The 57671-nt window shown below is 30.8% G+C and carries 47 protein-coding genes (1 of these 47 running past the window's edge); 27 read left to right on the top strand and 20 right to left on the bottom strand.

Annotated features, from left to right (window positions below):
• From dapB to ACWYN7_RS13960, 5 genes are all read left to right on the top strand, one after another.
• A protein-coding gene (dapB, locus tag ACWYN7_RS13980; RefSeq protein ID WP_462860597.1) for a 4-hydroxy-tetrahydrodipicolinate reductase crosses the window boundary here: on the top strand, positions 1-395 show its 3' portion. It extends 307 nt beyond the left edge of the window; 395 of the gene's 702 nt are visible here — the last part of the coding sequence; its start codon lies off the left edge, out of view; its stop codon occupies positions 393-395.
• A gap of 121 nt (positions 396-516) precedes the next feature.
• Positions 517-2211: a signal peptidase I gene (lepB, locus tag ACWYN7_RS13975; RefSeq protein WP_462860596.1), complete on the top strand. Its 1695-nt coding sequence runs from the start codon at positions 517-519 to the stop codon at positions 2209-2211.
• 86 nt (positions 2212-2297) lie between these two features.
• Positions 2298-2894 carry a WbqC family protein gene (locus tag ACWYN7_RS13970; RefSeq protein ID WP_462860595.1) on the top strand — a complete coding sequence of 199 codons (597 nt, stop codon included), beginning with the start codon at positions 2298-2300 and terminating at the stop codon, positions 2892-2894.
• Between the two features lie 67 nt (positions 2895-2961).
• Entirely contained in the window at positions 2962-3537 is a 576-nt protein-coding gene (locus ACWYN7_RS13965) for a Crp/Fnr family transcriptional regulator (protein ID WP_462860594.1), read from the top strand.
• Positions 3538-3666: 129 nt separating this feature from the next.
• A complete protein-coding gene (locus tag ACWYN7_RS13960) occupies positions 3667-3972 on the top strand; it encodes a DUF6122 family protein (protein ID WP_462860593.1) in 306 nt (101 codons plus the stop codon).
• Here ACWYN7_RS13960 and ACWYN7_RS13955 read toward each other — a convergent pair.
• Genes ACWYN7_RS13955 through ACWYN7_RS13930 form a run of 6 tightly spaced genes read right to left on the bottom strand, consistent with a single transcriptional unit; the run spans position 3963 to position 11168 of the window.
• The gene (locus tag ACWYN7_RS13955) at positions 3963-5450 is read right to left on the bottom strand and encodes a lipopolysaccharide biosynthesis protein (protein WP_462860592.1); all 1488 of its coding nucleotides are present in this window, start codon (positions 5448-5450) and stop codon (positions 3963-3965) included. The genes ACWYN7_RS13960 and ACWYN7_RS13955 overlap by 10 nt on opposite strands.
• Position 5451: 1 nt before the next feature.
• A complete protein-coding gene (locus tag ACWYN7_RS13950; RefSeq protein ID WP_462860591.1) occupies positions 5452-6717 on the bottom strand; it encodes a glycosyltransferase family 4 protein in 1266 nt (421 codons plus the stop codon).
• Complete coding sequence (locus ACWYN7_RS13945; RefSeq protein ID WP_462860590.1) at positions 6714-7907, bottom strand: glycosyltransferase family 4 protein; 1194 nt, start codon at positions 7905-7907, stop codon at positions 6714-6716. Before ACWYN7_RS13945 ends, ACWYN7_RS13950 begins: the two co-directional genes overlap by 4 nt.
• A 5-nt stretch (positions 7908-7912) precedes the next feature.
• Complete coding sequence (locus ACWYN7_RS13940; RefSeq protein ID WP_462860589.1) at positions 7913-8431, bottom strand: methyltransferase domain-containing protein; 519 nt, start codon at positions 8429-8431, stop codon at positions 7913-7915.
• Positions 8424-10862 (bottom strand): YfhO family protein, encoded by a 2439-nt coding sequence (locus ACWYN7_RS13935; RefSeq protein ID WP_462860617.1) that lies wholly within the window; start codon positions 10860-10862, stop codon positions 8424-8426. The genes ACWYN7_RS13940 and ACWYN7_RS13935 overlap by 8 nt, the downstream gene beginning before the upstream one ends.
• Positions 10863-10907: 45 nt before the next feature.
• A complete protein-coding gene (locus ACWYN7_RS13930) occupies positions 10908-11168 on the bottom strand; it encodes a DUF4834 family protein (RefSeq protein WP_462860588.1) in 261 nt (86 codons plus the stop codon).
• Positions 11169-11341: 173 nt separating this feature from the next.
• On the opposite strand from ACWYN7_RS13930, the gene ACWYN7_RS13925 reads away from it, so the two are divergent.
• From ACWYN7_RS13925 to ACWYN7_RS13900, 6 genes are all read left to right on the top strand, one after another.
• Positions 11342-12358: a transporter gene (locus ACWYN7_RS13925; protein WP_462860587.1), complete on the top strand. Its 1017-nt coding sequence runs from the start codon at positions 11342-11344 to the stop codon at positions 12356-12358.
• A gap of 14 nt (positions 12359-12372) precedes the next feature.
• A complete protein-coding gene (locus tag ACWYN7_RS13920; RefSeq protein ID WP_462860586.1) occupies positions 12373-13494 on the top strand; it encodes a GTP cyclohydrolase in 1122 nt (373 codons plus the stop codon).
• A gap of 125 nt (positions 13495-13619) precedes the next feature.
• Positions 13620-14327: a 16S rRNA (uracil(1498)-N(3))-methyltransferase gene (locus tag ACWYN7_RS13915; protein WP_462860585.1), complete on the top strand. Its 708-nt coding sequence runs from the start codon at positions 13620-13622 to the stop codon at positions 14325-14327.
• A 40-nt stretch (positions 14328-14367) separates the two neighbouring features.
• On the top strand, positions 14368-15009 hold the full coding sequence (locus ACWYN7_RS13910) for a DUF4159 domain-containing protein (protein WP_462860584.1): 642 nt from the start codon (positions 14368-14370) through the stop codon (positions 15007-15009).
• Positions 15010-15101: 92 nt separating this feature from the next.
• Entirely contained in the window at positions 15102-16010 is a 909-nt protein-coding gene (locus ACWYN7_RS13905) for a bile acid:sodium symporter family protein (RefSeq protein ID WP_462860583.1), read from the top strand.
• Between the two features lie 318 nt (positions 16011-16328).
• Positions 16329-17387 (top strand): 1-acyl-sn-glycerol-3-phosphate acyltransferase, encoded by a 1059-nt coding sequence (locus ACWYN7_RS13900; RefSeq protein ID WP_462860582.1) that lies wholly within the window; start codon positions 16329-16331, stop codon positions 17385-17387.
• A gap of 213 nt (positions 17388-17600) precedes the next feature.
• On the opposite strand, the gene ACWYN7_RS13895 is transcribed toward ACWYN7_RS13900, so the two are convergent.
• The 4 genes from ACWYN7_RS13895 to ACWYN7_RS13880 form a co-directional block, all read right to left on the bottom strand.
• Complete coding sequence (locus ACWYN7_RS13895; protein ID WP_462860581.1) at positions 17601-20519, bottom strand: glycoside hydrolase family 3 N-terminal domain-containing protein; 2919 nt, start codon at positions 20517-20519, stop codon at positions 17601-17603.
• A 231-nt stretch (positions 20520-20750) separates the two neighbouring features.
• Positions 20751-21236: an ABC transporter ATPase gene (locus ACWYN7_RS13890; protein WP_462860580.1), complete on the bottom strand. Its 486-nt coding sequence runs from the start codon at positions 21234-21236 to the stop codon at positions 20751-20753.
• A 77-nt stretch (positions 21237-21313) separates the two neighbouring features.
• The gene (locus ACWYN7_RS13885) at positions 21314-22141 is read right to left on the bottom strand and encodes an exonuclease domain-containing protein (protein WP_462860579.1); all 828 of its coding nucleotides are present in this window, start codon (positions 22139-22141) and stop codon (positions 21314-21316) included.
• 87 nt (positions 22142-22228) lie between these two features.
• Complete coding sequence (locus ACWYN7_RS13880) at positions 22229-23083, bottom strand: PPK2 family polyphosphate kinase (protein ID WP_462860578.1); 855 nt, start codon at positions 23081-23083, stop codon at positions 22229-22231.
• A 133-nt stretch (positions 23084-23216) separates the two neighbouring features.
• Between ACWYN7_RS13880 and ACWYN7_RS13875 the strand changes: the two genes are divergently transcribed.
• The 7 genes from ACWYN7_RS13875 (at position 23217) to scpA (ending at position 29153) form a co-directional block, all read left to right on the top strand.
• Positions 23217-23378 (top strand): hypothetical protein, encoded by a 162-nt coding sequence (locus ACWYN7_RS13875; protein WP_462860577.1) that lies wholly within the window; start codon positions 23217-23219, stop codon positions 23376-23378.
• Positions 23375-24142 (top strand): SGNH/GDSL hydrolase family protein, encoded by a 768-nt coding sequence (locus ACWYN7_RS13870; RefSeq protein WP_462860576.1) that lies wholly within the window; start codon positions 23375-23377, stop codon positions 24140-24142. Before ACWYN7_RS13875 ends, ACWYN7_RS13870 begins: the two co-directional genes overlap by 4 nt.
• A gap of 3 nt (positions 24143-24145) precedes the next feature.
• Positions 24146-24646 (top strand): cupin domain-containing protein, encoded by a 501-nt coding sequence (locus ACWYN7_RS13865; RefSeq protein WP_462860575.1) that lies wholly within the window; start codon positions 24146-24148, stop codon positions 24644-24646.
• Positions 24647-24774: 128 nt separating this feature from the next.
• On the top strand, positions 24775-25380 hold the full coding sequence (gene udk, locus ACWYN7_RS13860; RefSeq protein WP_462860574.1) for a uridine kinase: 606 nt from the start codon (positions 24775-24777) through the stop codon (positions 25378-25380).
• Positions 25380-25700: an FtsB family cell division protein gene (locus tag ACWYN7_RS13855; RefSeq protein WP_462860573.1), complete on the top strand. Its 321-nt coding sequence runs from the start codon at positions 25380-25382 to the stop codon at positions 25698-25700. The genes udk and ACWYN7_RS13855 overlap by 1 nt, the downstream gene beginning before the upstream one ends.
• Positions 25700-27049, top strand: a complete 1350-nt coding sequence (locus tag ACWYN7_RS13850) for a methylmalonyl-CoA mutase subunit beta (protein ID WP_462860572.1) — start codon at positions 25700-25702, stop codon at positions 27047-27049. The genes ACWYN7_RS13855 and ACWYN7_RS13850 overlap by 1 nt, the downstream gene beginning before the upstream one ends.
• Positions 27042-29153 (top strand): methylmalonyl-CoA mutase, encoded by a 2112-nt coding sequence (gene scpA / locus ACWYN7_RS13845; RefSeq protein ID WP_462860571.1) that lies wholly within the window; start codon positions 27042-27044, stop codon positions 29151-29153. Before ACWYN7_RS13850 ends, scpA begins: the two co-directional genes overlap by 8 nt.
• Positions 29154-29237: 84 nt before the next feature.
• On the opposite strand, the gene ACWYN7_RS13840 is transcribed toward scpA, so the two are convergent.
• A complete protein-coding gene (locus ACWYN7_RS13840; RefSeq protein ID WP_462860570.1) occupies positions 29238-29567 on the bottom strand; it encodes a hypothetical protein in 330 nt (109 codons plus the stop codon).
• A gap of 183 nt (positions 29568-29750) precedes the next feature.
• On the opposite strand from ACWYN7_RS13840, the gene ACWYN7_RS13835 reads away from it, so the two are divergent.
• From ACWYN7_RS13835 to ACWYN7_RS13825, 3 genes are all read left to right on the top strand, one after another.
• Positions 29751-31268, top strand: coding sequence for a GH3 family acyl-acid amido synthetase (locus ACWYN7_RS13835; RefSeq protein ID WP_462860569.1), 1518 nt, complete (start codon positions 29751-29753; stop codon positions 31266-31268).
• Between the two features lie 274 nt (positions 31269-31542).
• Complete coding sequence (locus ACWYN7_RS13830; RefSeq protein ID WP_462860568.1) at positions 31543-32805, top strand: putative DNA modification/repair radical SAM protein; 1263 nt, start codon at positions 31543-31545, stop codon at positions 32803-32805.
• 56 nt (positions 32806-32861) lie between these two features.
• Positions 32862-33638, top strand: a complete 777-nt coding sequence (locus ACWYN7_RS13825; RefSeq protein WP_462860567.1) for a TIGR03915 family putative DNA repair protein — start codon at positions 32862-32864, stop codon at positions 33636-33638.
• On the opposite strand, the gene ACWYN7_RS13820 is transcribed toward ACWYN7_RS13825, so the two are convergent.
• Positions 33633-35354 (bottom strand): FAD/NAD(P)-binding protein, encoded by a 1722-nt coding sequence (locus ACWYN7_RS13820; protein WP_462860566.1) that lies wholly within the window; start codon positions 35352-35354, stop codon positions 33633-33635. The two genes, ACWYN7_RS13825 and ACWYN7_RS13820, sit on opposite strands and share 6 nt — an antisense overlap.
• Positions 35355-35552: 198 nt before the next feature.
• Here ACWYN7_RS13820 and ACWYN7_RS13815 point away from each other — a divergent pair, with 198 nt between their 5' ends.
• Positions 35553-37202, top strand: a complete 1650-nt coding sequence (locus tag ACWYN7_RS13815; RefSeq protein ID WP_462860565.1) for an acetolactate synthase large subunit — start codon at positions 35553-35555, stop codon at positions 37200-37202.
• Positions 37203-37206: 4 nt separating this feature from the next.
• On the top strand, positions 37207-38574 hold the full coding sequence (locus ACWYN7_RS13810; protein ID WP_462860564.1) for an NAD-dependent succinate-semialdehyde dehydrogenase: 1368 nt from the start codon (positions 37207-37209) through the stop codon (positions 38572-38574).
• 58 nt (positions 38575-38632) lie between these two features.
• Here ACWYN7_RS13810 and ACWYN7_RS13805 read toward each other — a convergent pair whose 3' ends face one another.
• Positions 38633-39208: a hypothetical protein gene (locus tag ACWYN7_RS13805; RefSeq protein ID WP_462860563.1), complete on the bottom strand. Its 576-nt coding sequence runs from the start codon at positions 39206-39208 to the stop codon at positions 38633-38635.
• 102 nt (positions 39209-39310) lie between these two features.
• Here ACWYN7_RS13805 and ACWYN7_RS13800 point away from each other — a divergent pair, with 102 nt between their 5' ends.
• Together ACWYN7_RS13800 and ACWYN7_RS13795 are read left to right on the top strand one after the other, a co-directional pair.
• On the top strand, positions 39311-42514 hold the full coding sequence (locus ACWYN7_RS13800) for a cytochrome c biogenesis protein (RefSeq protein WP_462860562.1): 3204 nt from the start codon (positions 39311-39313) through the stop codon (positions 42512-42514).
• A gap of 52 nt (positions 42515-42566) precedes the next feature.
• Positions 42567-43082 carry a DUF2892 domain-containing protein gene (locus ACWYN7_RS13795; protein WP_462860561.1) on the top strand — a complete coding sequence of 172 codons (516 nt, stop codon included), beginning with the start codon at positions 42567-42569 and terminating at the stop codon, positions 43080-43082.
• Between the two features lie 230 nt (positions 43083-43312).
• Here the strand turns inward: ACWYN7_RS13795 and ACWYN7_RS13790 are convergent, their stop codons facing one another.
• The 7 genes from ACWYN7_RS13790 to porU form a co-directional block, all read right to left on the bottom strand.
• A complete protein-coding gene (locus ACWYN7_RS13790; RefSeq protein ID WP_462860560.1) occupies positions 43313-44989 on the bottom strand; it encodes a LysM peptidoglycan-binding domain-containing protein in 1677 nt (558 codons plus the stop codon).
• Positions 44990-44994: 5 nt separating this feature from the next.
• Positions 44995-46530, bottom strand: coding sequence for a glutamine-hydrolyzing GMP synthase (gene guaA, locus ACWYN7_RS13785; RefSeq protein ID WP_462860559.1), 1536 nt, complete (start codon positions 46528-46530; stop codon positions 44995-44997).
• Positions 46531-46699: 169 nt separating this feature from the next.
• Positions 46700-47764, bottom strand: coding sequence for a 3-oxoacyl-ACP synthase III family protein (locus tag ACWYN7_RS13780; RefSeq protein ID WP_462860558.1), 1065 nt, complete (start codon positions 47762-47764; stop codon positions 46700-46702).
• A gap of 119 nt (positions 47765-47883) precedes the next feature.
• Positions 47884-48267, bottom strand: coding sequence for a group III truncated hemoglobin (locus tag ACWYN7_RS13775; protein WP_462860557.1), 384 nt, complete (start codon positions 48265-48267; stop codon positions 47884-47886).
• Positions 48268-49097: 830 nt separating this feature from the next.
• A complete protein-coding gene (gene cdd / locus ACWYN7_RS13770) occupies positions 49098-49580 on the bottom strand; it encodes a cytidine deaminase (protein WP_462860556.1) in 483 nt (160 codons plus the stop codon).
• A 74-nt stretch (positions 49581-49654) separates the two neighbouring features.
• On the bottom strand, positions 49655-50782 hold the full coding sequence (porV, locus tag ACWYN7_RS13765; protein WP_462860555.1) for a type IX secretion system outer membrane channel protein PorV: 1128 nt from the start codon (positions 50780-50782) through the stop codon (positions 49655-49657).
• A 38-nt stretch (positions 50783-50820) separates the two neighbouring features.
• Positions 50821-54216, bottom strand: a complete 3396-nt coding sequence (porU, locus tag ACWYN7_RS13760; protein WP_462860554.1) for a type IX secretion system sortase PorU — start codon at positions 54214-54216, stop codon at positions 50821-50823.
• Positions 54217-54409: 193 nt separating this feature from the next.
• On the opposite strand from porU, the gene gldJ reads away from it, so the two are divergent.
• A complete protein-coding gene (gene gldJ, locus ACWYN7_RS13755) occupies positions 54410-56095 on the top strand; it encodes a gliding motility lipoprotein GldJ (RefSeq protein WP_462860553.1) in 1686 nt (561 codons plus the stop codon).
• Between the two features lie 65 nt (positions 56096-56160).
• Positions 56161-57417: a UDP-N-acetylmuramoyl-tripeptide--D-alanyl-D-alanine ligase gene (locus tag ACWYN7_RS13750; protein WP_462860552.1), complete on the top strand. Its 1257-nt coding sequence runs from the start codon at positions 56161-56163 to the stop codon at positions 57415-57417.
• Positions 57418-57671: the final 254 nt, after the last annotated feature.

The raw sequence follows: 57671 nt of genomic DNA, 5'->3' as shown, positions 1-57671 counted from the left end.
ATATCTTTTTTGAGTTAAACAAACAATTGGCTAAAATGATGAGTACTTTAAACGAGTATAATGTTTCTATGGAAGAAATTCATCATACCAAAAAATTAGATGCACCAAGTGGCACTGCAATAACTTTGGCAGAAGGTGTTATAGAAAATACTTCTAAAAAAGATTGGGTTTTAGGTGATAATGAAAGTGAAGAAAACATACCTATTGTAGCAAAAAGAATTCCAGAAGTGCCAGGTACACATACAGTTTGGTACAATTCTGAAGTAGATACTATAGAAATTAAACATACTGCACACAACAGAAAAGGTTTTGCTTTGGGCGCAGTAATTGCAGCAGAATGGATTTTAGATAAAACTGGTGTATTTTCTATGAAAGATGTGTTAAACATCTCATAAATACTGTAACATAAAATTAAAGTAGTTACTAACTACTAACTTCTCGAGCGCAGTCGAGAGGTTTTTAAAAAATTAGAATAGCATTCTCGACTGCGCTCGAACTGACAACAATACTGAAATTATGACGTATACACAATGGTTAATTTTCATTCTAGTTATTCAAGTAATTCACTTTTTAGGTACTTGGAAATTGTATGTAAAAGCAGGTAGAAAAGCTTGGGAAGCTGCAGTGCCTATTTATAATGGAATTGTTTTAATGCAAATTATAAAGCGTCCAAAATGGTGGATTATTCTTCTATTTATTCCTATTGTAAATTTGCTGATGTTTCCTGTTATTTGGATAGAAACCATTAGAACTTTTGGCTTTTATAAAAAATTAGATTCCTTTTTAGTAATTGTAACTTTAGGATTGTATATTTTTTACATCAACTATGCTACAGAAGCAAAATACAATGCAGACAGAAGTTTAAAACCTCGTTCAGAATTAGGTGAATGGGTTAGTTCTATTGCCTTTGCAATTATTGCTGCAACTTTAGTGCATACGTATTTTATGCAACCATTTACCATTCCTACATCGTCTTTAGAAAAATCTTTATTAGTTGGTGATTATTTATTTGTAAGTAAATTTCATTATGGAGCAAGAGTGCCATCAACAGTAATTGCAGCACCTATGGTTCACGATTCTTTACCACTTACTGGTTTGGCATCGTATTTAAAAAAGCCGCAATTGCCATATACTCGTTTGCCTGGTATACAAGAAATTAAGAATAACGATATTGTTTGTTTTAACTGGCCTGCAGATTCTTTAGCAACAATGTGGGGTGATAATTCTGGAAAATTCACCTACAAACCTGTAGATAAAAAAACAAATTATGTAAAACGTTCTGTTGGTATTGCTGGTGATTCTTTAGAAATGAGAGATGGTTATTTTTATATTAACGGTAAAAAGAACGAATTGCCTTACAGAGCAAAATTGCAGTTTTACTATACGTTTGAGTGCAAAGAGCCAATTAGCCAAAGTAGTTTTCCTAAGTTTTTATTATCGAAAGAAAGAACTGGAGTTTACAAAATTCTTACAGAATATTGGGAAAACGAAAAAGTACAAACAGCTATTAAAGAAAATGGAAGTCTTTCAAAAATTGGTCAAGATTCTTTATATACAGAAGTCGCTGGAGGTATAAATCCTGATTTTGCAAAAAGACTAAAAATGGTTAATGTTGATAATAAAATCAACATTAATTTAACTGAAGATGAAGTTGCAAGACTTAAAAAATATCCATTAACCTTATCTGTTACTAAAATTAATCATGCAAATGACAATGCCATTTTTCCTCATGTAGAAAAATTAGGTTGGAGTCAAGATAATTTCGGACCAATTTATATTCCTGAAGCTGGAGCCACTGTAAAATTGGATAAAAACTCTTTGCCTTTTTATGAGCAAATTATTAAAAACTACGAGTATAATGATTTGGTTGTAAATGGTGATGATATTTTTATTAACGGAGAAAAAGTTGATAGTTACACCTTTAAACAAGATTATTTTTACTTAATTGGTGATAATAGACACAACTCTTTAGATTCTCGTTATTGGGGTTATGTTCCTTTCGATCACGTTTTAGGAAAACCTGTTATGGTTTGGTTTAGTTGGGATGCAGATGCTCCTAGTTTTGGTGCAAAACTAAAATCAATTCGTTGGGACAGAATGTTTACCACTGTTCACGGAGATGGAGAACCAGTTTCTTACAGATATTTAGTGTTTGCTTTAATTGCACTTTATATTGGTTGGAGTTATTACAAATCTAAAAAGAAAGCATAAGTATTGTTTTAACTTTTTAAATTTAAAACCTAAAAAACTCTTTATAAACTAGTTAACTTTTCTCTTTAGAGAATTAAAAGGGACTTATGTCATTATTTATACCAACCTATTTTTCACCAATTGCTCAGTATGCAGAAATTGTAAAAGCAGATAACGTTTTGTTTGAAGTAGAAGACAATTTTCAAAAGCAGAGTTATAGAAATCGTTGTTATATTTATAATTCTAGTGGCAAACAACTCTTAACCATTCCTGTAAAACATCAAATTAAAAACGGAAGAAAAAAAACTAAAGACACTTTAGTAGAAAATAATTTTCCTTGGCAAGATCAACATTTTAAATCGCTACAAATTGCCTATAGAACTTCACCTTTTTTTGATTTTTTAGAGGATGATATTGCTCCTATTTTTTATAAAAAATATAAGTTTTTGCACGATTTAAATATAGATACTTATCTTTTTATTACGGATGCATTGCAATTGAATTCAGAATTTTCGCTTACTACAGAGTATCAATCAGAAAGTATTGAGAATGATTTTAGAATTTTGGCTGATCGAAAATATCAACCTAAAAAAATTGTTCCAAAATACATTCAAATGTTTGATGATAAACACGGATTTATCCCTAACTTATCCATATTAGACCTTTTATTTATGGAAGGCCCTAATACAATTAGCTTTTTATAATTTTTTTTATAATTTTGTAACTCAGAACTTTCCCCAGCTGCTTAACATTTTTTTAAAATATATATGAATGCATATATTAAAAAAATTTACGGATCAATTTGAGGATATTCCAAAAGAAAGTCTTGACTCATTTATACAATTAGCTTCTAAACAAGAATTTAAAAAGAATGAGTATGTTACCAATTTTAATGAAATACCTACAAACTTTTACATTATAAAATCTGGAATTGTCAGGTCTTATTATGTAGAAGATAATGGAAAAGAATATACCAGATCTTTTTTTAGAGATAATAATCCTACAGGTTCTTTAAAATCTCTTTTGTTAAAAGAACCAAGTAAATTAGCTTATGAATGTTTAACTGATGCTACTTTGTATAAGGTAAATTACTACGATTTTTTGAAATTAACTAAAGAAGATATTGGTTTAGCCAATTTACACTCAAGATTCTTAGAGTCTGTCTTTTTATTAATGGAATCTGAAATTTATAGTTTAGCCATATTAAATGCCACTGAAAGGTATTTAAAACTAAAAAAAGAAATTCCGGATATCGAAAACATTATAGCTCAATACCATATTGCTGCTTATTTAAATATATCTGCTGTACAATTAAGCAGAATTCGTAAAAAATTATACTCTAAATAATTCTATTAACATAGGTAAAGTTTTAAATGCCAAATAATATTTATTATTGCAAAGTAATAAATAAAATTCCCCCATTTTTTTATTATAAACTAAAAAAGGTTTATTTTAAATAAACCTTTTTAGTTTTTTATGATAAAATTCGCAATACACTATTCACTTCATTTTTTAATACCCCTTTTATTTTCTTACTTTTTCTTTAGAAAAAACTGGAAAAGTATTTATTTAATTTTTCTATTATCGATGTTGGTAGATGTAGATCATCTACTAGCAAATCCTATTTTTGAAGAAAACAGATGCAGTATTAACTTTCATCCTTTGCATTCTTATATCGCGATTTGCTTTTATGCAGTTGGTTTATTTTTTAAAAAAGTTAGAATACTCTGTGTAGCGTTGTTGTTTCATATGCTAACAGATTTTATAGATTGTTATTTATAAAATCTTTTAAAGATTCGATTGATATCATCAGAAATATGTAATTTGATTATCAAAATAAAATAAACCACAGTAATAAGAATACTTTTTAAAATGATGTTTATAATTGGATGAATTGGGAATTTAAACAGATAAATATTGCTTATTGTAAAATCCCAAAAATTAAAAACCAAATACAAAACAGTAATTATAATAAACATTACAAAAGTTTTGTTGGTAAAAGGCGTCATTAAAAATTTTCTTTTTACAAATATCAATCTAAAAGTATTGGCTGCAAAAATGACTATTAAAGTGGCAAAAGCCAAGCCATCAGTACCCATTTCTAACTCGTAATAAAAAAGTTTATTTAAAAAATACACAGAAAAAGCCATTCCTAAACTTAAAGGCAAAACAATTCTATAAAACTTAGAATTATTGATAATTGCCCCATTATTGCCTAAAAAACCATTGTACATTTTAAGCAAAGAAATCATAAAAACCACTAAAGTTCCACCTGCATATTCTTTTGGTAACAAATTAAACAATTGGTGAATGTTTGCATTAATCAACACAAAGAAAAAGCCACTAATCAATAATAAATTAATAGAGCTTTTTTTGTATAAAGAAGCCACTTCTTTATGATTTTCTTCATTTAACGTTTTAGAAGTTAATGGCTGTAAAATATTTAACATGGCTCTACTTGGTGCTTCTATAAAAGAACCAATAAACACTGCAACAGAATAATAAGCTGCTTTTTCTAGAGTTTCTTTTCCAGGAATCATAAACTTATCAATATCTAAAATTATGGCTCCTGCACTACCAGCCAAAATTATATACAGCGAAAAACGTAGAATTTCTTTAAAATTATCGGGTGTAGAAAAAGTGAATTTCGGAAAATACAAACTAAAGGCATAAAACATCATTACAAACATTCTTAAAAAATAAGCTGCTGTTAGGTAATAAATGAATTCTGATTTGGTAATCCAATCAAAATAAACTGCAAATAATAGCATCATAACTACTGCCCTATTCCAAAGTTCTTTTAAAATATTACCAAAAACCGATTGAAACTGCACTTTTGCCCAAGCATAAAAAACCTCGAAATAAGCACAGGTAAATGCCACCAAATAAATTACAAAGGTGTATTCTTTTATAATTGGGTTTTCTTCGGATAAATAGTTACTAATTTCTTCGTAAAATAAATTACCAAAAAATCCCATTGGTATTGCTATCAATAAAGGTAAAAATAGCACAGAAGATAAAAACTTATCTTTCTCTATTTTAGTAAAATAACTCGAAAAGAATTTTACAATAGTATGATGAATTCCTAATGCAATTAAAGGCATTAATATGTTTGAAGTTGCCAATAAATAAGTAACCAAACCATAATACTCATCTTCTAAAAAACGAGTGTATAAAAACAAAGTATTTATACCACCAATGGCAAAACCTAAATATATAAAAAGTGTATTTTTAAAAGACTGTTTTAATACGATTCCCATTTTACGATGTCATACTTTTTAAGATGATGGCTAATTGTGCTGTTAAATTTTTACGATGATATTGCTCAACGTTTTTAGAATCTACTTGTAAAAATCCTTCTTTATATTTTTGATACAATTCTTTAATTTCTGAGGATAGTTTGGCTTCGTTATCGAAACCAACAACAACTCCAGCATTTGTATTTTCTAATATTTCTGATAAATCTGCTTTTTCTGGACCTATGGCTAAAATAGGTCTTTTTGCGGTTAGATATTCAAAAAGTTTGCCTGTTAAAATACCTTCCGATTTTTTTACATTCGGAATTAACAACAGCAAAACCTGTGCTTTTTTCTGATAAACAATTGCTTCTTTGTGAGAAACATATCCTTTAAACTCTGTTTGATTTATTAAATTATGCTGAACGATTTCCTTTTTTACATCATTAGAAATATCACCAATAAAATTTAATTTTAAATCGTTTTTAAAATCTTGATTTTCTAAACATAAATTTTCTAAAACCCTGAATAACAATGTAGGATTACTCTGTTTTGGTAGCAAACCAATATAAGAAATGGTGAATTTTTCTTCTAACTTTACACTGTTTTGATGGGTTACTTCATCATCAAAACCATTAGTAATTACCTCTACTCTTTTGGCTTTTTTATCGAACTCATTTTTTAACGTATTGCTAACAGTTAACACACAATCTGCGGTTTTAAAAACAGAATTTTCTAACTTTACATTTTTCTTTTTTGCAAAAGAAAGCTGATTAAATTCTTTATTATAATACAAGTCTGACCAAGGATCTCTAAAATCTGCCAACCATTTTACATTATTTTTATTGCAGATTTTTTTGGCAATTAAATGCATACTGTGAGGCGGACCTGTAGAAATTACGACATCAACTGGTGTATCTTTTAAAAATTGAGTTAAGAATTTAACTGAAGGTTTTACCCAAAATATTTTTGGATCTGGTATAAAGAAATTCCCTCTAACAAAAGATAGAAATCCACTGTTAGTGCTATTAGAAATGTCTTTTTTTTGTTGATTTTTCTTTTTCCAAAACAGTACATCTGTTGGTTCCCAAATAGGTTGCTGTACTACTTTTACTTCTTTAGGAATTTCATTTAGTAAAGAATTGTCTTCTTTTGGATAATTTGCATTGGCAACAGTATACACAATAGGTTCAATGCCAAAACTTTGTAAATATTTTACAAATTTTAACCAACGTTGAACGCCAGAACCACCTGCAGGAGGCCAATAATATGTAATGATGAGTACTTTCAATCTGTTAAATTATCGTATAAATGTATGAGCTTTTTTGATGTTTGTTCCCAAGAAAACTCGTTTCTCACAAAACCTTTTCCATTTGCACCAAGTTCATTTCTTAGGGCTTCGTTTTTATATAATTGCATGGTTTTATCAGCAAAATCAGTTACATCTTCTGCTTTGTGCACCAAACCAGATTTGTAATTTTCTGTCAAGTTTTTTTGAGCGGTAGCATCACTAACCAACAAAGGTTTTCCAAAACTCATATATTGAAAAATTTTGTTGGCGTAAGTAGTATCATGATGTAAATTTCTGTGCAAAGGAGAAATACAAATTTCACTCGATAATATATACGAACTAAAATATTTGGGATCTTTCCATCCTAAAAAATCTACATACACTTCTACTTTTAAATCTTTTGCTAATTGTTTTAGAATAGCATCTGTTGAGTTTTTACCAACAACAACTAGTTTAATATTCGGGATTTTATCACTCAAAAAAACTAGTGATTTAATAGCAGTTTGCAAACCTCTTCGTAAACCAGTATCACCAATATAAAGCAACACAAAATGATGAGAATATCGATTTAAAATTTCTGGAAAAGTGGCATATTTTGTAAAAAATTCTTTACGTACTGTGTTAGGAACATCAATAATTTTATCAGATTTTATCTGTAATCTCTTTACAATTTCGTTCTTAGATTCTTGGGTAACCACAATAACCTTGTCCGCTTTTTTAATAAATTTTTCTTCGTTCTTTTTCCATTTTTTTGGAGAGATCAAATACTTACCAGGAAATTTAGTTAAATGCGGATAGAACTTCATAATCTCAGGTCTATTTTCGTGCAAATCTAAAATAGTTGAAAGGTTTAATTTTTTATTGGCACTAAAAACGGTGTCTGCAATTCTAATATCATGAATATGAATTGCTTCTATCTTATTTTCAATTAAAAAATGTTGAATTTTATCCTTTAGCATCCATTTGTAAAAAGCAAAAGTGTAGGCTAAAGCCGATAATTTATAGGTAAGTTTATTAGACAAATAGCGTTTTACTTGAATTTTATGAATATGTTCTGAGGATGCTTGGCTATCATCATAAGTCAAACAAAAAAGAAAAACAGCATGCCCTGCATTGATTAATGCAATAGCCTCGTTTTCTACTCTAGGATCAGGAGGAAACTCCTCATCTAAAATCATTCCTATATTCATATATACTACTTTCTTTCTGCAAAAACAGCATAATATCTAGGTGTAAACTTTCTTAAAATGGGTCTAAAACCAATCTTTTTAATTGGGCTTGTCCATTTTAATTTGTCTTTAATTACCCAACCCGATTTTTCTAACAACCAATCAAATTGCCAATCTTCAAATTCGTGATAATGTCTATCCCACATGTCAGTTTTGCTTCTGTAAGCTTTTGCAAACCATAATTTTAAAGGAATTGTAGTAATTAATTTAGTTGCTTCAATTTCTCTTAACACGTTAAATGGAGCTATTAAATGCTCAAAAATTTCAAAAGCAGAAACTGCATCAACTTTATGTTTTTTAACAATTTCGGGTAAAAGATCTAAATCTTCGCCTTCAGTATTAATTACAGTGTAACCATTTTCTTCCATTATTTCAGAAAACGGATTTCGAACACCTAAATCTAATATTGTAGCTGGTGCAGGAACTGTTTTTTGCAAAAAAGCCAATGTATGTTCGTATCTTTTTTTGGGTAGTTTCTTATACATGTTTCGCTCCTTTTTTCTTCTTTTTCTCATCATAAAACAACCAACCTAAAGTTACTAAAAGCAATAAACTATAAGAGGCTAAAGAAATAAAACTTCCTTTCTGAATTACTTTGGGTTCGAATTTAAAAACAATTTTATGCTCGCCTGCAGGAATTTTCATCCCTCTTAAAACATAATTCACTCTATAATGTGGCACCAAATCATTATCCATATAAGCATTCCAACCATCTTTATAATAGATTTCAGAAAAAACAGCAAATTGTTCTTTTTCTGATTTTGATTGATAGCTTAAAGTAGTAACATCATAATTTAACAACTCAATGGTAGCTGTTGAATCTTTTTGAATATCAAAATTTATATTTTCTGACAATTTACTTTTGTCTAAAACAGCAGTCGTTTTTGTATTTAGAGAATCTAGCGCTTTTATTTCTTTGTTAGCAGAATTCACCAATTTTACTTCTTCTACAAACCATGCATTGCCATTGGCATCCGGATTTAATTGTGCTTGTTTTTTACCTTCATTATCTGCAACAATAAAATATTTAGTATTTAACATATTTAATACTTGCATATTATTCTTTGCAATTTGAAAATCGAACAGTTCTTTGTAACGCCCCATTTTTGCTGCATGATAACCTCCTATGGATTGATGAAAATAAGAAGTTGCTCCATCTTGCATAGGATTCGTAGCAAAATTGGCCACTCTATAATGTGTTTTATCTTCTAATATTTGTTTATCTGCATTAGAGGCTATAAATGGTTTTTCTACTCTTCTAGAAGGTTTAAAATCAGATTCGTTTACGTATTTTTTATTTACAGATATTAAATCGAATAAAATAAAAACCAACAAACCAATCATTGCATATTGTTGTTTTAATTTGTTTTTTAAGAAAAACCACAACACACCTGCAGATAAAATCACTAAAATTAAAGAACGTAAAGTATCCATTAATAACATCGATTTTCTATCAGCAATAACAGCATCAATTAAACCAGGTAAATCATTGTAATTAGCATCTCTTATTCCTTGAAAAGTTGAAAAACTGTGAGCTAAAATAAAACCAAAAATAATTAGTCCTCCAAAAGTAAAAACTGCTTTTTCTAGTGCTTTTAATTTCTTTTTATCCGATTTTTTTGATGTAAAGAATTCTTTTAAAGCCAAAACTCCTAAAATTGGCACACACAATTCCGCTATAATTTGTATAGATGAAACTGCTCTAAATTTATTGTAAAGAGGAACATAATCGATAAAAAAGTTGGTTAAAAATTCAAAATTTCTACCCCAACTTAACAAAATAGAAAATACTGTGGCTGCCACCAACCATTGTTTTAATCTTCCTTTTACTAAGAAAATACCTAAGAAAAATAAGAAAAACACAACTGCACCAATATAAGCAGGAGCTTCTATAATGGTTTGGTCTCCCCAATACGTTAACACTTGTTTCGAATAATCGTCTGCAACTTTTTTACCCGCTTTTTGTTGTATCAATTGATAAAAATTAGAGTTTTTACTCAATTCCTCTACAGTTCCACCACCCATAAAACGCGGTACAAACAAGTTAAAAGTTTCTAATTTGGCGTAACTATATTCTGTAATGTAGGCTTTATCTAATCCTTTAGTTGCTTCTTTTTTAGATCCGTCTGCATTTATAGTTAATTCAGATTTACCTCTGGTACTATAATCTGCATATTCTTTCATTGCCATTAATCTAGGCGCATTTGCACCAATACCTAAAACCACCGCAGCAATAATTACTGCTGCTTGTTTTATAAATCTAGGAATCGTGTTTTCTTTAATTGCATTTATCAGTTCAACAATTCCTAAAATTAACAAACAAAAACCTAAATAATAGGTCATTTGTATGTGATTGGTGTAAATTTCTAAAGCCATTGCCAAACCAGTAACAATAAAACCTAACACGTATTTCTTTTGAAAAACCCACAAAATACCCGCCAAAACTAAGGGCATATACCCTATTGCATGAGCTTTTGCGTTATGGCCAGGTACAAAAATGATGATTAAGTAAGTAGAAAATCCGAAGGAAAGTGCACCTAAAATGGCCAATCTCCATTCTATTTTTAATGCCATCATTAACACAAAAAAACTTAAAAAATATAGAAAAGTATAATCAGCTGGTCTTGGTAAAAAACGAATTGTTCTGTCTAAAGTTCTTACAAAATCATAAGGATAATAAGCGCTTATTTGATAGGCTGGCATTCCACTAAAAGAAGCCCCTGTCCAATAAGGTTCTGTATTTTTATCGGCTCTAAAATCTTTAATTTCTTTGGCCATTCCTGTAAATTGCGTAATATCAGATTGGGCTATTTTTTGTCCTTTTAAAACAGGATGAAAATACATTACAGAAGCTATTACAAAAATTGCGATAGCAATTACATATGGAAATAGTTTTTTAAGTTTCAATGGCTTAATTTAAGAGTTTAGTTTTTGTTGATGTAATTTCTTTATAAAATAGGGTTATTCTATTTCTTCAAAATCTACATATTCGCCCACAGAATTTTTACTTTGTGTAGTAGTTCTTGGTGCTTTATCTATAATGGTTTCTCCTTCTTTTATATTACTTTTTGGTTGCTCTGTTCTACCACCAAACTGTTCTTCAGCTTTTTTCTGCATGGTATCTGCAACTTTTTTCATCAAAAAAGGCGCTAATAATTTTGTTAAAAATTTAAGAGCGTAATAAATAATTAAAATAAAAAAAATAGTTTTTAATAAACCCATTTTGTATTAGTATTAAAAAATCTATCAAAAATAACAATTTGATAATAATTGTAGCGTTAACAAACTATAAAACTTTAACAAAGCTAAAAAAGTATGCAATACTTTTAAAAACAGCATTTTTGTTCTATGTTTGTTTAGCGATTCAGTATTAAAATTAAAATTGTTTGTTGATAATGAAAAACCCTAAATTGAAAATCTTTCTTTTCTTCTTTCTATTGTGTTTTTCATCAATTTATAGCCAATATACTGAAGTTATAAACTCAAACAAACCCGGTTTTTCTGAAAGTCCTTATAGTGTAGGTACAGGTGTTTATCAGTTTGAAAGTAGTATTTTTTTTAGAAACACATCTATAGAACCTACATTTTCTAGACCACAATCTTTAGGGTTCGACATGCTTTTTAGAACCAGTTTTTTTCTAGAAAAATTAGAAATTAATGCACAAGCAAGTTATCAAAGAGATAAAATTGCGTTTAAAAACATTTTTACTTCTCATTATTTTACCACAGGCTTAAGCAAATTTACAGTTGGTGCAAAATATTTAATATTTCAGCAAGAATATGAAGATAAAAGTAAAGAAGTTAGAAGCTGGAAAAAAAGGTTTGCTTTCGATAAAAAAAGGCTCATTCCTTCTGTGGCCATTTATGCAGGATTAAATACCAACTTTGTAAGTGAGTTTTACAAAACAGAACGTGTATCGCCTAAAGTTGGTTTATTATTACAACATAACTTAAGTTCTAAATTTAATGTAATTACCAATGTTTTTTATGATCAAATAGGAACAGATTTTTCAGAATTATCTTATATAATTACAGGTACTTATAATTTTAGCGATCGCTGGTCTACTTTTTTAGAAAATCAAACACAGTTTCAAAAATATCAAAACAACACCAATTTAGGATTTGGTTTGGCATATTTATACAGTAAAGATTTACAAATAAATTCATCTGTTAGATTGCTCTCTGAAAACAAAGCAACTGGTATTTATGCAGGTTTTGGAGTTTCTTACAGAATAAACAAACACAAAGATTCTTACAAAGAGTTAGATGAAAATGGAAGAGAAATAAAAGAATCGCCAATTTCTAATTACAATAAAAAGGAAAAAGGTTTCTTTAGCAGAATTTTTGGTATTTTTACAAAAAAGGAAAAGAAAAGAACCAAACGTACAAGAAGCCGTAAAAGGAAAAACTAACCCCCATAGAAAGTATGATTACCTTAAAACAAGCCAAAACTAAAAGAGAAATAAAACGATTTGTTTTATTTCCGTTTTCGTTATACAGAAATAATAAATATTGGGTTCCGCCAATTATTAAAGATGAAATTGCCAATTTCGACGCTAAGAAAAATCCTGTTTTTAAAAATGCTGATGCTCAATTTTGGTTAGCTTACCGAGGTAAAAAAATTGTTGGTAGAGTGGTAGCCATTATCAATTGGTATGAAGTAAACAATCAACAAATCAAAAAAATGCGTTTTGGTTGGTTTGATGTTATTGATGATCTAGAAGTAAGCAAAGTGCTTTTAGATAAAATAAATGAAATAGGTAAAGCAAATAATTTAGAATATATAGAAGGCCCAGTAGGTTTTAATAATTTAGATAAAACAGGTGTACTTATTGATGGTTTTGATCATCAAGGCACTATGATAACTTGGTACAATCATCCTTATTATAAAGATCATTTAGAGCAATTAGGTTACGTAAAAGAAAAAGAATATTTAGAAAATAAATTTAAATTTAAAAATGTTGATGCTGTTTATTTTAATAGAGTAAGCAACATTATAAAAAAGCGTTTTAAACTAAAGGCATTAGATTTTACAAAAACAAAGGAAATTTTACCTTACGTAGATGAAATGTTCGAAGTTTTTAGTGCCTCATACTCTAAATTATCAACCTTTGTACCTATTTCAGATGATCAAATAGAGTATTTTAAGAAAAAATACATCACCTTTATTAACCCTGAGTATATAAAATTTGTGGTTAACGAAAACAACAAACTTATTGCGTTTGCCATTGTTATGCCATCGTTTTCGGAAGCATTACAAAAAGCAAAAGGTAAATTATTTCCCTTAGGCATGTTTCGTTTGCTAAAAGCAAGAAAACATTCTAAAGACGTTACTTTTTACTTAATTGGTGTTCATCCAGATTTCCAAAATAAAGGAGTAACAGCAATAATTTTTGATCAGTATGCAAAAACTTTTGAAAAAAGAGGCATTGTAAATTGTATTAGAACTCCTGAGTTAGAAGAAAATGAATCCATCAGAAAAATTTGGGAAGATTTTAATCCTCAAACACACAAAAGAAGAAGAACTTATAGAAAGAGTATTCAGTAGGTCTTTTAGCTTTTAGCAAAAATTAAAAATATAAATGCTTACAACTTTTTACTTTGATATTTTGTTCCTAGTTCAATCTGTAACTATGTAAATTTGTTACTAATTTTAACTTTTACCATTTACCAATGCAGTTATTTTATAATTCTGATCTTACAACTACCTCTTCTTCCATTACTTTTGATAAAATTGAAAGCAGACATATTGTACGTGTTTTAAGAAAAAAACAAGATGATGTTTTGCACATTACCAATGGAAAAGGTTTTTTGTTCGATGCAAAAATTACCATTGCTAGTGATAAAAAATGCATTGCAGAAATTATAGCTCATCAAGAAAAACAAAAACCTTGGGACTATTATTTACATATAGCGATTGCACCCACGAAAAATAACGATAGAATTGAATGGTTTTTAGAAAAAGCCACTGAGATTGGTATAGATGAAATTACACCAATTATATGTAATAATTCAGAACGTAGAGTAGTAAAACTAGAACGATTCGAAAAAATCATTCAGTCTGCCATGAAACAATCTTTAAAATTCACGCTTCCAAAACTAAACCCTTCAGTAAAGTTTCATGAATTTATCAACCAAGAGTTTGAAGGCAAAGTTTGTATAGCGCATTGTGAAGATGATGATAAAACATTACTTAAAAACAGTATAAATCCATCAGAAAAAATTACCATTTTAATTGGCCCAGAAGGCGATTTTTCTTTGGATGAAATTAAAAAAGCTTTAGAAAAAAAATTCACTCCAATTTCTTTAGGCGAAAGTAGACTAAGAACCGAAACTGCTGCTTTAGTTGCTGTAAATACAGTTTCTTTTGTAAATCAGTAAAATCATTTTTACTATCTTGCTATAAATTTTTTCAAAATTTATGAAGCAATTTATAACGCTCTTAGTATTCTCTTTTTTTTTACAGACAAACGCACAAGAGGTTGCCATTCTAAAATACAATGGTGGTGGAGATTGGTATGCAAACCCCACTGCAATACCAAACTTAGTTGATTTTACAAACCAAAATATAAAAACCAATATTTCTAAAAATCCGCAGACTGTAGAAGTAAACAGCGAAGATATTTACAACTATCCCATACTTTTTTTAACAGGTCATGGTAATGTTTATTTTTCTGATGATGAAGCACAAAATTTAAAAAACTATTTAATTTCTGGCGGATTTTTACATATTTCTGACAATTATGGTTTGGATAAATTTATAAGAAGAGAACTCAAAAAAGTATTTCCTAATTTAGAGTTTCAAGAAATTCCTAGCAACCATCCTATTTACAATCAAACCTTTAAATTTCCAAACGGAATTCCTAAAATTCACGAACATGATAAAAAACCAGCGCAGGGTTTTGGACTTTTTTACGAAGGTAGATTAATTGTTTTTTACGATTATGAAACCGATTTAAGTGATGGTTGGGAAGATCAAATTATACACAACAACCCAAAAGAAGTTAGAGAAAAAGCCTTAAAAATGGGCGCAAACATTATTGAGTATGCGTTTACAAATTAGCTGTTAGCTGTTAGCTGTTAGCAAAAATGAAAATCCTTTTAAACTTTAAATTTTAAACCCTAAATCTTGAATCTTGAAACTAAAACAAGAATATGCAAAACGAAATAAACATAGATGCCATAAAAATAAACTTCGATTCTAGTGGATTGTGGGTGTTAAACATTGCCATTGCTATTATTATGTTTGGAGTTGCTTTAGCCATTACTGTAGACGATTTTAAACGACTATTAAAAAATCCTAGAATTGTATTTGTTGGTGTCTTATCGCAATTTATACTTTTACCTGCGCTAACGTTTGTCGCTATTTTATTGATAAAACCTCATCCTAGTTTTGCTTTAGGAATGATGATGATTGCTGCTTGCCCAGGAGGAAATGTATCGAACTTTTTTAGTAAAATGGCTGGTGGTAATGCAGCACTTTCTGTTAGTTTAACTGCTTTTGCTACCTTAATTTGCATTTTTATGACACCTTTTAATTTGCAGTTTTGGGGTAGTTTATATGGACCTACAAACCAAATTTTAAAAACAGTAGAACTCAATTGGGTAGATTTATTAAAACTGGTTTCTCTAATTTTAGGAATTCCATTAATCTGTGGAATGCTTATTAAACATTACCATTCAGAAATGGCTGGTAAAATAGAAAAGGTTTTAAAACCATTGTCTATGTTGGTTTTTATTGCTTTAATTTTTATTGCATTTTCTCAAAATTTAGACGTTTTTGTAAATCATATTCACCATGTTTTACTTTTGGTGATTTTTCATAACATTTTTGCTTTTATCTTAGGATTTTACACCGCAAAAGGTTTTGGCTTAAATAAAAAAGACTGTAAAACGATTGCTATGGAAACAGGAATACAAAATGGTGGTTTAGGTTTATTACTGATTTTTGGTTTTTTTGATGGTTTAGGAGGCATGGCTTTATTAGCTGCGTTTTGGGGTATTTGGGACGTTTTTTCTGGAATGGCTTTAGCCACTTTCTGGGGACGCACAACAAAGAGTTGAAATAAATTACTCGCGACGATTCATTTAAATCAACTCTTTTAAAATCATTTTTTAGAACTTGTTGGGGAAACGAAGTTAAGGGGTAAACTAAAAAAAGATTCTGTTATATTTTTTGTACTATAAATATAAAAGATATCTAAAATATAAAATATGATTTAAATCATATATAAACGCTTAACCCTTAATTATTCTTAAAATTTTAAAATATTTGGGTTGATTTTAAATATTTTAGAGCAATCTAAAAACACAAAACAGATACGAAAAGCAATGTTTTTAGCATAAAAAAAAAGTGTTGTATTAGATTAAACGATTGATAAGGTGAAATACATAAAAAAAATATGGTACCAGAGTGTAAAAGTTTTTTTAAAAATTAGCTTAAACTTTTATGCAAAAAAAATTAAGATTTCTGGTAGACAAAACATCCCCAAAAAAGGTGCAGTTTTGTTTGCCATCAATCATCCAAATGCATTGATGGATCCTTTGTTTGTAACTACTTTTAACCCTAGAGAAAATCACTTTTTGGTTAGAGCTGATGTTTTTAAAAAAACACTGATAAAAAAAGCTTTAAGTTCTTTAAACTTAATGCCCATTTATAGAATTAGAGACGGAATTAAACAACTTTCTAACAACGACGAAGTTTTTGAAAAATGCTTTAACATTTTAAAAAACAAAGAAACTTTAATTATTTTTCCACAAGGTGGCCATTCTAGAGACAGAAACATTAAACCTTTAAGTAAAGGGTTTACCAGAATCGTTTTTGGTGCTTTAGAGCAAAATCCTGATTTAGAAATTGCTGTAATTCCTGTGGGTATTACCTATCAAAACTCTTCTAGTTATCCTTGTAAAGTAGCTGTAAATTTTGGGAAAGTAATAGATTCTAGAGCCATTTTTAACGCCAACGAAAAACCCAAAGCCATTAATATTTTAAAAGCAGCTGTAAGCAGTCAGCTCCAAAAACTTACTGTTCATATTCCTGATGATGAAAATTACCAACATGTTTTAAGTAAATTAAATAAAGCAAATGTAGATTATACAAAAGTAGCGCAAGTAAATAAAATGATTGCAGAAAACAGTTTTCCTAAGCCTGTAAAAAAATCGATAAATCTTTTAAAACCGCTGTTTTATATCATTCTTTTAAATAGTATTTTCCCTTATTTAATCTGGAAAAAAATGAAGAAAAACATTCAAGAAATTGAGTTTGTAGATACCATGAGATATGCTGTAAATGTAATTGCTTTTCCTATTTTTTATTTACTACAAGCACTACTGATCTCTTTTTTCTTTGGATGGAAAATTGCAGTTTGCTATTGGATAGCTTCTTACCTAGTCATATTTATTTACACAAAATTTTCACCAACAAATACCGAAGATTTTTAATTTCTCACTCTTTTTCTGAAAAAATAGCTTATTTTACTTTAGATATAACAAATTAAAAATTGGCATATCTGAAAAGAATTGCAAAAACGCTAAAAGCCAGCAAACACGTTTAGCCCAGATTGAACGGCTTGTTTGAGCTCTTTTTTAAGCTTTTTCAGCTTAAAAAAAGCGAGTAGTGAAAGCTGGAAATAGCTTCAAAAAAAAATATAAAAACTATTCTAAAACAGCATCTTGAATAATTTGCTGAATTTCTGTTCTAATATTTTCTTTTACCAAACCTCTGTTTTCCATGGTTGGGTAAGTTCTGTTAGACAGAAAAACATACACAATTTCGCTTTTTGGGTCTGCCCAAGTAAACGTGCCTGTAAAACCAGAATGCCCAAAGCTTTCATCGGAAACACAACCACAAGTAGCTTTTACATCTGGATCTAATTGTGGTTTATCGAAACCTAAACCTCGTCTTACTTTTTTATCTTGATAATAACGATGGTTAAATTTGTCTATGGTTTCTGTATTTAAATATCTTCTACCACCATAAAACCCTTTTTGCAAATACATTTGCATAACTTTGGCAACATCGTTTGCATTGGCAAATAAACCTGCATGCCCTGCAACACCACCTAACATTGCTGCTCCCATATCATGCACGTTTCCTTGTAATAATTGATTTCTAAAATAATCGTCTTTTTCTGAAGGCACAATTACAGATTTATTAAACTTTTTTAGTGGCAAATACGTCATTCTATCTGCACCTAAAGGACTATAAAACTTTTGATTTACCAATTTATCTAAAGACTTTCCGTATTTTTTTTCTAGTGCTTCTTTAAATAAATAATAGCCTAAATCGCTGTACTTATACCCTTCTTTTTCTCTTTGATCTACTTCTTTTATGTATTTGTAAATGCTGTCTTTGTAAGAACTTGTAATAAATAAATTTTCGGCAACTTTTACATTGTATCTTCCTGTTTTTGTTGTTCTGTAAAACTGGGCAGAATTTTTATGTGTAATGCTATCTTTTGTTTTTAAGTAAAAAGGAATCCAAGCTGGTAACTTACCAAAATGCGATAAAATTTCTTTTACAGAAACATCTGCTTTATTGGTTGCTGCAAAACTTGGTAAAATATCTCGAATACTTGCAGATAAAGGAATTTTCTCTTCTTCTTCTGCCTGCATAATTAAAGGCAATGAAGCTAATATTTTTGTAAGCGAAGCAAGATCGTACAAATCAGAGTTTTTTACTTCTCTTTTTTTTTGATCTGTATGATAACCAAAACTTTTATTGTAAACTACTTTTCCTTTTCTTGCTACCAAGACCTGAAATCCGGGGGCCATTTTTTGTTCTAAAATGGTTTTAGCAATGGTATCTATTTCTGCTAATTTTTCTGATGATAATTGAGCTGCTTCTGGAATGCTGTATTCTAACCTAGCCAAATCGTAAGTGTCTATTCCAAAACCTACTTTAAATTCTTTGCCAATAGAAACTGGTAATTTTCCTTTGGCTTTTAGCGCTCCAAAAATAATCTGAGCAGAAATTTCTTGTGCCAATTTACTATTTTGATAAGACACCAATAAACTTTCTATATTGGTAAAACTTTTTAGTTGTAATAAACTATAAGGACTAGCAAAAACATCTAAAATCACATTTTTTTGCCTTGCAATTTCTTGCAACCAAACCAATTCTTTTTGCTTAAACTTGTAACTTTTCCAAGGATGTGCATTCGATTTATGAAAACCAATTATTACTTGATTGTATGGTTGCAACTTTTTTAACAATCCGTCTAAATTACTATCAGCAATAACATCTACTTTTGTGTAATTCTTTAACATATTTACAAAATGGTAGCCTACATCATCTCCTAATTTTACATACGCTATTTTTTGATAATCTAAATTTGCTAAAGGTATGTTTTGCTCTTTATTCTTAACTAAAGTAATCGAGTTTTCTACCAATTTTCTATGCAGTAATTCGTCTTTTGTACGATTTAAATCTGTGCTTAAATTTTCTAAAACTACAGGTTTATAATTGTGCAAACCCATCCAATATTTTGCCTTTAAAATTTTACGAACCGAAAAATTTAAACGCTCTTCAGATAATGTTTTTAGTAAAATAGCTTGCTTAATTAAACGAACACTTGCTGGCACATCTTGCGGAATTAACAACAAATCGTTACCTGCTTGTAGGGCTGCCAAATCAATCTCTGCAGAAGTTGCATAATTTGATGCTCCTTTCATATTTAAACCATCAGTAATAACCAAACCATTAAAACCGAGTTCTTTTTGCAACAAATTTGTTACTACATTTTTAGACAAAGAAGTAGGCAAGTTGGTATTAGATTCTAAACTAGGTATATTTAAATGCGCTGTCATTACACTACCTACACCAGCATCAAAAATTTTTCTGTACGGATACAGTTCAATAGAGTCTAAACGTGCTTTATCAAAATTTAAAACGGGTAAAGTATGGTGAGAGTCTGCTGCAGTATCTCCATGACCTGGAAAATGTTTGGCATTTGCCATTACTCCGAATTTTTGCATTCCTTGTGTAAAAGCAATTGCTTTTTGAGCCACGTTTTCTTTGCTTTCTCCAAAAGAACGGTTACCAATAATTGGATTTTCTGGATTTACATTTACATCTACAACTGGTGCAAAATTAATATGGATTCCTAATCGTTTGCAATGTTCGCCTAAATGTTCGCCAAATTGTTTTACTAGTGCATCATTTGTAATGGCGCCTAAAGTCATATTCCAAGGAAATCGATATGTATTTTCTAAACGCATGTCTAAACCCCATTCACCATCAAAACCAATCATTAAAGGCAATTTAGATAAGGCTTGATATTTATTATTTAAAACAGCTTGTTTTTCTGGTGTACCTTGCATAAAAATTAAATTACCTACATGATATTTTGTAATCATTTCTGTAATAAAATCTTCGTGTTTTTGATCTAAATTAGAATAAGCTTGCACCATGAATAATTGACCTATTTTTTCATCAATGGTCATATTAGTCAGAATACTATCTACCCAAATATTTTGAGCTTCGAAATCTTTAGTTCTTAAAGGGTCTATGGTTTGTGCATTTGCTTTAAAAAAGAATGCAATACATAGCATTAAAAATATTTCTTTTTTCATTTAAATACGATCTATTTTTTGGGGCGTTTTAACAGGCTTTCCATTATATCTTTTTTTTGTGATTCCTGCAATGTCATTGAGTGTTAATAAGTCTATCTCTCACTAAAAAAGAGATTACTTCATTCGTACCTCATTTCGTAATGACGCTTATTTAAAAATTAAAAAAAAGGATGCCATTTCAATCCTTAACGCAACTTGTTTGGTAGTTTATTTTCTTTTTAAAATCAATTGTTATACCAAAAAGCGTTTGTGCCAACTTTCTTTTGCAGGAACCTCCCAATTGTTTTCAAAATCTTCTTTTGTACTTACCATATTATTAAAAACAATGGTTTCTGGAGTTATTTTCTTTGCTGCAGCAAATTTCTGAAAATCGGACAATTTTACTAAATTAATATGATTATTATCTTTAAAAGTGATGTTCATTTTATTCATTAAATCTAGTTGCAATTCTTTTTCTAATTCTTGCACAAAACGTACAGAACTGTCTATAGAACAACCAGAAACATTGTTAAAACTTTCATCTACAGCTAAAACCAAAAACTGATTGTATTTTATGGTAAAAGAGCCTTTTAAGTCATCTCCATGTCTGGTCCAATTATTAATAAATTCTTCTGCTTTTGTTGCTATAAATTCAACTTCTTTATTGGTAAATTCTCTGTCTGATTGATAAATCCAAACTCTAGAATTATCTGGTAAATTTTTATATTTTGTAAACATTTCTTACTATAATTTTATCAATAGCCTATCCATTAAGACCTTTCAGGTTTTACAACCTGAAAGGTCTTGAAATAGATCTATCTTAAATTAAACTTTTGTTGTAAAGCCGCTAATTTTTCTTCGTCTGACATGGTGTTTTTTGGTGCAGACATTCTTTCTTTAATTTGTTTTAAAACCTTTTTGGTATAAAGAGGAAAATCTGCGTTTTGTATCCAATTGTAATATCCTGGATTTTCTTTTAACACTTCTTCTACTGTTCTGCCTTTGTATTTTCCGAAAGAAAAAATCTCTTGATCTTCATCATTCATCAAAATAAAACCAGCAAAATCGGCTCTTTTTCCATGAGTTGAATATTCGCTTAAATCATCAACTGTATTTCCAATATCATCATATTTATCTAATTGTGCCAACAGAATTTCGAAAGTTGCATTGGTGTCTGCTTCTGCTCCATGAGCTCCTTCTAATTCTTTTCCACAATAAAATTGATAACCTGCACTTAGGGTTCTTTGTTCTTTTTTATGAAAAATAACCTGAACATCAATGGCTTTTCTATTGTTCATATCAAAATCAATGCCTGAACGCATTAATTCTTCTGCCAACAAAGGAATATCGAAACGATTTGAATTAAAACCAGCCAAATCGCAACCCATTATCATTTTATTCACTTTTTTAGCCAACTCTTTAAATGTAGGTTCTGTAACTACTTTTTCGTTGGTTATTCCATGAATGTCTGAGGCTTCTTTCGGAATTTCTATTTCAGGATTTACCAACCATGTTTTACTTTCCTTGTTACCATTTGGAAACACTTTTAAAATGGAAATTTCTACAATTCTGTCATTTCCGATATTTACTCCTGTTGTTTCTAAATCGAAAAATACGATTGGTTTTTCTAACTTTAAGTTCATTCTTTTTGTTATTACTGCATTAGCAGCAATCTTTTTATTTTGTTCTTATTGTGTTCATAATGTTTAATTTTGTGTTACAAATAAACATTATTCTTTATTTAATTGTGCTTTAAAATCGTCTAATTGAAGTAACAAATTATCGGATAATTTTGGTTCTTTAAAATTATATTTTTCTAATTCTTCTAATAAAATTTTTGCCAAAATAGTTCTGGCTGTGGGTTTATCATCAGCAGGAATTACAAACCATGGTGCATTTTCTTTTGATGTTCTGTTTAATAAATCTTGATAACAAAACATGTATTTATCCCACAACTTGCGTTCTTTTAAATCGCTCTTAGAAAATTTCCAATTTTTTTCTGGTAAATTTAACCTTCTTAACAATCTGTTTTTTTGCTCGTTTTTAGATAAGTTTAAAAAGAATTTTAAAACTATAGTTCCGTTTTTAGCCAAATGATTTTCAAAATCATTAATTCGATCCATTCTATCATGATAAAAAGCATCATCTACATCGTCTAAACTTTTTACATTTGGGATATTTTCTCCAAAAATATATTCTGGATGTACTCTTGTAACCAACACATTTTCGTAATGTGTTCTGTTAAAAACACCTATTTTACCCTTTGCAGGCAAGGCAATATAGTGCCTCCACATAAAATCGTGTTTTAACTCTAATTCTGTGGGCACTTTAAAACTATGTACCTCAACTCCACTTGCATTAATATCTTTAAAAACCTCTCTAATTAAGCTATCTTTACCAGCTGTATCCATACCTTGCAAGCAAATTAGCAAAGCATATTTACCTTCTGCATACATGGCTTCTTGTAAATCACTTAGCTTTTTTCTTATTTTTTTAAGGTCTTTTTTGGCGTCTTCATCTACTTCTTTTGTGGCAAAATCTTTTAAATTTATGGCAGAAGTAACTTTGTATTTCTCTAAACTCATCATCATTCTAATTAAAGTTTAAAGATAGAAAATAACAAACAAATAAAGGAGTTTTAACACTGCTTTTAACAAACTGAATAATAGTTACTTTTTGAGATTAAATTTCTTATTTTCGTATATCAACACTAAAAAGATGCCTAAAAAAGGAAAAGCAAAAAATACCGTTAATAAAGCCAAGCATACCAAGTTGATGAATAGAAAAATCAACAAAGTAAAATTAGAAAAGCAGCTTCATAAAGAACGTTTAAAGGCAATCATTAAAAAAGCGAACGAACAAAAAAACAACGAATTATGAGTTTAAAATATTACTCTAGGGTTGCGCTTGTTGTTCCGCTTTTGCCCATTTTATATTTTCAAGGAAAAAAAATTAGAAAAAATGTACCTAAACTTCCTGAGGCAAAAAACCCAAGTGGTTATATAAAAACTAGCTCTGCTAAAACTTTAAAAATTTTAGCCATTGGAGAAAGTACCATAGCTGGTGTGGGTGTCGATTTTCACAAAAATGGTTTTATAGGTGCTTTGGCTAAAAAAATTGCTGATGAAACCAACAATTCAGTACTTTGGCGCGTGTATGCAAAAAGTGGTTATACTGCTAAAATGGTGCGCAAAAGAATTGTACCAAAAATTGAAGAAACCAATGCAGATCTTATTGTTATTGGTTTGGGTGGTAATGATGCTTTTAAATTGAATTCTCCAGAAACTTGGATGTTTCAAATTAATCTTTTGATTAAAACCTTAAAAAGAAAGTTCCCGAAAACACCAATCTATTTTACAAATATGCCTCCAATAAAAGAATTTCCAGCTTTTACGAGTGTTATAAAGTTTGTGATTGGGAATTTGGTTGAGATTTTAGGCAAAAGATTATACAGAAGAGTTCAAAAAAAGAGCAATGTTCATTACAACAACGAAGTAATTACCTTAGAAGCTTGGCAAAAAAAGTACAATTTAAATGATGATGTAAATGTTTTTTTTAGTGATGGTGTTCATCCTTCTAAATTAACTTATCAAATTTGGGGAAAAGATATGGCGCAATTTATTATGGATAGAGAAAATTTTTAAAGGATGAACGCAAAAGAAATTATCGATTTTTTTGACTTAAAAACCCATCCTGAAGGAGGTTATTTTAAAGAAACGTACAGAAGTAAAGGAGAAATTTCTTCAGAAAACTTAAGTCATCATTTTAACGGAAATAGAAATTACTGTACAAGCATATATTTCTTATTAACTTCTGATAAATTTTCTGCCTTTCACAAAATAAATCAAGATGAAATTTGGCATTTTTATACAGGAACTACTTTAAAGTTGCATCAGATTTCTCCAAAAGGTGAATATTCAACAATTTTAATTGGTAATAATTTTTTGAATGATGAAATTCCTCAATACACAGTACCTGCTCATTATTATTTTGCAGCAGAAGTCATCGAAAAAGATTCATTTGCTTTTGTGGGCTGTACAGTTTCACCGGGTTTCGATTTTAAAGATTTTGTATTGCCAAGCTGCTCAACACTAACAAAAGAGTTTCCAAAACATAGAGAAATTATTGAGCAATTAACACATCATTAATCAATTTATTCTTAACCTAATAATTTTACGTTTCGTTTTAGTACGTTTAGTATAAAATTAATAATTTTACAACTTAATAAAATCTTTACTACTTTCGTAAAGTAAATTTAAACAAATCAATCAAATCTATGTTAATTATTGGAATTGCAGGTGGTACTGGAAGTGGAAAAACTACGGTTGTAAATCAAATTATAAAACAATTACCAAGTGATGAAGTTTGTGTAATTTCGCAAGATTCGTACTATAAAGCTACTGACAATTTATCTTACGAACAACGTACAAAAATTAATTTCGATCATCCTAGAGCCATCGATTTCGAGTTGTTAATTAAACACTTAAAAGAGCTAAAAAAAGGCAAAACCATAAACCAACCTATTTACTCTTTTGTAACGCACAACAGAACAAAAGATTCCTTAAAAACACATCCACGTAAAGTGGTTATTGTAGAAGGAATTCTAATTTTTAACAGTGAAGAATTAAGAGATTTATTCGACATTAAAATTTTTGTACACGCAGAAACTGATGAGCGATTAATTAGAAGATTAAAAAGAGATGTGGCAGAAAGAGGTAGAGATGTTAATGAAGTTTTAAATCGATACCAAACTACATTAAAACCTATGCATCAGCAATTTATAGAGCCAACTAAAAATTTTGCTGATATGATTATACCAAATGACAGATACAATACAGTAGCCATAGACATTGTAAGAAGTGTAATAAACGAACGACTATAATGAGTTTTTTTCAGCAAATAAAAAGCAATTCCTTTTTTAAAATTATTACCAATGTTTTTGTAATTATTTTAATTCCTTTTATTATTTGGATGATTTTTTTTGATGAAAATTCTTATTTAGTACATCGTAAATTCGATAAAGAAATCGAAGATTTAGAAAGCACTATATCTTTTTACGAAGACAAAATTGCAAAAGATAAAGAAACCATAAAAAAGCTCGAAGATTCTCTTGAATTAGAACGCTTTGCAAGAGAAAAATATTTAATGAAAAAAGAAAACGAAGACATTTATATTATTGAATTTGATACAGTAAAAAAATAATGAGTAATTTTCTTTTTGATGAATTTAATCCTTTACCTGCTAAAGCTTGGAAACAAAAAATTCAAGTAGATTTACAGGGCGCAGATTATAATCAAACTTTACTTTGGCACACAGATGAAGGAATTATTGTAAAACCTTTTTATACCAAAGAAGATCGAAAAAATACGCTCATCAACTTACCCAAAAAAAGCTTTAACATTTGTCAAACTATTTTTATTGATGATGAAAAAATAGCCAATTCTTTGGCTATTGATGCAATACAAAGAGGTGTAAATTCCATTCTATTTAAAGCAACTAAAACTTTTGATTACAAAACAGTTTTAAAAACTATTGATGTAGATAAAACCATCATTTATTTTAAATTTTCTTTTTTAAATGCTGATTTTCAAATAGAATTAGCTAAATTTTGTAGCTCAAAAAACACATTTTTTCAAACTGATATTATTGGCAATTTAGCTGAACAAGGCAATTGGTTTACAAACTTAAAAAAAGACCATAATCAATTAGAAAAAATTGTATCATCTTCAGAAAATTGCATCTCAATTTCTAGTGATTTATATCAAAATTCAGGTGCAACTATTACCCAGCAGTTGGCATATACTTTGGCGCATGCTAATGAATATTTAAATCATTTTGGAGGAGAAATCGCCAACAAAATCCATTTTAATTTTGCAGTGGGTGGCAATTACTTTTTCGAGATTGCCAAATTAAGGGCATTTCGAATTTTATGGGAATCGCTTTTATACGAATATGATGTAAAAAATACAGAAGCACATCTTTTTTCACAACCTAGTTTGCGCAACAAAACCTTGTACGATTACAATACAAACATGTTGCGAACAACTACTGAATGTATGAGCGCAATTTTAGGTGGTTCAAACACAGTTTCTAACGTTGCTTATGATCATATTTATCATAAATCCAACGAATTTGGGGAAAGAATTGCCAGAAATCAACTCTTAATATTACAAGAAGAAAGTTACTTTAAAAATGCACAAAATTTTGCTGATGGGGCTTATTATATAGAATCTATAACACATCAATTGGCACAAAATGCCTTAAAGCTATTTCAGCAAATCGAAAAATCTGGCGGTTTTTTAAAACAATTGAAAGCAGGCATCATTCAGAAAAAAATAAACGAAAGCGCAACAAAAGAAGAAGAAAAATTCAACGCAAAAGAAATTGTTTTATTGGGTACAAACCTACAAATTAATGCTGATGATACTATGAAGCAAGCATTAGAATTGTATCCTTTTGTAAAACAAAGACATATTAAAACATTAATCACTCCAATTGTTAGAAAACGACTTTCTGAAACAGTTGAAAAACAGCGTTTAGACAATGAGTAGAAAAGATGTATCCAAAATTGAGTTAAAAAGTGCTGAGTTTAGAGTTCAAAGTTCAAGGTTAGATGAGCAGCAACTTATAACTCATCACCCATCATTCCAAACTTTTGAGCACGAAAATTTTATTGCAGGAATTGCACCGAATTTAAGAGGTCCTTATTCCACAATGTATGTGCGCAAACCTTGGACAATAAGACAATATGCTGGTTTTTCTACTGCAGAAGAAAGCAATGCATTTTACAGAAAAAATTTAGCAGCGGGTCAAAAAGGATTGTCCATTGCTTTTGATTTAGCCACACACAGAGGTTACGATTCTGACCACGAACGAGTTGAAGGAGATGTTGGTAAAGCTGGAGTTGCTATAGATTCTGTAGAAGACATGAAGATTTTGTTCAATAAAATTCCTTTGGATAAAATGTCTGTTTCAATGACCATGAATGGCGCAGTTTTACCCATTTTAGCTTTCTATATAGTTACTGCAGAAGAACAAGGTGTTGCTCCAGAATTCTTATCAGGTACTATTCAAAATGATATTTTAAAGGAGTTTATGGTGCGCAATACCTACATCTATCCTCCAAATCCTTCTATGAGAATTATTGCAGATATTTTTAAATACTGCAGCAAACATATGCCAAAATTTAATCCGATTTCCATTTCTGGATATCATTTGCAAGAAGCTGGAGCTACAGCAGAAATTGAATTGGCATATACTTTAGCAAACGGATTAGAATACATTAAAAAAGGGTTAGAAACAGGTTTAGATATCGATACTTTTGCGCCAAGATTATCGTTCTTTTGGGCAATTGGTATGGATCATTTTACTGAAATTGCCAAAATGCGAGCAGCAAGAATGTTGTGGGCTAAGATTGTAAAACAATTTAATCCTAAAAACCCAAAATCTTTAGCTTTACGAACGCATTGCCAAACTAGTGGATGGTCTTTAACAGCACAAGATCCGTTTAACAATGTGGCAAGAACAACCATAGAAGCTATGGCTGCAGCATTTGGAGGCACACAAAGTTTACATACAAATGCTTTGGATGAAGCAATTGCTTTACCTACTGAATTTTCTGCAAGAATTGCCAGAAACACTCAAATTTATTTACAACAAGAAACCCAAATTACAAAAACGGTAGATCCTTGGGCTGGAAGTTATCGCCTTGAAAAATTAACAGAAGACATTGCCAACAAAGCTTGGGAACTAATTCAAGAAATTGAAGAATTAGGAGGAATGACCAAAGCCATAGAAAAGGGAATTCCGAAATTACGAATTGAAGAAGCTGCTGCTAAAAAGCAAGCAAAAATTGATAGTGGTCAAGATGTTATTGTGGGTGTAAATAAATATCAACTAAAAAAAGAAGATCCTTTACATATTTTAGAAGTAGATAATGAAGCCGTTCGTAAATCTCAAATTGATAGGCTAAATCAATTAAAAGCAAAAAGAAATACTATTGCAGTTGAAAAATCTTTAGTAAATTTAACCAATGCTGCAAAATCAGGAAAAGAAAATCTTTTAGATTTGGCTATAAAAGCAGCCAGAAATAGAGCTACTTTAGGCGAAATTTCTGATGCTTTAGAAACTGTTTTTGGCAGACATAAAGCCGTAACAAAAACCATTTCTGGTGTGTATAGTAAAGAAATAAAAAGCGATAAACTCTTTAAAAAAGCGAGGGAATTATCAGACCAATTTGCAGATTTAGAAGGTAGAAGACCAAGAATCCTAATTGCAAAATTAGGTCAAGATGGTCATGATCGTGGAGCAAAAGTTGTAGCTACTGCTTATGCTGATTTAGGTTTTGATGTAGATATTGGTCCTTTGTTTCAAACTCCAAAAGAAGCTGCCAAACAAGCTGTGGAAAACGATGTGCATATTTTAGGTATTTCTTCTTTAGCTGCTGGTCATAAAACTTTGGTTCCAAAAGTAATTGCAGAACTCGAAAAATACGAACGAGAAGATATTATGGTAATTGTAGGTGGTGTAGTTCCTCCTCAAGATTATCAATTTTTATTTGATGCAGGTGCTGTTGGTGTTTTTGGTCCTGGAACAAAAATAGCACAAGCAGCCATTGATTTATTAACTATTCTGATAGATAGTATTGAGGAGTAATTCTTAACTAAAAAAAAATTCCTTATCAGCATAAGGAATTTATATCATAATTTACAAACATTTAAATAAAGACTATTTTAATGGCTACATTAAAATATTTTCTTCATTCGTCATATTTTCTTTTGGAATTTCGTTAAAAAACTCAGCAGCTTCTGTATCTGTTGCTGAACCGTAAGAAGCCAAAAATGTACCTTTAACCTCATCATCAATTTTAATAATATACAATATAGACATATCAGATGGATTACTCATCCCTTCAAATCGATGTTCTGCAACAATTTGAACTTCTTTTGGAGAAAATTCGTTTTTGGTAACCACATCAATCAATTTATCATTAGCTACTTTAAAATTATCTCTATAACCTAAGTTTTGATATTTATTTATCAATTCTAATTCGCTTTTCGCATTTTCCATATCTTATATCTTTAAATTCTAATCAAAATAACAGCTAATTTATCACCAAGGTTAATGCAATTGCAATTTTCTTTAACTCAAATACTTAAAAGTGTTTAAGAAGAATGAAATGCATCAACCTTTAAACTATTAACGTTAAAAGTAAGCCTATAAAATCTGCATCTTTGTTAAAAATCAACAATTATGGCAATTTTAGGAAACATTATTAAAGGTGTTATCAACTTAACAGATACATTAACATCAGAAACAAATCATATAGAAGCACAGCAAGAAGTTTTAAAAAACCTCTTAGAAACTGCAAAAGACACTCAATTTGGTAAAAAATATAGTTTCGAAACTATTTTACTAAGTGATGATTTAGGCGAATCTTTTGCAGAGGTTGTTCCGTATTTCGATTACAATAAAATCAACAGAAAATGGTGGAGCAAATTACACGAAGGTGGGGTTGATGTTACTTGGCCAGGAACTCCTTCTTACTTTGCATTAAGCTCTGGTACTACTGGCAAAAGCAGCAAAAGAATTCCTGTTACAGATGCCATGATAGATGCAATTCAAAGTTCTGGAATAAAGCAAGTTTTGTCTTTAAACAACTTCGATTTACCTGCAGATTTTTTCGAAAAAGAAATTATGATGTTAGGCAGCTCTACAGATTTACAAGAAAAAAACGATCACTTAGAAGGAGAAATTAGCGGAATTAGTGCAAGCAATATCCCTTTTTGGTTTAAAGGATATTACAAACCTGGTGAAGATATTGCAAAGATTGATGATTGGGATGAACGTGTTGCGCACATCGCAAAAAATGCAAAAAATTGGGATATTGGTGCTTTAAGCGGAATTCCGTCTTGGATGGAATTAATGTTACAAGAGGTTATTAAACATCACAAGGTTAAAAACATACACGAAATTTGGCCAAACTTACAAGTTTATACTTCTGGTGGAGTTGCTTTTGGTCCGTACGAAAAAAGTTTTAAAGCGCTTTTAGGCAAGCCAGTTACGGTTATAGATACGTATTTGGCATCAGAAGGGTACATTGCCACACAAACCAGACCAGAAACAGATGCTATGCAACTGAACACCGACAACGGAATTTACTTTGAGTTTGTGCCAATGAAACCTGAATATATTAAAGAAGATGGTTCTTTAAAGAAAAATGCGCCTTCTTTAACTTTAAAAGATGTAAAATTAAATCAAGATTATATTTTACTAATGAGTACAGTAAGTGGTGCTTGGCGTTATTTAATTGGTGATACCATTGCTTTTACAGATGTAGAAAAAGCAGAAATTAAAATTACAGGGCGTACAAAATTCTTTCTAAACACAGTAGGTTCTCAACTTTCTGTAAATAAAATGGATGATGCAATGAAACATTTAGAAGAAAAATTTTCTACTAAAATTTCTGAATATACAATCTGTGCCAAAAGATTTGATGATGGCGAATTCTACCATTCTTGGTATTTGGGTACAGATTTAAAAGCAAATGAAAAAGAGGTTGCTGATGCTTTAGACAACTTTTTGAAAGAAGCAAATAAGAACTATAAAGTTGCCAGAAGTAAGGCTTTAAAAGGTGTAAAAGTTACTATAATTCCGGTTGAAAAATTTTATGACTGGAATGATAATAACAAGAAAAAAGGTGGCCAAGTAAAAATGGCTAGAGTTATGAAAGAGAAAAAATTTAAAGAGTGGGAAGACTTTGTAAAATAAATTTAGTTTTATGTTTAGAAGCTATTTCCAGCTTTCACTACTCACTTTTTTTGCTAAAAAAAAGCAAAAAAGAGTTCAAACAAACCGTTCAATCTGGGCTAAACTTGTTTGCCTACATTAAGAATTAAAAAACCAATTCCTTTTTATTTTTTTTGTGGAAAACTATTCTACAACAACATTTATCAAACTCAAAAAAGCCGTAATTTCACAACAACTATCAAACCTATTTTTTCGCCAACAACAGCAGAAACAAAACTGTAAACACCAGTAATTTATGTCTTTTGATCGTACTTTAGAAAAACTTAAAATTTTAGCAGATGCAGCTAAATACGATGTTTCTTGTTCTTCAAGTGGCAGCAAAAGAACCAACACAAATAAAGGGTTAGGAAATGCAACAGGAATGGGTATTTGTCATTCCTACACAGAAGATGGTAGATGTGTTTCTTTACTAAAAATATTACTCACAAATCACTGTATTTTCGATTGTGCTTATTGCGTTACTCGCAAAAGTAACGATGTAAAAAGAGCCGCTTTTAAAGTGCAAGAAGTTGTAGACTTAACCATCAATTTTTATCGTAGAAATTATATTGAAGGGCTTTTTTTAAGTTCTGGTATTTTTAAAAGTGCAGATTATACTATGGAACGTTTGGTAGCTGTAGCTAAAAAATTACGGTTACAAGAAAATTTTAATGGTTACATTCATTTAAAATCAATACCAGGAGCATCAGACGAATTAATGCGAGAAGCCGGTTTATACGCAGATCGATTAAGCGTAAATATAGAAATTCCAACAAAATCTGGTTTACAATTATTAGCTCCTGATAAAAATTTTGAAGATTTTATCAAACCAATGGAAAAGGTTAAGAATGAAATTATTCAATATAAATCAGAAAAGAAAATTATAAAAAGTACACCCAAATATGCTCCTGGAGGACAAAGTACTCAAATGATTGTGGGTGCAAGTGGAGAAAATGATTTTCAGATTTTAAAAACTGCGGAACATTATTACAAAAACTACAATCTTAAAAGAGTCTATTATTCTGGGTATGTGCCTATAAGTTACGATCATCGTTTGCCTGCAATTGGTAGTGAAGTGCCAATGTTGCGTGAAAATAGATTGTATCAATCTGATTGGTTAACGCGTTTTTATGGTTTTCAGACTAACGAAATTGTCAACTTAAAGCATCAAAATTTAGATTTAGATATCGACCCAAAACTGAGTTGGGCTTTACGTAATTTACACGAATTTCCTGTAGATGTTAACAAAGCAAGTAAACGAATGTTAGCAAGAATTCCTGGAGTAGGAATGAAATCTGTTGCCAAAATTTTAATGGCAAGAAAATACAGACGATTAAATTGGGAGCATCTTAAAAAGATAGGAATCGCATTTAACAGAGCACAATACTTTTTAGTATGCGATAGCCCTCTATTTGAAAGAAGAGATTTAACAGCAGCCAAATTAAAAGGTCTGATTTTACAGAACTCAAAAAGTAAATATGAGAAAATGTTAAGTCCGCAATTGAATTTATTTGAATAATAAGCGCAAAAATACCTATCAGGTTTTAAAAACCTGATAGGTCTGAAAACACTAAAATGCAAGAAAAAACACTCATTTATGATGGCACTTTTGAAGGTTTTCTATCCTGTGTTTTTTATGTTTTCGAATACAAACTCAAAGACGTTTCTATTCAAAATGAAGATGTACATCAAAACGGATTATTTTCTGAAAATGAAACCATTATTACAGATATCAAAAAATCAGATAGAGTTTGGAACGGATTAAAAAAGAAAGCATCTACATTAACATCAACCAAAATATATTATGCTTTTTTAAGTGAACAAGAAGGAATTGAAAATACGTTACTAAGTTACATTCAATATATCTTTAAACATCAACAAAAAGTTGATACCGATTTTACACACCCAAGTGTATTAAAAACATCGAAAATTGCAAAAAATGTTAGCCGAGAAAAACACAGAATGGAAGCTTTTGTGCGTTTTAAACTTACCAAAGACAACATTTATTTTGCCAATATTGCCCCCGATTTTAATGTTTTACCATTAATTGCAAAGCATTTTAAAAGCAGATATGCAGATCAAAAATGGGTGATTTATGATATCAAAAGAAATTATGGTTTGTATTATGATTTGCAAAATTTAGATTTCATCAATCTAGATTTTCCAGAAAATTTTGATTTTTCTAAAACTAGTGCTGACTTTTTTGCTGAAGAGGAATTTGAATTTCAAAAACTTTGGAAAGATTATTTTGATAGCACAAACATTAAAGAACGTAAAAATATGAAGTTGCACATTAGGCACATTCCAAAACGTTATTGGAAATATTTAAGTGAAAAACAACCAAATTTATAACCTGCTAACAAAACCCTTTGCCCAATTTTTAATTCTTGGTCCAAAACATTCTAAAATTGCATCAACACCAATTACGCTTCCTTTTGCCAAACGTCCCAAAACTGCTAAAGGGATTTTTCGAGATGCGTCATCTAAAACAATTGTGGCATCTGCATTGGTTTCAATACCCAATTTACTATGAATTGGTTGAATTAAATCATTTCTTAAAAGATTTAGAATTAATGGTGTAGTTATCTCTAAAAGTTTTGGCGCACTTAAAACACTATTAACAATTACTTCACAATCAATTTTTTGATTGTTTTTCTCAAATCTCCAAAAAGTATCATTTGTAGATATCTTAGGATTATTTACAAAACTAAAATCTAGAATTCCAGCAGTATTCAATGCAATTAATTGCTGCATACTTTCCACTGGTGGTCCATAAGAATAACGTTTCATTTGTTCATCAAACTGAATTACATCAGCAAAAATGGCATCACTTACATTAGCATAAGAAAAGGTTTTGTATAAAGTGGGTTGCAAATGTCTAATTACTTGTCCTACACAAAAATCCAATGAAATTGGCACTTCGTTTACAGCCATATTTACATAAGTAGCAATTAAAGTTTTGGTATCAATTTCAGCATTTACAATGGTTTCGTGTTTATATGTAACATCATCAAACCAATTTAAAATTGCTTTTTCTAATGTTTTCGCAGAATCTTCAAAATCTAGTTTATTTTCTAATTCTAAATAAATTTCCACACCTATTTTAGCAACTATTTCTTTTAAAAAATTAGCATCCTTGGCTTTTTTATCACCTTTTGCATATTTAGAAACTGTATTTTCAAATTGTTTTAATTGCGCTTTTTTGGGCATAAATTGTTCATCAACAGTTTTATCTAATGGTTTTGGCACCATAGGCAATCCGTCTAAAGAATAAGGAATAATTTTCTGTACAACGTTGTTGGATGTTTTAAATTCTGATGCAAAAGTTTTGTGGTTTGTAATTGTAAACTCTCCTCCTTTTTCTAGAGTTAACGCTCTTACAGCATCAATCATAGCCAATCCAAAACCTCTAATTGCAATATGTTTTGCTGCATTAATTTCTTCGGATTCTATAATGTTTTCAATCGGATACGTTTCTGAAAATAAAGTTTTATCACTTTCTAAACTTTCGATTTCTAACTGTTTTAAATCTTTGGGTAATTTTGTAGGCTGATGACCAATGGTTAATAAAACTTCATCAACTACATATTTATGTTTTGTAGAATCCGTTATTATAAATCCTGAGTTTTTAAAATTAATATCGGTTACAAATTTTCTATGGATGTTAACCCACGCTTTTTCTTCTAAAACATTTAATATGGATGTTGCTCTATCATTTAAATAAGCTCCAATTTCTTTTCTTGGCGGAAATTGATCTGGTAAATCTTTCAATGCCTTTCGTTTTTCTTCTGGCAAATAATTGTGATACGAAGGAAATTCAGGGATTATAAAATCTTTGAATTGAATTTCTGGTCTACCTTCTAAATTTTGCAAAGCTCTTACAGAAATATTTGTCCAATTTATAGAAGGCTGATTTGTTTTCCAGACTTGTCCTGCTCCAAGTTCATCTTCATTTTCGAAAATAAAAACTTGAACTTTATCTTTTCTATTTTTAGACAACTCCAAAAACAACATTTCTAAAGCGTGTAATCCTCTTGGACCAAAACCTATAATTCCTAACTTTTTCATACCATTCAATTAAAGAAAATTACTCAAATATAGTGGAATAAGCTTCAAATTTTTGACTCATTTCAATTAAAAAAGAACCCATTTAAAAACACATCAAAAACGGCGTAAACCCTTTAAAATTAACAGTTTTTTGAGAGTTTAAATTAGAATAAAACCTCGAAAATTCTTAAATTGAAAAAACAACAAATAGCATAGAAAATGAAAACATCAGACTTTATAATTCAAGCTTTAGAAAACGAAGGCGTTGAATATATTTTTGGATTACCTGGAGAAGAAAACTTAGATCTTTTGGAGTCTATTAGAAAATCAAAAAAAATAAAATTAATACTAACAAGACACGAACAAGGTGCTGGTTTTATGGCTGCAACTTACGGACGTTTAACAGGCAAACCCGGAGTTTGCATGTCTACTTTAGGACCTGGAGCAACCAATTTAATGACGCCTGCTGCTTATGCACAATTAGGTGCAATGCCAATGGTAATGTTAACTGGCCAAAAACCAATTAAAGAAAGTAAGCAAGGTAAATTTCAAATTGTAGATATTTTAGAAATGATGCAACCCCTTACCAAATTCTCGAAACAGATAACTTATGGTAAAAATTCTGGAGCTATAATTAGAGAAGCTTTTCGTTTATCGCAAGAAGAAAGACCTGGAGCTGTGCATATCGAAATTCCTGAAGATGTTTGTAAAGAAGAAGTTAAAAAACCTCATTTTTTCGATATTGTAAATTCTAAAATACCTTCTGCAAATCTAGATTCTATTCATAAAGCCAAAAAAATGATTTTGGCTGCACAAAAACCTTTGTTATTAATTGGAGCAAGTGCCAATAGAAAAAGAGCTTGTGAAGCTTTAACGCAATTTGTAAATACGCTAAAAATTCCATTTTTTAATACGCAGATGGGTAAAGGAATTATAAACGAACGTAATCCTCTTTATCTAGGAACTGCGGCTCTTTCTTCTGATGATTTTATTCATGATGCCATTAAAGAAGCAGATTTAATCATAAATGTGGGTCATGATACTATAGAAAAACCGCCTTTTATTATGGATGCTGATGATGATAGAAAAGTAATCCACATTAACTTTTTTGCAGCAGAAATTAACGAAGTTTATTTTCCGCAGTTAAATGTTATTGGAGATATTACCAACAGCATTCATGCACTTACAGAGCAATTAAAAACAAATGCTGGCCAATGGAATATCGATTTTTTCCTAGAAATTAAAGAAAATGTAGCCAATCATTTATCAAAATACGAAGAAGACAATCGTTTTCCTATTTTACCTCAACGTTTGGTAAAAATCACAAGAAATCTTTTGGCTGATGATGATATTGTTACCCTAGATAATGGAATTTATAAAATTTGGTTTTCTAGAAATTATCCAGCTTACGCTCAAAACACCTTGTTGTTAGATAATGCTTTAGCTACAATGGGTGCAGGTTTTGCTTCTGCCATACTCGCAAAAGAATTGTATCCGAATAAAAAAGTAGTTTCTGTAAATGGTGATGGTGGATTTATGATGAATTCTCAAGAACTAGAAACTGCCATTCGCATGAAATTAGATCTAGTTGTTATCATTTTAAACGACAATGCTTATGGTATGATTGAATGGAAACAAGAAGGAGAAGGTTTCCCTAAATATGGTTTGGAATATCAAAATCCTGATTTTCTAATATATGCAGAAAGTTTTGGAGCAAAAGGTTACAGACCAAGTTCTGTAGCAGACTTTGAAACAATTTTCGAAAAAACTTTAAAAACTAAAGGCGTTCACGTTATAGATTTAGCAGTAGATTATTCGCTAAATCATAAAATATTAAACGTATTATTAAAAGAAAAAACACAACATTAAACTTATGAAAAAAGTAACCACAATAAACCCAGCAACTGAAGAAGAAATTGCAAGTTACAACAGATTGCCTGTAAAAAAAGCCTTAGAAAAAGTAGCAAAAGCCAACAAAACGTATCAATCTTGGAAAAAAACTACCCTAGATGAACGTGCTACATTGATGCGAAAACTTGCTGACATTTTTGATGAAAATATAGAAGAATATGCACAATTAGCTACTCAAGAAATGGGTAAAATCATCAAACAATCTAGAAGTGAAATTGAAAAATGTGCTTTAATTTGTAGATATTATGCTGATAATATTCACGAATTATTAGCTGATGAAATTGTTGAAACCGAAGCTAAAAAAAGTTATATAACCTATCAACCTTTGGGAGTAGTTTTGGCTGTAATGCCTTGGAATTTCCCATTTTATCAAGTCATTCGTTTTGCTGCTCCAGCTGTGATGACAGGAAATACTGGGGTTTTAAAACATGCATCTAATGTGCAAGGTTGCGCTTTTGCTCTAGAAGAGGCTTTTATTAAAGCCGGTTTTCCTGAAGGTGTTTTTACCAATTTAAATGTAGAATCTGATGATATTAAAAACATTATAGAAGATAAAAATATAATTGCAGTTACTTTAACTGGTAGTGAACCTGCAGGACGTTCTGTTGCCAAAATTGCTGGAGAAAATTTAAAGAAAACCGTTTTAGAATTGGGTGGTAGTGATGCTTATATTGTTTTAGAAGATGCTGATTTAGAAAAAGCTACAGATTTGGCAACTTTTGGTCGTTTGCAAAATAATGGACAAACGTGTATTGCATCCAAACGATTTATTGTTTTAGAAGAAATCTATGATGATTTTCTAAAATTGTTTACCAAAAAAATGAAAGAGGCAAAAATGGACGAACCCACTAAAGAAGATGCTTATTATGGCCCAATGGCTAGAGTTGATTTGCGTGATGAAATTCATGAGCAAGTAGAAAAAACCATAGCACAAGGAGGGAAACTAATTTTGGGTGGTAAAATTCCTGATCGAAAAGGAGCTTATTATCCTGCAACTATTTTAGCGGATTTAAAACCTGGCATGACTGCTTTTGATGAAGAATTATTTGGTCCTGTTGCTTCTGTAATCAAAGCCAAAGATGAAAATGAAGCCATAGAATTGGCAAACCATTCCTCTTTTGGGTTGGGCTCTGGAGTAATCACTGGTAATTCTGAACGTGGAGAAAAAATTGCTTTGCAATTAGAAGCTGGTAATAGTTTTGTGAATAAATTAGTAGCTTCTGATCCAAGATTGCCTTTTGGAGGAATTAAAAATAGTGGTTATGGAAGGGAATTATCCGATTTCGGAATCAAAGAATTTGTAAATACAAAATCCATTTGGATTGATTAATAGTCAAACAAATAAAGCCTTTACTTTTCGTAAAGGCTTTTTTTATCATTCTAAATAACTACAATGCTTTCTCTAATTTATCCCCCATTTTATCTCTATCTTCTACCAAAAACATAATTTCTTCTGGCGATAAATAATATCTTCTCATTCTATTTTTGTACACTTCAGAAATCTCTGCATGGTTTAAAATAAAATTCTTGGTTTTTAAAATATAATCTTCCATTTTATGTTGAACAGCAAAACGATCTGCTGCTCTTTCTGCTTCTACAATATGATTTTCTGAAAACAAATATTTGAGTCCAAACCAAATTAAATTGAACCTACTTCTGTCTTGATAATCCATAATATGTCCTAATTCATGGCCAATCCAACCAATAAAAATATCATCAGGAATATCTAAAGTAGAAAACTCTTTGTCAGAAATTTTAAACTTTTTACTAATTAAAATTAAATATTTTCGATTTTTTTTACTTTTAAAAAAACTATCAAACGTAGGTCTGGCCTGCATTGTAGATTTTTTAATGTTTTTCTTTAATTTAAATTCAATCTTAATATCAGCCAATTGTGGAAAATATTTTAAAGCAACTTCTACTCTTTTGGCAATGTTTTTTGGTATTATATGTGGGTTTTTCATTTCTTTTAGTGCTATTTTAACAATTAAATATAGCTATATCAAAAAGGTTATTTGTGCTTTTATGCTTAAATTTGTTGCTCTTTTAAAAGCACACATTTTCAGATGAAAAACTTTCTTAATTTTCTATACTCAACGCGTTTAATGGCTGTTTTATTTTTCCTTTTTGCAACTGCAATGGGTATTGCCACTTTTATAGAAAATGATTTTGGAACCCAGACTTCTAAAGCTTTAGTGTATAACGCTTGGTGGTTTGAAGTAATTATGATTTTCTTTGTGATCAACTTTTTTGGTAACATCTTTAGATACAAATTGTTAAGAAAAGAAAAATGGCCAGTTTTAATGTTTCACGTTGCATTTTTATTTATTTTAATTGGTGCTGGTGTTACTAGATATGTAGGTTTTGAGGGCATTATGTTGATTGATGAAGGTGAAACTACCAATAAATTTTTATCAGAAACTACTTATGTAAATGTTATTGTTGATAATAACGAAGTACAAAAAACAAAGCACGAACCTATTTTATTAAGTGCTTGGGGTTCTAATTCTTGGTCTTTTTCTGATAATTTTAAAGACAAAGATTACGAGGTTAATTTGGTAGATTACATTCCTTGGGCAGAAAAAAAATTAGTGGAAGATGCCAATGGTATAGAACACCTATTTTTAGTAGAATCTTCTAGCGGAAACAGACACGAACATTATATAAAATCGGGTACAGTTGCTAATATTCATAATGTATTAGTAGGTTTTAATGCAAAAGATAATAACGCAAATATTAATATTTTTAAAAGAAATGATAGTTTAAAAATAACTTCTAAAGCTGATGGAAATTATCAAGTTATGGCCACGCAACAACGAGGAAGCTTAACCAAAGATAGTATTCAAGATTTTAAATTACGTTCTTTATACAACGTAGCTGGTTTGCCATTTGTAGTGCCTCAATATCCAAGTAAAGGAACAATGAAAACAGTAAGCGGCCCCAAAGATGATAAAGTTTTAGATGTTATTGTTTTAGATGTAAAAACAGGTGATAAAACCCAAAGAGTTGAGCTTACAGGAGGTAAATTTAATAATGATAATGCTCAAGATTTTACGTTAAATGGTTTAAATTTTAGAATGTGGTATGGTGCTAAAATTTTAGAAACTCCTTTTAGTATTAAGTTAAACGATTTTCAATTAGAAAAATATCCAGGATCAGAAAGTGCAGCTTCGTATGCCAGTGAAGTTACTGTAATTGATACTGATGAAACTTTTGATTTTAGAATTTTTATGAATCATATTTTAGATCATAAAGGCTATAAATTCTTTCAGTCTAGTTACGATTTATCTGGCGAAAGAGAACAAACTCATTTATCTGTAAATCACGATTGGTGGGGAACTTTTATCACTTACTTAGGATATTCACTTTTATACACAGGTTTAATTTGCATCTTTTTTGCAAAAAACACACGTTTTGATGCACTTAAAAATTCATTAAAGAAAATTAGAAAGAAAAAAGCGTTAATGTCTTTAACTGCAGCTTTATGTATCGCTACTTTTAGTTTTGGTCAAGAAGCAGAACACGATCATTCAGATCCAAATCATGTGCACACTACAACTACGCAACCTAAGCAACAAAAAACTAGTCCACACAAAGTAAATAGAATTTCTGACCAACAAATAGATTCTATTTTAAAAGCAAATTTAGTAGCTGTAGAACACGCAGAAGAATTTAACAAACTTGTAATACAAGATGCAGGAGGTAGAATGAAACCTGCTCATACTTTTGCTTCTGAATTGGTGCGTAAAGTTAGTCAGACAGAAACTTTACATGGTATGCAACCGAGTCAGGTTTTGCTATCAATAATAGAAAACGCCAGACTTTGGTATGAAGTACCAGCAATATATCTAGAGAAAAATAACTATAAGATTAGAGAACAATTAGGCCTAGAAAAAACTGCAAAATATGCTCGTTTGTCAGACTTTTTCTCTAACAGGGGTGAGTATATCATTAAAGGTCAAGTAGAAGAAGCTCAAAAAACAAAAATCCAAAATAAATTTGATAAAGATTTAATTAAAATCGACAGAAGAGTTGGTTTATTGTACAGCGCTATTGGTGGTGGAATTCTAAGAGTTTATCCTATTCCTAATGATGAAAATAACAAATGGGTTTCGCATCCAGAAATTGCAAATAGCAACATCATAAAAACTAAAGATTCTCTTTATGTACCAAAATTATTGCCTTTGTACATGCAACTTTTACAAACTGCAAAACGAAGTGGAGATTACAGCAAAGCCAATAAAATATTAGATGGAATTAAAAATTATCAGAAAAAATATGGTGCAGCTGTATATCCTGCAGAACGAAAAATAGATTTAGAAATTGCTTATAACAAATTAGGGATTTTTATAAAAAGCTCTATTTTTTATTTGGTACTTGGCTTACTGTTAATCTTTATAGAAATTCTTAAAATCTTTTATTACAAGTCTAAAGTACTGAATTATATAGTTAAAGGATTAATCGTGCTTATTATTTTCAGTTTCTTATTCCACACTTTTGGATTAATTTCCAGATGGTACATTAGTGGAAATGCACCTTGGAGTAATGCCTACGAATCTATTATTTATGTAGCTTGGGCAACTATGGCTTTTGGTTTGTATTTGGGTAAAAAATCGACGCTAACCATTGGTGCTACTACATTTTTAGCAGCCATAATTTTAGCTTTTGCACATCAAAACTGGTTAGATCCAGAAATTGCCAACTTACAACCTGTTTTAAATTCTTGGTGGTTATTGGTACACGTTTCTATTATTGTGGCCAGTTACGGACCTTTTTCTCTTGGAATGATTTTAGGAATTGTTTCTTTAATTCTGATTGCATTTACCAATAAAAAGAACAAAAAGAGAATGGACGTAAACATTAAAGAATTGACCATTATTAATGAAATGGCCATTACAGTTGGTTTGGTTATGCTTACTATTGGTAACTTTTTAGGTGGTATGTGGGCTAATGAAAGTTGGGGACGTTATTGGGGATGGGATCCTAAAGAAACTTGGGCATTAATTTCTATTATGGTGTATGCTTTTGTTTTACATATGCGTTTAATACCAGGTTTACGTGGCAGATTATCTTTTAATTTTGCATCAGCATTTGCGTATTTATCTATAATGATGACTTATTTTGGCGTTAACTTTTATTTATCTGGTTTGCATTCTTATGCAAGTGGAGATCAAGTAGTAACCCCAAAAGAAGCTTATATTTATATTTTTGCTTTAATTGGTTTAACTGTTTTAGCATCATTTAAATACAAGAAATACTTTAAGAAGTAATTCTGAAAATGTATTTTTGCTTTTCAAATTTTTTAATCATTAAAAACAACCAATGTTTAATAAAAATATAAAATTAGTTTTAGCAGGTTTAATTACAGTTTGGGCTGTATATGAATTTACGCAAGGAAATATTATGAACGGAATTTCTATCTTATTATTAGCTGGAATTTTTGTCTTATTCTATTTTAAAAACGAGTTTATTCTTTTGGCTTTTTTACAATTGCGTAAGCAAAATTTTCCTGCCGCTCAAAAATGGTTAGGTTATATTAAAAATCCTGAAACAGCTTTAATACAAAAGCAACAAGGTTATTATAACTATTTACATGGTATTATGTTAAGCCAAACCAACATTACACAAGCTGAAAAGTTTTTAAGAAAAGCAGTAAAATTAGGTTTGTCTATGGATCATGATTTGGCAATGGCTAAACTACAATTAGCAGGAATTGCAATGACCAAAAGACGCAAACGTGAAGCGACTAATTTAATGGCAGAGGCTAAGAAATTAGACAAACACGGAATGCTAAAAGAACAAATGCAAATGATGAAACAACAGATGAAGAAAATCTAAGTTGTTATTTTCATTCAAAAAATAAAAAATCCGCTTATAGCGGATTTTTTTGTTTTATAAACTTTTTATGATGGAAACTAGTCCAATAATAAATAAAATTATGATGCCTAAATATAATTTAATTCTTCCAAAAGATTCGTACTCGACAACTTCATCTTCTACATCTGAATTGTATACCCAATAAAAAGCGACAACTGAAATTAAAATAAATACAATACCAGTTATCACCTTTACTTCAACCTAGTCAAAGACAAATCTTTATTGTATTGTACAATAAATAAGCCTTTGTTTTCAGAAAGATAAGAGCTGTTTCTATAGTCGAATTTGCTTTCTACTCTTACAGACATTCCTTCTTCTAAGGTTGATTTTAAATCGTAACCAGAAGCCAAACGAATTAATATATCATAGGTAATATCAAACCCTTTTGTTGCGTAAAAAGAGGGTAATGCTTTGTTCTTTTTTTGATATTGTTGATTGAATATTCTTGTGTTTAACGAGTTTTCATCAACAAACTCATCACTTACATAAGTAAAGCCGATTTTTGCTAATTTTCTATTGTCAATTTTATCGTAAACTTTGCCTTTATCGTAAGTAAAAACTTTAACTGTAGTTTCTTCTGGCAAACTGATTAAACTATTAATTGCATCAGAAACTGCCACATTTTTATCTGTAGCAATAATTACCCAGTTTTTAGCACCAGGTTTTAATAGATTAAGAAAACGAGATTTTTCGATGTATCCATTTTCTGGTGATAAAACATTTACCTCTGCGTCTATGCCATAATTTAAGTTATTTTGAATGGTTCTACTGTTTTGTTTAGAAACAGAACTTTCATCACTCACAATAATAATATTTCCTTTTTCAATAATCGGAGTTTCTATTGTTACTTCCTCATCAATTAAAGTATTATTGTCTGCTATGGTTTCTACTTTGTTAAAGTTCTCGATGATATATTTTTCCAATTCTTCTCTAAATACTTTTTTTTCTGGTGATGTTTTTACAATATTACTGGCACTAAATCGAGATTGATCATCAGAATAAACAGGATAAATGACAGGAACATTTACATTAGCAGCTACAGTGGTTACCTCTTCAGAATACAAAGGACCAATAATTACATCATTACTATTTAAGTTATTTCTAGAAATAATACTGTTTATTTGATTGGATCTACGATCGCCTGTATCAAATACATTAAATTCGATATCAACTCCTTTTCTACGTAAAGAATCAATCGCAATTTCTGCTCCTAAATAAAAGTCTGTGGTAATGTTTAATAAAGTTGAATTTCTATCAAAAATTTCTTTTAAAGTAAGCGAATCGTTTCTGTATTTATGGGTTCTAAAAGGCAATAATAAAGCAACTTTTAAGTCTTTATTTCTATCAATATAATCGTTGTAAAAAATTTCTTCGGATACAATTTCTAAAGGAATTTCTTTTATTTTCAACAACATTCCTACTTTTAAACCTTCTTTTAATTCCGGATTTAATTGCAGTAACTCGCCTCTAGAAACATCAAAAGTTTTATTTAAGCTATAAAAAGTATCACCTTTTTTAACTTCATAAACCACGAATTTTTCCTTGATTTCTTCTAAAAGATTTTCTTCTTCATCTAAATCAGAAGTATTTACAATTGAATCTGAAACAACCTCAGCACTTTCTTTTACTTTATTTTTAAAATTATTTAGTTTTTTTTCTGGTACTACTAAAAAAGTGTTTGCTTTTGGCTGTCCTTCTACATCCGGATTTAATCGCTGTAAATCTGGCGTTTTCATGTCCAGTTTTTCGGCAATTTTATCCATGGTTTCTCCTTGCTTTACCTTATACTGAATGTATCTTTTTTGCTGGCCACAAGAAACTGTGAATGTTAAAATACACAGAAAAATAAATAATTTTAAATGCTTCATATACTTTATTCCCATTCTATAGTTGCAGGTGGTTTAGAGCTAATATCATACACAACTCTATTAACACCTTTTACTTGATTTATGATTTTGTTTGATGTTTTTTGTAAAAATTTATACGGCAAATCTACCCAATCTGCAGTCATACCATCTGTACTTTCTACTGCTCTTAATGCCACCACTTTTTCGTAAGTTCTCTCATCACCCATAACTCCAACAGAATTTACGGGTAACAACATAGCACCTGCTTGCCAAACATTATCATACAAACCATCTTCTTTTAATCCGTTTACAAAAATGGCATCTACTTCTTGTAAAATGCGGACTTTTTCTGCGGTAACATCACCTAAAATACGAATTCCTAAACCAGGTCCAGGAAAAGGATGACGCCCTAATAATTCTGGATCTATATCTAAAGATGCTCCTACTCTTCTTACTTCGTCTTTAAAAATCATACGCAAAGGCTCTACAATTTTTAATTTCATATAATCTGGCAATCCACCAACATTATGATGACTTTTAATGGTTGCAGATGGCCCACCATTTACAGAAACAGATTCAATAACATCAGGATAAATAGTACCTTGTGCCAACCATTTTACATCTTGTATTTGATGCGCTTCATCATCAAAAACATCAATAAATGTATTCCCAATGGCCTTTCTTTTTCCTTCAGGATCTGTAATGCCTGCTAATTTTGATAAAAAACGTTCAGAAGCATCTACTCCTTTAACGTTTAAACCCATTCCTTCGTATCTACGTAATACAGTTTCGAACTCATTTTTACGCAAAAGTCCGTTATTTACAAAAATACAATACAGGTTTTTACCTATGGCTTTGTGCAACAAAACAGCTGCTACAGAAGAATCTACTCCTCCAGAAAGCCCTAAAACTACTTTATCATTTCCTACTTTTGCTCTAATGGCGGCTACAGTACTTTCTACAAAAGAATCTGGAGTCCAGGTTTGTGCTACCTCTGCAATACCTACCAAAAAGTTTTCTAACAATTGTTTTCCATCTTTAGAATGATATACCTCTGGATGAAACTGAATGGCAAAAGTGGTTTCGCCTTCAATTTTATAAGCGGCATTTTGTACATCTTTGGTACTTGCAAGTAAAACCGCATTTGTAGGTAATTCTTTTATGGTATCTGAATGGCTCATCCAAACTTGGCTACCTTCTGAAATGTTTTTAAAGAACGCTTCATCATTTTTTATAAATGATAAATTAGCTCTACCATATTCTCTTGTGTTCGATTCTGCTACTTTTCCACCAGAAAAATGTGCCAAATATTGCGCTCCATAACACACTGCTAATAGTGGTTTTTTACCTCTAATATCAGATAAATCTGGATGTAATACATGTGCTCCTCTTACTGAATTAGGACTACCAGATAAGATGACAGCTTTATAACTTTCTAAATTTTCTGGAACTTTATCATAAGGATGAATTTCGCAGTAAATGTTTAATTCTCTTACTCTTCTTGCAATTAGTTGCGTGTATTGAGAACCAAAATCTAAAATAAGTACGTTGTGTTGTTGCATGCGCAAAAATACTATTTCATATTAAATTTTAATACTGAAATTTATATTTTTTTCGATGGATTAGAATTCGTTAAGTTCTGGTAGAATTCGCACAAAATTAAGCGGCTTTTTTAAAATTAACCTTAACAGTCTAACAATTACGTCTTAAAAAAATCTAGTTCCACTTTTTCTAAAATTTATACGCTATAGCATTGATGTTCATACCTGCTCCTACAGAAGCAAAAAGAACCACATCACCTTTATTTACCTCATGATCTTCTATTTCTCCTTTTAAAACTAAATCTAATAAAGTAGGTACTGTTGCTACAGAACTATTGCCTAATTTATGAATACTCATAGGCATAATATCTTTAGGCACTCGTTGTTTATAGAGTCTGTAAAAACGTTTTATAATTGCTTCATCCATTTTTTCATTGGCTTGATGGATAAAAATTTTCTTTACATCATCGATAGCAACACCACTTTTATCTAAAGCAGATTTCATAGCTGCTGGTACATGAGTAATGGCAAATTCGTAAATTTTTCGCCCAAACATTTTTATGTATTTTATATTTTGATCTTCTTCTTGGTTATAAGAACCACCAAAATGTAAAAAATAAGCTTCTTCGTTAGCAAATGTTTGTGAAGCATGACTTAAAATTCCTGCACTATCTGTTTCTGTTTTTTCTAAAATACAGGCCCCTGCTCCATCACTATAAATCATAGAATCTCTATCGTATTTATCAATAATTCTAGACAATGTTTCTGCACCAATTACCAAACATTTTTTGGCAATGCCCGCTTTTATAAAAGCTTGTGCTTGTATTACCCCTTCAATCCAACCTGGGCAACCAAATAGAATATCATAAGCCACACAATTTGGATTTTTAATGCCCAATTTATACTTTACTCTAGAAGCCAAACTTGGCAATGTATCTCCTTGAATGGCATCTTTTTTTAAATCGCCAAAATTATGAGCTACTATAATATAATCTAATTCTTCTGAATTTATATTGGCATCTGCTATGGCTTTTTCTGCGGCAAAAAAGGCTAGGTCAGAGGTTTTGAATTCTGCTGCTGCATAACGCCTTTCTTCTATACCTGTAATGGCTTTAAATTTTTCGACAATTACATCATTCGTAGCTGCAAAAGCAGTACCATCTGCATTTAAAAACTCTTCATTTAAAAAATCTGAATTGTATTTTTTTAAAGAAGGAATAAAGGTTCCTGTTCCTGTTATTTTAGATGAAATCATAATATGTATATTTTCACGAAGCAAATTATAAAAAACGTATTAATAAAATTACTATGCATGCATAGTAATGGAAAACTCAAATGGAAATTTTGGTCACTTTTAGTCATCTAAAAATAATTTTAATTTGAATAAACATTCAGCTTAAGCTTCATTACTGTTGCTATAGCGCTTGCTCTGTTTTTCATTTGATGTGCGTTTTCACCCTGAAAATTGGCATCAATGGTGGCAAAAAAATACGATACCCAAAGTTCAAAATGTTCTAATTTAAACTGTACAAATGCATTTTTTTGCAAGTGTTTTTGCATCACATTGTTATGGTAGGTAAGCGTATCAAATAAAATATCGTTCCAAAAATCTGTGATGATTTCTATATGATGTTCAAGTTGATGTTGAGCAACAATGTCTTTGAAAAAAGGCAGCATTTTTTCATCTCCTAACAATTTATCGTAGAATTTAGTGATGATTAATTTGATGTCTTTTCTTGAGCTGATGTCTGATTGCATTGCTTACTATTTTAAATACCTTCTTGGTCTTGGAAACCTTGCAGGGGGTTGTGTATTTTCCCCTAAAATTAATAAATCTTTAATTCAATTGAAAGTTATTATATACCTACAAGGTTCTAAAAACCTTGCAGGATGTTGTGTATTGTTGAATTGATTCTAACTTACTTTTAATGCGTACTTTTTACATACCTACTTGGTTTTAGAAACCTTGCAGGATGTTGTGTTTCATCCTCTAAAATTAATAAATCTTTAATTCAATTGAACAGTTTTTATATACCTACAAGGTTCTAAAAACCTTGCAGGATGTTGTGTTTCTTCCTCTAAAATTAATAAACCTTTAATTCAATTGAAAAGTTTTTATATACCTACAAGGTTCTAAAAACCTTGCAGGATGTTGTGTTTCTTCCTCTAAAATTAATAAATCTTTAATTCAATTAAACAGTTTTTATATACCTATAAGGTTTTAAAAACCTTGCAGAATGTTGTGTATGGTTGAATTGATTCTAACTTACTTTTAATGCGTACTTTTTGCATACCTACTTGGTTTTAGAAACCTTGCAGGACGTTGTGTTTCATCCTCTTAAATTAATAAATATTTAACTCAATTGAACAGTTTTTATATACCTACAAGGTTTTAGAATCTTTACTGGATACTGTGTTTCTTTTTTTAATTTTAGTACTTCTACAATTAAATTTAAAAATTTTTATATACCTACAAGGTTTTAAAAACCTTGCAGAATGTTGTGTATGGTTGAATTGATTCTAACTTACTTTTAATGCGTACTTTTTGCATACCTACTTGGTTTTAGAAACCTTGCAGGAAAAAAATCTTATAAATAGGAACTATCAAAAGAAAAAGGCAATAGAGAAAGTAATGACTCTGTTTTTACAATTTCGCCAACTTCTCCCATAAACAATATTGGAAAAGCTTGTTTTTGCTTTATTTCATATTCAGATAACGATTGCCTACAGGCGCCACAAGGTCCAATAGGTTGATCTACTTTTGTAATTTCGGAACTTGCTGTAATGGCTAATTTTAAAATCTTTACTCCAGGAAACGCAGAACCAGCTTTCCAAATGGCCACTCTTTCTGCACACATTCCTGATGGATAGGCTGCGTTTTCTTGATTACTTCCCAACACAATTTCATTATTTTCTAACAATAAAGCTGCACCAACACTAAATTTAGAATAAGGAGCATAAGCAGTATGTCTTGCTTCAATGGCTTTTAGCATTAACCTATTGTCTTCTTCAGACAATTCAGACATATCCTTATAAAGCAGAGCTTTTGTAGCTATTTCAATTTTTTTCATAAATAAAATCGTCAAAAAAAGCAGCCTTATTCGACTGCTTTTGTAGGTATAAATTTACTAAAAAAATATCATTTTTAGTAATTGTCGTAAATTTCTCCTAAATCGAAAGATAAAGAAAAACGCAATGAGTTTTCTAGTGGATTATTTACATCAGAAGAATTGATTAAATAAGACAAATCGATGTTTAAAGCGTTGGTTTTAAAGCCACCTCCTAAAGTAAAATATTGTCTGTTTCCTTTATCTGGACTTTCGTGAAAATATCCTCCTCTTAATGCAAAAGCATTGTTGTATAAATATTCAACTCCTAAAGCATAGGTAAATTCGCTTAACTCTTCACTAAATCCACCTGGTGCATCACCAAAAGAACCAAAGATTCCTTGTATCCAACCTTTTTCTTCATCAGAGCCATCTTCTTGTGGCGTTGGTACTAATAATTTTGTGAATTCAATATTGGTAGAAATGATGTTATAATCATCTAAAATAAAATCAAAACCACCACCAAATTTTAAATTGGTAGGTATAAAATCTTCTTCACCTGGTGTGTAAGAAACCTTAGGACCAATATTCGCGATGTTAAACCCAATTCGATAACGTCCGTTAAAATTACCATAATTTTCTTCGTAAGATTGATAGTACCCAGAAACATCAACAGCAAAAGAATTGATAGGTTGTAATGCATTACCAGAAGTACCATTAAACGCTAAGTTAGAACGAATGTATTTTAACGAAACTCCCATAGAAAATGTTTCGCTTAATTTTAAGGCATAAGATCCTGTAGCTACAAATTCATTAGGATTAATTTGTCCGTTTGCATTTCCTTGATCATCCGTTAAATCGATTTGACCTAAAGAAAAGTATTTAAAATCTGCACCCCAAGCTGCGTTTTCGCTAAATCTGTTGATGTAAGCACCACTACCCACAAAAATATCATCGGTTAAATTACGCAACCAAGGCGAATACGTAATTCCTGTTTTTATTTGTCGATCACTAAAAGTAATCTTTGCAGGGTTATGAAACAAAGACCAAGCATCTGCAGAAGTGGCAACACCCATATCTCCCATACCACCTGCTCTAGCATCAGGCACAATTAATAAAAAAGGGGTTGCAGTAGTAATACCTCCTGTTTGTTGTGTGTCTGTTTGTGCATTAAATTTTAAACTTACTAAAGCACAAAGTGCGAAACAAATTCCTAATTTTTTCATTCTTAATTTTCTTGTTATGTATTACAAATATCTACTTTTTATTGTAGTATTACTAATTTTTCGTATTTCTCTGACACCAAATTATTGGTAGTTGCCATTACCTTTAATTTATAAACGTACACTCCTTTTCCAATTTTATTGCCAAAATCGTCCAAACCATTCCAAGTAATACTTCTTGATAAATTACCTGTAGTTTGCACGTTTTGATTGATTGTTTTTACCAATTTACCCGAAACTGTAAAAATTTGAACTTGCACTTCTAAAGGCTCATTAGGTTTATTGTGATTGAACCAAAATTCGGTATAATTTACAAAAGGATTTGGATAATTCAATACATTCTCTAAATTAAGAATGGCATCACTTACTACCACAAAGTTTAACGTACTTTCTGATGAGTTATTGTAAGTATCCCAAGCTTTAATTTTTAAGGTGTGTGGACCAACTTCTAAATCTCTCAAGGTATAATTGACTTTCCCCTTGGTAAAATCGTCTAATTCTGTTTGATAAAAATCATTTAAGATAATAGGGTTCGTGGTATCTCCATCTAAAATTCCAACAATATCATGATCTACAGCTGTAATCGAAGTATTAATACCATTGGCATCTGATAAGGTTGCAATTAAATTGGGTGATGTGTTGGTATTGCCACCATCAATAAAAGATTCGTCGTTCATAAACAAACCAATTTCTGGCCCAGTGTTATCTTCGGGTGCGTTTTCGTTAATTCCGCCAACTACAACATCAAAATTTGCTCCAGATTTATCAATGTCACCATTTTCTGCATAAAAACTAAGTTTCCCTTTTCCGTATGCAATTTTAATGTCTTTAGGTACAATAAAATCGAAACTAAAAGCACCATTGGTAACTGTAGATTTTCCTCTAAAAAGCTTACTATCTTGCGTATCAAAATTCATTTTTACCCCAAAACCATCATTGTCTAAGGTCGATTTTTCTATGGTTTTATCAAAAATTGTGGTCGATAAAGTACCATTAAAATCGTTTAAAACCGTATTAGAATCATCTGTAATTACCCCTTCAAATTTAATTTTAGACAAAGCTTTTAAGGTATCTAAAGATTGACTAATGTCTATATCATTCATTTTGGTAATGCGCACATTGGGTTTTGGAATTGCCAATTTCATGGCAGGATCTCCAAAATGATAAATAAAGAATTTTTGAGTACTCGAAAAATTATTTTTGGTTTCGGCCAAAGCTTCTGCAATGGTATAATCTTCGTTATTAAAAGCGAGTAAACTACGCACCAATTGCTCATTAAAACGCTGACCAGTAGAAATGTAAACCTCTCTAGTAGTGGTAATCATACTTGCAGCACCACCAGTACTACTTTTAAAAGTAAGCTCGCCAGCTGTAATTCGATTTGGGTTATCGAATCTAGAAAAATCGCAGGTTACTGTAATTAAAAGCGGTAAGGTATTTACATTATTAAAAGACTGGATTTGTGGCACATCTAAAATTCGTTCTGATGCAAATCCGTCTTCTCCTCCATGACCAAAATAATCGAAAACTAAAGTTCCTTTTTCAATAGCATTGGTGATGGCTTCATTTACTTCAGGATAACGTTCACCACCAGAAGAATTTTCTTGCACATAGGCATCCATATAAATCTTATTCACATTAAAAATAGGTTTGTTATTTTTAATTTCATCAGCAATAGACTCTACCCCTTGCTCAATCACTTCTTCTCCAGAAGCATCAATATCATCTGCCAAAAGTGTAATGGTGTTTCGCCAATCTCCAATGGCATCTTTAGAATAATAATTTAAAATTTTATCAACAGCAGTACTTGCTTCACTTAAGGTAGCTACAGGAATTCTACTCGAAACCACATCTACTGTATGATTGGTAGACATCAATCCTTCATGGTCTTCTAACATCACAAAAAAGTCGTCAGTAACCCAAGAATTTGCCAAATTAAAACTGATGCTCGATAATTTTACAGGCACAATATTATTATTCCCAGCAATGCGATCTTTATAATCATAAGAGGCATCTCCAAAAAAACAGACATATTTTAATTTTGTGTCTTCGGATGAATTTGTTTCATACACCTGTTTGATAAAATCTCGGATTCCTGTGATGTCTTTAGATCCTGAAGAAAATTCGTTATAAATTTCATCTAAAAGCACCACTTTTGTGGTTAAACCTGAATTGTTTTGATGATAATCTGCCAATCTTTGCGCTTCTCCAGAAAGGGTTTTGTTGGTAATAATGATGTAATTTACATCTTTAATGGCATGTAAATTCTGGTTGGCAATTTTAGCATTTTCTATGGTTTCTGGTGTGTAAAAATCGTTTTCATGTAAAATGATGTATTCTTTTAAGGCTCCAGCATTGTCTTTAAACGAAAAGCCATTGGCAGTACTTTCGTTTGATATGCTTTGAGGCGCTAAATAATTGGTAACATCCCAAACTTGAAAAGCTGCATTTCCATTTTCGATTTGATACGCTACAATTCCTGATGTATTGGCTTGCTCAAAACTTCGAAAGGAAAATTGAAAATCACTAAATTGCAACTGTTTTTTACCTATTACTTCTATATAATCTAAAAAAGCATTGGCAGACGGATTTCCATTATTATCATAGCGAATCGAAACTGTAATATTCTCTGATGAATTTACAAAAGCAGCACTTCTTTGTATGGCATAAGCTTTGGTTAAAGAACCCGAATTTACAGCAGGATAATTAATAGTGTATAAATCTTGTCCGTTTACAGTTACATCCATGGTAGAGGAAACTACTGAATTCGAAACTCCACCCACTTTTACCGTAATTTCTTGATTGGCCACTGCATTCGGAAAGGGAATACTAAAGGTTTGGCTATTTTCGATATTAAAATCCTGATTAAAAAACCATTGAGTACCCACAGCTAAAATGCTTTTTTCTTCTTTTTCGTAAAAGGTATAATCATCAAAAGTAGTTAGCTGAGTTGTTGCATTTCCTGTTACTGGAGTTTTGGTTTGAATTCTTTTTCCATCAACCTCATTTACGGTAATAAAATAATAAGCTTTGTCTGAATAGATATTCTGCACATGAGTGGCTGTATTTGTAGTGGCATTTACATTCCAATGATGTGGCCCTTTGGCATAAAAAAGAATAAAATCGTCGGCATCAAAAGCGCCATCACTTTCTCCTTGAATATAAATGGCATTTTCTTGCAAATCATCGTATCGAAATGCACTATTTACATCTGGCAAAAGCTGACCACCATTACCATAAATATGAATTTTCTTCGGATTTAAACCATTGGTAGAAACTCCTATTTGTTGCAATACATTCCGATCAATTTTAAAAACTCCTGTGGTGTCTACAGCAAACTTATACCAGTCTCCAGAAGCAAGAACAGAGTTGGTTACTTGTGCAAAGTTTTGTTGCCATACCAACAGACAAAAAAAGAATAAAAACTGTTTTTTCATTTAATTATTCAAATAACGCAAATAAAATTTAGATATTTTATGACAAACAAAGATAAATTATACTAAAGTAAAAAAGCAATCGTTTCTTTAAATAAGTACAAAAATCATGCGTTAAAACTTGGTGATTTACTTGTAAGAAAGTATATTTATCGTAAATTCGCTATGTAAAACCCTATCAATTTTAAATTAGGAAATGAAAAACATATTTAAAATCTCTTTAGTGCTCCTAACAATTTTATTGTTAGCCAGCTGTAAAAGCTCAAATTCCAATAAATCTACCTTAACTGGTTTGAATTATAACGATCCTAAAAATGGTAATTTTATAAAAAATAATTCTTTTAAAGGCCAAGAAACTCCTCCAGGAATGATTGGTATAGAAGGGGGTACTTTTACAATGGGTCAAGTGCAAGATGATGTCATGTTCGATTGGAATACGACTCCCAAAAAGATACACGTTCGTTCTTTTTATATGGATGAAGCAGAAGTAACTAACTCAGAATATTTTTTATATGTACAGTATATGAAAAATGTTTTTCCACCTTCTGAAGAAAAATACAAACACATTTACACTTCTGTATTACCAGACACGTTGGTTTGGAGAAAGAGTTTAGGAAACACCGATATTTTATCAGAAAATTATTTTCGTCATCCTGCTTATGCAGATTATCCTGTAGTTGGAGTGAGTTGGTTACAAGCTAATGAATATTGTAAATGGCGTACCAATGCTGTAAACTTAAAAACGTTAATTGATAAAGGACACATTAAAAACATTTTTGAGGCAGACTCGATAAGCAACTTTTTTGATACGGACGTTTTTTTAACAGACGATTCTAAATTGTTTAACGGAGATTCTACAGTATATAAAAGAGGAGTTGGTAGAGCCATTCGTAAAAAAGGAGAACCAAGACCAGATAAAGATGCTTTTCAAGGTGCTAGAAAAATTACACAAGCCGATGGTATTTTAACACAGCGTTTTCGTTTGCCTACAGAAGCTGAGTGGGAATTTGCAGCAAAAGCAACGCTTGAAAACAGAGAATACAATAATATAAGAGGTAGAAAAAAATATGCTTGGGATGGGAAATATACCCGTTCTAAAAATAAAAGAACAAGAGGAGATCAACTCGCTAACTTTAAACAAGGAAGAGGGAATTATAGTGGTTTACCTGGTTGGAGTTCTGATGGCGCAGATATTCCAAATAAAATTAAATCTTATCCACCAAACGGATTTGGTTTATATGATATGTCTGGAAATGTTGCTGAATGGGTAGCAGATGTGTACAGACCAATTATTGATAATGAAGCGAATGATTTCAACTATTTTAGAGGTAATATCTTTACAAAAAAAATGATTGATGAAGAAGGTAACGTAGTTATTGCTGCTACTGATGAAGCTCCTGAAATGACTTACGATACGTTACCAAATGGTAAGATTATTCCAAAACAATTGCCAAATACTATCAAATACATTCCAATTACTAAAGATGATACTACTATGAGAAGAAACTTTATGGTGGCAGACAATAGAGATATTGGTGATGGAGATGCAAACTCAAGTCGTTTTTTCGATGAAGATGAAGACGGAATTAAAAGTAAACCTAGTATGTACAATTCACCAAAAGGTCCTTCAAGAGTGATTGACCCAGAAACTGGTGAAGAAGTATTGGTAAACGATGAAGAGCGAAGAACTACTTTAATCAGTAATAAAACAAGAGTATATAAAGGAGGTTCTTGGTCTGATAGAGAATATTGGTTAGACCCTGCACAAAGAAGGTATTTGCCAGAATATATGGCAACCAACTACATTGGTTTTAGATGTGTTTCAGATCGTGTTGGTCCAATGGCTACAGGGAAAAGAACAGCAAGAAATCCTAGTAGATAACATAAAACGTTAAAAAATAAAAACCTCATTGTTTTCTAATAATGAGGTTTTTTTTATATTTAAAAATGGAGATTACAACTTTATATCAAATTTATTCTGAACATTTTCTGGTAGATACAGACACAAGAAACATCAGAAAAAACACCATTTTCTTTGCTCTAAAAGGAGAACACTTTAATGGCAATCAATTTGCAGCAAAAGCGCTCGAATTGGGTGCCTCTTATGCAGTGGTTGATGAAGTCGAATACCAAACCCAAGAAAATATCATTTTGGTTGATGATGTTTTGCAAACCCTACAACAGCTGGCTCATTACCACAGAAAGCAATTAAACATACCCGTAATTGGGTTAACTGGTAGCAATGGAAAAACCACCACAAAAGAACTGATGTTTGCGGTTTTAAACCAAAAATACAATACCATTGCCACCAAAGGCAACCTGAACAATCACATAGGGGTACCTTTAACCCTATTGTCTATGACACCCGAACACGAATTGGCCATTGTAGAAATGGGTGCCAATCATCAAAAAGAAATTGAATTCCTATGCAGCCTCTGCGAACCCGATTTGGGATACATCACCAATTTTGGCAAAGCCCATTTAGAAGGTTTTGGAGGTATTGAAGGCGTAATTCAAGGCAAAAGTGAACTCTACCAATACTTAAGAGCCAATGACAAACTGGTATTGCTAAATCCTGAAGATGAAATTCAGCTTGAAAAATCAAAAGGTATCACATCCATTTCGGTTGATCTTAACAACATAAAATTGATAGCCGCTCATCCGTTTGTACAACTTACTTATAAAAACAAGCAGGTGCAAAGTCATTTGATAGGTACCTATAATTTTGCCAATATTGCAGCTGCCATTACTCTAGGCGATTATTTTAAAGTCCACCCTACTGAGATTATCAAAGCAATTGAACAATATACACCTACCAACAATCGCTCACAAATCATTCAGACAAAAAACAAGCAAATCATCTTAGATGCTTACAATGCAAATCCTTCTAGTATGAAAGTGGCTTTAGAAAATTTTGCTTTGCAAGAAGCCCCTCGTAAAGTGGTTATTTTGGGTGATATGTTTGAGTTGGGAGAAAATTCCATCCAAGAACACCAAGCCATTGTGGACTTGTGCCAACAGCTCAATTTTGAAACACAATATTTTATCGGAGAACTATTTTATCAAACCCAAACCGAAAAACAACAGTTTCAAACGTTTGAAGATTTTAGCAATTACCTTAAAAAGCATCCTTTAGAACAGTGTGCTATTTTTATCAAAGGATCAAGAGGCATGCGTTTAGAACGAATTTTGGATTTGTTGTAATGGTCTTTGTGGTTCGTGGTTCGTTAATCGTTCTTCGTGGTTCGTTCTTCGATTTTTGAGTTTCGTTGCTCGTTGCCCGTTATTGATTTCGTTTTAAGGGTTTAAATGCTTAGAGTTTAGTTGTTGGTTTTCGTTACGATTACAGTAAAAGTACATACCATTCGTTACACAAGAGATTCCTCTGTACCGCTATTTGCTACGCAAGGTACTTTCAATCAAAATATATTTTGATTTCAGTAATAATCGGAATGACA

Source organism: Polaribacter sp. M10, assembly GCF_054968445.1.
Note: the sequence above shows the minus strand (reverse complement) of the source record. Positions and strands in the feature narration are given on the sequence as shown.

Bases quoted from the DNA above. Each gene is read 5' to 3' on its own strand.
- lepB (WP_462860596.1), top strand. From the start codon at position 517: ATGACGTATACACAATGGTTAATTTTCATTCTAGTTATTCAAGTAATT.
- ACWYN7_RS13970 (WP_462860595.1), top strand. From the start codon at position 2,298: ATGTCATTATTTATACCAACCTATTTTTCACCAATTGCTCAGTATGCA.
- ACWYN7_RS13965 (WP_462860594.1), top strand. From the start codon at position 2,962: ATGCATATATTAAAAAAATTTACGGATCAATTTGAGGATATTCCAAAA.
- ACWYN7_RS13960 (WP_462860593.1), top strand. From the start codon at position 3,667: ATGATAAAATTCGCAATACACTATTCACTTCATTTTTTAATACCCCTT.
- ACWYN7_RS13955 (WP_462860592.1), bottom strand. From the start codon at position 5,450: ATGGGAATCGTATTAAAACAGTCTTTTAAAAATACACTTTTTATATAT.
- ACWYN7_RS13945 (WP_462860590.1), bottom strand. From the start codon at position 7,907: ATGAATATAGGAATGATTTTAGATGAGGAGTTTCCTCCTGATCCTAGA.
- ACWYN7_RS13940 (WP_462860589.1), bottom strand. From the start codon at position 8,431: ATGTATAAGAAACTACCCAAAAAAAGATACGAACATACATTGGCTTTT.
- ACWYN7_RS13930 (WP_462860588.1), bottom strand. From the start codon at position 11,168: ATGGGTTTATTAAAAACTATTTTTTTTATTTTAATTATTTATTACGCT.
- ACWYN7_RS13925 (WP_462860587.1), top strand. From the start codon at position 11,342: ATGAAAAACCCTAAATTGAAAATCTTTCTTTTCTTCTTTCTATTGTGT.
- ACWYN7_RS13920 (WP_462860586.1), top strand. From the start codon at position 12,373: ATGATTACCTTAAAACAAGCCAAAACTAAAAGAGAAATAAAACGATTT.
- ACWYN7_RS13915 (WP_462860585.1), top strand. From the start codon at position 13,620: ATGCAGTTATTTTATAATTCTGATCTTACAACTACCTCTTCTTCCATT.
- ACWYN7_RS13910 (WP_462860584.1), top strand. From the start codon at position 14,368: ATGAAGCAATTTATAACGCTCTTAGTATTCTCTTTTTTTTTACAGACA.
- ACWYN7_RS13905 (WP_462860583.1), top strand. From the start codon at position 15,102: ATGCAAAACGAAATAAACATAGATGCCATAAAAATAAACTTCGATTCT.
- ACWYN7_RS13895 (WP_462860581.1), bottom strand. From the start codon at position 20,519: ATGAAAAAAGAAATATTTTTAATGCTATGTATTGCATTCTTTTTTAAA.
- ACWYN7_RS13890 (WP_462860580.1), bottom strand. From the start codon at position 21,236: ATGTTTACAAAATATAAAAATTTACCAGATAATTCTAGAGTTTGGATT.
- ACWYN7_RS13885 (WP_462860579.1), bottom strand. From the start codon at position 22,141: ATGAACTTAAAGTTAGAAAAACCAATCGTATTTTTCGATTTAGAAACA.
- ACWYN7_RS13880 (WP_462860578.1), bottom strand. From the start codon at position 23,083: ATGAGTTTAGAGAAATACAAAGTTACTTCTGCCATAAATTTAAAAGAT.
- ACWYN7_RS13875 (WP_462860577.1), top strand. From the start codon at position 23,217: ATGCCTAAAAAAGGAAAAGCAAAAAATACCGTTAATAAAGCCAAGCAT.
- ACWYN7_RS13870 (WP_462860576.1), top strand. From the start codon at position 23,375: ATGAGTTTAAAATATTACTCTAGGGTTGCGCTTGTTGTTCCGCTTTTG.
- ACWYN7_RS13865 (WP_462860575.1), top strand. From the start codon at position 24,146: ATGAACGCAAAAGAAATTATCGATTTTTTTGACTTAAAAACCCATCCT.
- udk (WP_462860574.1), top strand. From the start codon at position 24,775: ATGTTAATTATTGGAATTGCAGGTGGTACTGGAAGTGGAAAAACTACG.
- ACWYN7_RS13855 (WP_462860573.1), top strand. From the start codon at position 25,380: ATGAGTTTTTTTCAGCAAATAAAAAGCAATTCCTTTTTTAAAATTATT.
- ACWYN7_RS13850 (WP_462860572.1), top strand. From the start codon at position 25,700: ATGAGTAATTTTCTTTTTGATGAATTTAATCCTTTACCTGCTAAAGCT.
- scpA (WP_462860571.1), top strand. From the start codon at position 27,042: ATGAGTAGAAAAGATGTATCCAAAATTGAGTTAAAAAGTGCTGAGTTT.
- ACWYN7_RS13840 (WP_462860570.1), bottom strand. From the start codon at position 29,567: ATGGAAAATGCGAAAAGCGAATTAGAATTGATAAATAAATATCAAAAC.
- ACWYN7_RS13835 (WP_462860569.1), top strand. From the start codon at position 29,751: ATGGCAATTTTAGGAAACATTATTAAAGGTGTTATCAACTTAACAGAT.
- ACWYN7_RS13830 (WP_462860568.1), top strand. From the start codon at position 31,543: ATGTCTTTTGATCGTACTTTAGAAAAACTTAAAATTTTAGCAGATGCA.
- ACWYN7_RS13825 (WP_462860567.1), top strand. From the start codon at position 32,862: ATGCAAGAAAAAACACTCATTTATGATGGCACTTTTGAAGGTTTTCTA.
- ACWYN7_RS13820 (WP_462860566.1), bottom strand. From the start codon at position 35,354: ATGAAAAAGTTAGGAATTATAGGTTTTGGTCCAAGAGGATTACACGCT.
- ACWYN7_RS13815 (WP_462860565.1), top strand. From the start codon at position 35,553: ATGAAAACATCAGACTTTATAATTCAAGCTTTAGAAAACGAAGGCGTT.
- ACWYN7_RS13810 (WP_462860564.1), top strand. From the start codon at position 37,207: ATGAAAAAAGTAACCACAATAAACCCAGCAACTGAAGAAGAAATTGCA.
- ACWYN7_RS13805 (WP_462860563.1), bottom strand. From the start codon at position 39,208: ATGAAAAACCCACATATAATACCAAAAAACATTGCCAAAAGAGTAGAA.
- ACWYN7_RS13800 (WP_462860562.1), top strand. From the start codon at position 39,311: ATGAAAAACTTTCTTAATTTTCTATACTCAACGCGTTTAATGGCTGTT.
- ACWYN7_RS13795 (WP_462860561.1), top strand. From the start codon at position 42,567: ATGTTTAATAAAAATATAAAATTAGTTTTAGCAGGTTTAATTACAGTT.
- ACWYN7_RS13790 (WP_462860560.1), bottom strand. From the start codon at position 44,989: ATGAAGCATTTAAAATTATTTATTTTTCTGTGTATTTTAACATTCACA.
- guaA (WP_462860559.1), bottom strand. From the start codon at position 46,530: ATGCAACAACACAACGTACTTATTTTAGATTTTGGTTCTCAATACACG.
- ACWYN7_RS13780 (WP_462860558.1), bottom strand. From the start codon at position 47,764: ATGATTTCATCTAAAATAACAGGAACAGGAACCTTTATTCCTTCTTTA.
- ACWYN7_RS13775 (WP_462860557.1), bottom strand. From the start codon at position 48,267: ATGCAATCAGACATCAGCTCAAGAAAAGACATCAAATTAATCATCACT.
- cdd (WP_462860556.1), bottom strand. From the start codon at position 49,580: ATGAAAAAAATTGAAATAGCTACAAAAGCTCTGCTTTATAAGGATATG.
- porV (WP_462860555.1), bottom strand. From the start codon at position 50,782: ATGAAAAAATTAGGAATTTGTTTCGCACTTTGTGCTTTAGTAAGTTTA.
- porU (WP_462860554.1), bottom strand. From the start codon at position 54,216: ATGAAAAAACAGTTTTTATTCTTTTTTTGTCTGTTGGTATGGCAACAA.
- gldJ (WP_462860553.1), top strand. From the start codon at position 54,410: ATGAAAAACATATTTAAAATCTCTTTAGTGCTCCTAACAATTTTATTG.
- ACWYN7_RS13750 (WP_462860552.1), top strand. From the start codon at position 56,161: ATGGAGATTACAACTTTATATCAAATTTATTCTGAACATTTTCTGGTA.